46 protein-coding genes are annotated in these 50,748 nt (G+C 71.8%); 32 read left to right on the top strand and 14 right to left on the bottom strand.

Annotation, left to right across the window (positions count from 1 at the left end):
* On the bottom strand, window positions 1-696 hold a 696-nt coding region (locus IEY82_RS32430), incomplete at its 3' end, for a thiolase family protein (RefSeq protein WP_189128082.1).
* Between the two features lie 124 nt (window positions 697-820).
* Here IEY82_RS32430 and IEY82_RS32425 point away from each other — a divergent pair.
* The 13 genes from IEY82_RS32425 (at window position 821) to IEY82_RS32370 (ending at window position 16,745) form a co-directional block, all read left to right on the top strand.
* Window positions 821-1,993, top strand: coding sequence for an acyl-CoA dehydrogenase family protein (locus IEY82_RS32425; RefSeq protein ID WP_308425888.1), 1,173 nt, complete (start codon window positions 821-823; stop codon window positions 1,991-1,993).
* A gap of 32 nt (window positions 1,994-2,025) precedes the next feature.
* The gene (locus tag IEY82_RS32420; RefSeq protein ID WP_189128081.1) at window positions 2,026-2,799 is read left to right on the top strand and encodes an SDR family NAD(P)-dependent oxidoreductase; all 774 of its coding nucleotides are present in this window, start codon (window positions 2,026-2,028) and stop codon (window positions 2,797-2,799) included.
* Between the two features lie 94 nt (window positions 2,800-2,893).
* Entirely contained in the window at window positions 2,894-4,543 is a 1,650-nt protein-coding gene (locus IEY82_RS32415; protein WP_189128080.1) for an AMP-binding protein, read from the top strand.
* 26 nt (window positions 4,544-4,569) lie between these two features.
* Window positions 4,570-5,736, top strand: coding sequence for an acyl-CoA dehydrogenase family protein (locus IEY82_RS32410; RefSeq protein WP_189128079.1), 1,167 nt, complete (start codon window positions 4,570-4,572; stop codon window positions 5,734-5,736).
* A complete protein-coding gene (locus IEY82_RS32405) occupies window positions 5,736-6,683 on the top strand; it encodes an HpcH/HpaI aldolase/citrate lyase family protein (RefSeq protein WP_189128078.1) in 948 nt (315 codons plus the stop codon). The genes IEY82_RS32410 and IEY82_RS32405 overlap by 1 nt, the downstream gene beginning before the upstream one ends.
* Window positions 6,680-7,165 carry a MaoC family dehydratase gene (locus IEY82_RS32400; protein ID WP_225263988.1) on the top strand — a complete coding sequence of 162 codons (486 nt, stop codon included), beginning with the start codon at window positions 6,680-6,682 and terminating at the stop codon, window positions 7,163-7,165. Before IEY82_RS32405 ends, IEY82_RS32400 begins: the two co-directional genes overlap by 4 nt.
* The gene (locus IEY82_RS40030) at window positions 7,162-7,947 is read left to right on the top strand and encodes an aldehyde dehydrogenase family protein (protein ID WP_263648681.1); all 786 of its coding nucleotides are present in this window, start codon (window positions 7,162-7,164) and stop codon (window positions 7,945-7,947) included. The genes IEY82_RS32400 and IEY82_RS40030 overlap by 4 nt, the downstream gene beginning before the upstream one ends.
* Window positions 7,944-8,642 carry an aldehyde dehydrogenase family protein gene (locus IEY82_RS40025; protein WP_268241137.1) on the top strand — a complete coding sequence of 233 codons (699 nt, stop codon included), beginning with the start codon at window positions 7,944-7,946 and terminating at the stop codon, window positions 8,640-8,642. Before IEY82_RS40030 ends, IEY82_RS40025 begins: the two co-directional genes overlap by 4 nt.
* Window positions 8,643-8,669: 27 nt before the next feature.
* Entirely contained in the window at window positions 8,670-9,890 is a 1,221-nt protein-coding gene (locus IEY82_RS32390; protein WP_225263990.1) for a CaiB/BaiF CoA transferase family protein, read from the top strand.
* A 105-nt stretch (window positions 9,891-9,995) separates the two neighbouring features.
* Window positions 9,996-11,363, top strand: a complete 1,368-nt coding sequence (locus IEY82_RS32385) for a PAS domain-containing protein (RefSeq protein ID WP_189128077.1) — start codon at window positions 9,996-9,998, stop codon at window positions 11,361-11,363.
* A 197-nt stretch (window positions 11,364-11,560) separates the two neighbouring features.
* Window positions 11,561-15,061, top strand: a complete 3,501-nt coding sequence (locus IEY82_RS32380; protein ID WP_225263991.1) for an indolepyruvate ferredoxin oxidoreductase family protein — start codon at window positions 11,561-11,563, stop codon at window positions 15,059-15,061.
* Window positions 15,062-15,255: 194 nt separating this feature from the next.
* Window positions 15,256-16,476 carry a cytochrome P450 gene (locus IEY82_RS32375; protein ID WP_189128075.1) on the top strand — a complete coding sequence of 407 codons (1,221 nt, stop codon included), beginning with the start codon at window positions 15,256-15,258 and terminating at the stop codon, window positions 16,474-16,476.
* A 50-nt stretch (window positions 16,477-16,526) separates the two neighbouring features.
* Entirely contained in the window at window positions 16,527-16,745 is a 219-nt protein-coding gene (locus tag IEY82_RS32370) for a ferredoxin (RefSeq protein WP_189128074.1), read from the top strand.
* Window positions 16,746-16,901: 156 nt separating this feature from the next.
* On the opposite strand, the gene IEY82_RS32365 is transcribed toward IEY82_RS32370, so the two are convergent.
* The 4 genes from IEY82_RS32365 to IEY82_RS32350 form a co-directional block, all read right to left on the bottom strand.
* On the bottom strand, window positions 16,902-17,585 hold the full coding sequence (locus IEY82_RS32365) for an SDR family NAD(P)-dependent oxidoreductase (protein WP_189128073.1): 684 nt from the start codon (window positions 17,583-17,585) through the stop codon (window positions 16,902-16,904).
* 96 nt (window positions 17,586-17,681) lie between these two features.
* Entirely contained in the window at window positions 17,682-18,479 is a 798-nt protein-coding gene (locus IEY82_RS32360) for a sugar phosphate isomerase/epimerase family protein (protein WP_189128072.1), read from the bottom strand.
* A 114-nt stretch (window positions 18,480-18,593) separates the two neighbouring features.
* Entirely contained in the window at window positions 18,594-19,232 is a 639-nt protein-coding gene (locus IEY82_RS32355; protein WP_189128071.1) for a GyrI-like domain-containing protein, read from the bottom strand.
* A complete protein-coding gene (locus IEY82_RS32350) occupies window positions 19,216-19,749 on the bottom strand; it encodes a PadR family transcriptional regulator (protein ID WP_189128070.1) in 534 nt (177 codons plus the stop codon). Before IEY82_RS32350 ends, IEY82_RS32355 begins: the two co-directional genes overlap by 17 nt.
* 231 nt (window positions 19,750-19,980) lie before the next feature.
* Here IEY82_RS32350 and IEY82_RS32345 point away from each other — a divergent pair, with 231 nt between their 5' ends.
* The 7 genes from IEY82_RS32345 to IEY82_RS32315 all read left to right on the top strand — a co-directional run bounded on the left by IEY82_RS32345 (window position 19,981) and on the right by IEY82_RS32315 (window position 26,645).
* Window positions 19,981-21,159: an ABC transporter substrate-binding protein gene (locus IEY82_RS32345; protein ID WP_189128069.1), complete on the top strand. Its 1,179-nt coding sequence runs from the start codon at window positions 19,981-19,983 to the stop codon at window positions 21,157-21,159.
* A gap of 91 nt (window positions 21,160-21,250) precedes the next feature.
* The gene (locus IEY82_RS32340; RefSeq protein ID WP_189128068.1) at window positions 21,251-22,111 is read left to right on the top strand and encodes a branched-chain amino acid ABC transporter permease; all 861 of its coding nucleotides are present in this window, start codon (window positions 21,251-21,253) and stop codon (window positions 22,109-22,111) included.
* Entirely contained in the window at window positions 22,104-23,180 is a 1,077-nt protein-coding gene (locus tag IEY82_RS32335; RefSeq protein ID WP_189128067.1) for a branched-chain amino acid ABC transporter permease, read from the top strand. The genes IEY82_RS32340 and IEY82_RS32335 overlap by 8 nt, the downstream gene beginning before the upstream one ends.
* Window positions 23,177-23,998, top strand: a complete 822-nt coding sequence (locus IEY82_RS32330) for an ABC transporter ATP-binding protein (RefSeq protein ID WP_189128066.1) — start codon at window positions 23,177-23,179, stop codon at window positions 23,996-23,998. The genes IEY82_RS32335 and IEY82_RS32330 overlap by 4 nt, the downstream gene beginning before the upstream one ends.
* Entirely contained in the window at window positions 23,982-24,686 is a 705-nt protein-coding gene (locus tag IEY82_RS32325) for an ABC transporter ATP-binding protein (protein ID WP_189128065.1), read from the top strand. The genes IEY82_RS32330 and IEY82_RS32325 overlap by 17 nt, the downstream gene beginning before the upstream one ends.
* Before the next feature lie 28 nt (window positions 24,687-24,714).
* Entirely contained in the window at window positions 24,715-25,374 is a 660-nt protein-coding gene (locus tag IEY82_RS32320; protein WP_189128064.1) for a hypothetical protein, read from the top strand.
* An 89-nt stretch (window positions 25,375-25,463) separates the two neighbouring features.
* Window positions 25,464-26,645 (top strand): MFS transporter, encoded by a 1,182-nt coding sequence (locus tag IEY82_RS32315; protein ID WP_189128063.1) that lies wholly within the window; start codon window positions 25,464-25,466, stop codon window positions 26,643-26,645.
* Here IEY82_RS32315 and IEY82_RS32310 read toward each other — a convergent pair.
* Window positions 26,596-27,621 (bottom strand): amidohydrolase family protein, encoded by a 1,026-nt coding sequence (locus IEY82_RS32310; RefSeq protein ID WP_225263993.1) that lies wholly within the window; start codon window positions 27,619-27,621, stop codon window positions 26,596-26,598. The two genes, IEY82_RS32315 and IEY82_RS32310, sit on opposite strands and share 50 nt — an antisense overlap.
* Before the next feature lie 197 nt (window positions 27,622-27,818).
* Here IEY82_RS32310 and IEY82_RS32305 point away from each other — a divergent pair, with 197 nt between their 5' ends.
* Both IEY82_RS32305 and IEY82_RS32300 read left to right on the top strand, forming a co-directional pair.
* Window positions 27,819-28,586, top strand: a complete 768-nt coding sequence (locus IEY82_RS32305; protein ID WP_189128062.1) for an SDR family NAD(P)-dependent oxidoreductase — start codon at window positions 27,819-27,821, stop codon at window positions 28,584-28,586.
* A complete protein-coding gene (locus tag IEY82_RS32300) occupies window positions 28,586-29,347 on the top strand; it encodes an SDR family NAD(P)-dependent oxidoreductase (RefSeq protein WP_189128061.1) in 762 nt (253 codons plus the stop codon). Before IEY82_RS32305 ends, IEY82_RS32300 begins: the two co-directional genes overlap by 1 nt.
* 37 nt (window positions 29,348-29,384) lie before the next feature.
* Here IEY82_RS32300 and IEY82_RS32295 read toward each other — a convergent pair whose 3' ends face one another.
* Complete coding sequence (locus tag IEY82_RS32295) at window positions 29,385-30,095, bottom strand: ThuA domain-containing protein (protein ID WP_189128060.1); 711 nt, start codon at window positions 30,093-30,095, stop codon at window positions 29,385-29,387.
* Window positions 30,096-30,311: 216 nt separating this feature from the next.
* Between IEY82_RS32295 and IEY82_RS32290 the strand changes: the two genes are divergently transcribed.
* From IEY82_RS32290 to IEY82_RS32265, 6 genes are all read left to right on the top strand, one after another.
* Entirely contained in the window at window positions 30,312-31,529 is a 1,218-nt protein-coding gene (locus IEY82_RS32290) for an NAD(P)/FAD-dependent oxidoreductase (protein ID WP_189128059.1), read from the top strand.
* Window positions 31,530-31,606: 77 nt separating this feature from the next.
* Window positions 31,607-32,815: a cytochrome P450 gene (locus IEY82_RS32285; protein WP_189128058.1), complete on the top strand. Its 1,209-nt coding sequence runs from the start codon at window positions 31,607-31,609 to the stop codon at window positions 32,813-32,815.
* 132 nt (window positions 32,816-32,947) lie between these two features.
* A complete protein-coding gene (locus tag IEY82_RS32280; RefSeq protein WP_189128057.1) occupies window positions 32,948-34,348 on the top strand; it encodes a metal-dependent hydrolase family protein in 1,401 nt (466 codons plus the stop codon).
* A gap of 180 nt (window positions 34,349-34,528) precedes the next feature.
* Window positions 34,529-35,461 (top strand): TrmB family transcriptional regulator, encoded by a 933-nt coding sequence (locus tag IEY82_RS32275; RefSeq protein ID WP_189128056.1) that lies wholly within the window; start codon window positions 34,529-34,531, stop codon window positions 35,459-35,461.
* A 173-nt stretch (window positions 35,462-35,634) separates the two neighbouring features.
* Window positions 35,635-36,081 (top strand): SRPBCC domain-containing protein, encoded by a 447-nt coding sequence (locus IEY82_RS32270; RefSeq protein WP_189128055.1) that lies wholly within the window; start codon window positions 35,635-35,637, stop codon window positions 36,079-36,081.
* Complete coding sequence (locus tag IEY82_RS32265) at window positions 36,078-36,431, top strand: ArsR/SmtB family transcription factor (RefSeq protein WP_189128054.1); 354 nt, start codon at window positions 36,078-36,080, stop codon at window positions 36,429-36,431. Before IEY82_RS32270 ends, IEY82_RS32265 begins: the two co-directional genes overlap by 4 nt.
* 71 nt (window positions 36,432-36,502) lie before the next feature.
* Here the strand turns inward: IEY82_RS32265 and IEY82_RS32260 are convergent, their stop codons facing one another.
* The 6 genes from IEY82_RS32260 to IEY82_RS32235 form a co-directional block, all read right to left on the bottom strand.
* Window positions 36,503-37,855 carry an acyltransferase family protein gene (locus IEY82_RS32260; protein WP_189128053.1) on the bottom strand — a complete coding sequence of 451 codons (1,353 nt, stop codon included), beginning with the start codon at window positions 37,853-37,855 and terminating at the stop codon, window positions 36,503-36,505.
* A 153-nt stretch (window positions 37,856-38,008) separates the two neighbouring features.
* The gene (locus IEY82_RS32255) at window positions 38,009-39,973 is read right to left on the bottom strand and encodes an NACHT domain-containing protein (RefSeq protein ID WP_189128052.1); all 1,965 of its coding nucleotides are present in this window, start codon (window positions 39,971-39,973) and stop codon (window positions 38,009-38,011) included.
* A gap of 186 nt (window positions 39,974-40,159) precedes the next feature.
* A complete protein-coding gene (locus tag IEY82_RS32250) occupies window positions 40,160-40,978 on the bottom strand; it encodes a hypothetical protein (protein WP_189128051.1) in 819 nt (272 codons plus the stop codon).
* A 140-nt stretch (window positions 40,979-41,118) separates the two neighbouring features.
* Entirely contained in the window at window positions 41,119-42,213 is a 1,095-nt protein-coding gene (locus IEY82_RS32245; RefSeq protein ID WP_225263995.1) for an ADP-ribosylglycohydrolase family protein, read from the bottom strand.
* An 84-nt stretch (window positions 42,214-42,297) separates the two neighbouring features.
* Window positions 42,298-43,047, bottom strand: a complete 750-nt coding sequence (locus IEY82_RS32240) for a GntR family transcriptional regulator (RefSeq protein WP_189128050.1) — start codon at window positions 43,045-43,047, stop codon at window positions 42,298-42,300.
* Between the two features lie 156 nt (window positions 43,048-43,203).
* Window positions 43,204-44,184 (bottom strand): MaoC family dehydratase, encoded by a 981-nt coding sequence (locus IEY82_RS32235; RefSeq protein WP_189128049.1) that lies wholly within the window; start codon window positions 44,182-44,184, stop codon window positions 43,204-43,206.
* A 136-nt stretch (window positions 44,185-44,320) separates the two neighbouring features.
* On the opposite strand from IEY82_RS32235, the gene IEY82_RS32230 reads away from it, so the two are divergent.
* The 4 genes from IEY82_RS32230 (at window position 44,321) to IEY82_RS32215 (ending at window position 48,811) form a co-directional block, all read left to right on the top strand.
* Window positions 44,321-45,646, top strand: coding sequence for a CoA transferase (locus IEY82_RS32230; protein WP_225263997.1), 1,326 nt, complete (start codon window positions 44,321-44,323; stop codon window positions 45,644-45,646).
* On the top strand, window positions 45,643-46,839 hold the full coding sequence (locus tag IEY82_RS32225; RefSeq protein ID WP_189128048.1) for an acyl-CoA dehydrogenase family protein: 1,197 nt from the start codon (window positions 45,643-45,645) through the stop codon (window positions 46,837-46,839). Before IEY82_RS32230 ends, IEY82_RS32225 begins: the two co-directional genes overlap by 4 nt.
* Window positions 46,840-46,919: 80 nt before the next feature.
* Window positions 46,920-47,798, top strand: coding sequence for an amidohydrolase family protein (locus IEY82_RS32220; RefSeq protein ID WP_189128047.1), 879 nt, complete (start codon window positions 46,920-46,922; stop codon window positions 47,796-47,798).
* Between the two features lie 11 nt (window positions 47,799-47,809).
* Window positions 47,810-48,811, top strand: coding sequence for an LLM class flavin-dependent oxidoreductase (locus tag IEY82_RS32215; RefSeq protein WP_189128046.1), 1,002 nt, complete (start codon window positions 47,810-47,812; stop codon window positions 48,809-48,811).
* A 1,105-nt stretch (window positions 48,812-49,916) separates the two neighbouring features.
* Here the strand turns inward: IEY82_RS32215 and IEY82_RS32210 are convergent.
* On the bottom strand, window positions 49,917-50,748 hold an 832-nt coding region (locus IEY82_RS32210), incomplete at its 5' end, for a DNA-directed RNA polymerase subunit beta (protein WP_444544204.1).

Raw genomic sequence — 50,748 nt, 5'->3', positions numbered from 1 at the left:
GGCGTGCTCGCTCCCGGCGAAGGCGGGAGCGAGCACGGCGAGCCGTTCGCCGGTGGTGCCGGGGCGGATGGTCTCGTCGTTGTCGAAGACTCCCGCCGCGTCCGGCAGGGCGATGGGCACGATCTCGCCCGCGAAGCCGCCGTTCTGAGCGGCCTCGGCGGCGAGGGCGTGCGACCGCGCCGCGTAGTCGTCGAGCTGGGCGCGCGAAAGGGACCACTTGTGCGCCACGAGTTCCGCTGAGACGCCCTGCGGGACCAGCAGGGGATAACGCGCCTTCACGCCGGCGCCGAACGGGTCCTTGTCCATCCGGGCGGAGCCCATCGGGACCCGGCTCATGGACTCGACTCCGGCGGCGATCACCATGTCGTACGCCCCCGCCATGACGCCCTGCACCGCGAAGTCGATCGCCTGCTGGCCCGAGCCGCACTTGCGCTCGATGGTCACGGACGGCACATGCTCGGGGAATCCCGCGGCGAGCACGGCCTGGCGTCCCGGGGTGGCCGACTGCTCGCCGACCTGCCCGACGCAGCCCACCAGCACGTCATCGACGAGACCGGGGTCGATTCCCTGTCGCCGGACCAGCGCGGAGAGCACCTGCGCGAGCAGGTCCACGGGGTGGGTCCCCGCCAACGCTCCGGACTGCTTGCCGCGGCCCATGGGGGACCGCACGGCGTCGACGATCACGGCAGCTGGCACGTTATGTCTCCTATCTATATATATGATTAATATATACCTTCTGAACGCCGTCGGGCGAGTGCGGGCTTGACGAATAATCCATGTTCACCAATATCATAGATAACACCTTGATGAGGGAGGTCCCATGAGTGTCCGGATGCCAGACGGTGACACTGACGAACTGAGGGCGCTACGTGAAGCGGCCGCCGCCGTCGCCCTTGACCGATATGCGCCCGTGGCAGAGCAGTGGGACGAGCAGCGCACCCCGTTCCCCCATGACGAACGCCGCTATCTGGGCGGTCTGGGCTACCTGGGAATCGCGTTGCCTGAGCGGTTCGGCGGGGGCGGGGCGACACTGAGAGAGGCCCTGGTCGTCATCGAGGAACTGGCCAAGCAGTGCCGGCCCGCGGCGTTCCAGGTCTTCGAGTCCAACACCGGGCCCGCCCAGGTGGTCAGCCTCATCGGCACGGACGGGCAGCGGGAGCGCTACCTGCCCGGCATCATCAGCGGTGAAACGACGATGGCGGTGGCCATCTCCGAACCGGACGCCGGATCGGCGGCGACCGACATGACGACCCGCGCCGTCAGGTCCGGCGAGACGTTCGTGGTCAACGGCCTGAAGCGGTGGATCTCGAACGGCGGCGAAGCCGACTCCTATCTGGTCTACGCCCGCATGAGCGAGGAACCGGGCTCCAAGGGCATCGGCGCGGTCATCGTCGACGCCGACACTCCGGGCGTCAGCTTCGGCAAGCCGGAGCGGCTGATGGGCTTTCGCGGCATCCCGTCCGCCGACGTCATCTTCGAGGACGTACGCGTCCCGGCGGAGAACCTCCTGATCGGGCCGGGCGGCTTCCGCCGGCTGTTCACGGCGTTCTCCATCGAGCGGCTCGGCAACTCGACCATGAGCCTCGCCATCGGGCAGGCCGCGTTCGACCGGAGCATCGCCTACGCCCAGGAGCGCGAGCAGTTCGGCAAGCCTCTGGTCGAGTTCCAGAGCGTCCAGATGTCGCTGGCGGACATGGCGATGCAGGTGGAGGCGACCAGGCTGCTGATCCGGCGGGCGGTGGAGAACGCGGGCGCGGGCCTGCCCGACCCGCTGGAGGTCTCGCTCGCCAAGTGCACCGCCAACGAGATGGCCAAACGGGTCACCGACCTCGCCATGCAGATCCACGGCGGCAACGGCTACACCGAGGAGTACGGCATCGAACGGCTGCACAGGGACGCCCACGGGTGGGCCCTGGCCGGGGGGACCCCTAGCATGCAGCGCATCCGTATCGTCTCCGAACTGCTCGGGCGCACCTTCGACCAGCGGCGCTGACCCACCCGGCACGACCAGACCAGGGAGAACTCATGTCATCACGACTTCAGGGCCGCGTCGCCGCGGTCATCGGCGGCGGTTCGGGGATGGGCCGCGCCATCTGCCACCGGCTCGCCGCCGAGGGGGCGAAGGTCTACGTCGCCGACCTGAACGGCGGCTCGGCGACCACCGTGGCCAAGGAGGTCGAGGAGCAGGGCGGCGTCGCCGTGCCCCAGCAGGTCGACGCCACCAGCGTCGCCGCCCTGCGCGCGCTCTACGCGCGCGTCGAGGCGGAGGACGGGGTCCTGCACATCATGCACAACCAGGTGGGCATGCCCGGCGCCGCCGGCCTGGACATCTCCGAAGAGGAGTTCCAGCGCAACATCGACGTCAACGTCAAGAGCGTCTTCTTCAGCGCGACGCTCGCGTTCGACCTGCTCAAGAAGGCCGGCAAGAAGGGCTCCGTCACCATGACGGCGTCGACCTCGGCCCTGGTCGGATCCCCGTTCAGCCCCATCTACTCGCTGACCAAGGCGTCCCTGGTCGGCTTCACCCGGGCACTGGCGCTGGCCGGCGCGCCCGACGGCATCAGGGTCAACTGCATCTGCCCCGGCACGGTGGAGACCCCGATGCTGGCCTCCTTCTTCGGGCGCGAGCGGGGCGCCGACGTGACGGCGCTGGCGGCGGACTTCGTGGCCGGCATCCCGCTGGGCCGGGCGGCGCAGCCCGCGGAGATCGCCTCGGTGGTGGCGTTCCTGGCCAGCGACGACGCCAGCTTCGTCACGGGTGTCACGGTCCCGGTCGACGGTGGCCTCGTGGCCAAGTAGGCCGGACGGCCAGTCGACCGCGGAGCAGGCCGCTCCCGTTTCCGCCCGCCGCCGGGTCGCCCGGCATGTCCCCGTCGTTGGAGGTTCCACTGCGATGACCCGCACGTACACGGATTTGAAGCCGACATTCGAGGATGCCGGGCTCTGGACCTCGCCCAAGGTCCTGCGTCACCACGCGGCGCGCCGGCCCGGCGACACCTTTCTGATCGCTCCGGAGGAGGGGCGGCAGTGGACCTACGCCGAGATGCTCGACGCCGCCGAGCGCGTGTCCGGTGGTCTGCTCGCGGCGGGCGCCGAGTCCGGTGACCGGGTCCTCGTCATGGCGGCCAACTCCTCCCAGTTCATCCGCACCTGGCTGGGCAGCGCGGTCGCCGGGCTGGTGGAGGTGCCGATCAACACGGCCTACGAGGGCGAGTTCCTGCGCCATCAGAGCACCGTCGTCGCACCCCGGTGGGCGGTGATCGACGACGTGTTCGCCGAGCGGTTCGTCGCCATCGCCGAGCACGTGCGGGGGATCGAGAAGTTCTGGGTCATCGACACGGGCGGCGCCGACCGCGCGGTGTCGGCGTTGCGGGCCCATGGCTGGCAGGCGGAGCCGTGGACCGCCTTCGAGCAGGCGGCGGCGAAGGCGGGCACGGACCCGGAGATGAGCGACCTGGCCTCGATCTTCTTCACCTCCGGCACCACCGGGCCATCCAAGGGGGTGGCCATGCCGCACGCGCAGATGTACTTCTTCGGGGAGGAGGTGGTGTCCCTCACCAGGCTGACGAGCGAGGACACCTACTTCACCTGCACCCCGTTGTTCCACGGCAACGCGCAGTTCATGGCGGCCTACCCGGCGCTGATCGCCGGCGCCCGGCTGGTGGTGCGGTCGAAGTTCAGCGCCAGCCGCTGGATCGACCAGCTCCGCGAACACGACGTGACGGTGACCAACCTGCTCGGCGTGATGATGGACTTCGTCTGGAAGCAGGCGCCGAGACAGGACGACCGCGACAACAGGCTCCGCTGCGTCTTCGCCGCCCCCACCGCGTCGTCGATTCTGCGTGAGTTCAAGGAGCGGTTCGGCATCGAGGCCTTCGTCGAGGTATTCGGCCTCACCGAGACCTCCGCCCCGATCCTGTCGCCGTACGGCGAGGACCGGCCGGCCGGCGCGGCCGGTCTCCAGGCGGCCGACTGGTTCGACATCCGGCTGGTGGACCCGGCGACCGACGAGGAGGTCGCGGTCGGCGAGGTCGGAGAGCTGGTGGTCAGGCCACGGCGGCCGTGGACGTGCAGCATGGGCTACTACGGCATGCCGGACAAGACCGTCGAGGCGTGGCGCAACCTCTGGTTCCACACCGGTGACGCGCTGCGCCAGGACGCCGACGGCTGGTTCTACTTCGTGGACCGCTACAAGGACGCCCTGCGCCGGCGCGGCGAGAACATCAGCTCCTACGAGATCGAGCAGGCGATCTACGGGCACGAGGCCGTGCTCGAATGCGCGGTGATCGGCGTCGCGGCGGACGTCGAGGCGGGAGAGGACGAGGTGATGGCGGTCATCACCGTCTCCCGCCCGGTCGACGCGGCGGAGATCTGGGCCTTCTGCGAGGGCAGGATCCCGGCCTTCGCCGTGCCGCGCTTCATCCGGTTCGTCGAGGCGCTGCCCAAGACGCCGTCGGAGAAGGTGCGCAAGGCGGCGCTCCGCGACGAGGGGATCACGTCCTCGACGTACGACCGGACCGTGTGGGCCGCCGGTCGTGGCTGAAGACAGCAGAGAGAGTGGAGGACACCATGGACTTCCGCGCTGACCCTCTTCACGAGGAGATCCGGCAGGCCGTCCGCAGGGTCTGCGCGGATTTCCCGGACGAATACTGGATGGAGCGCGACGAGAACAAGGAATTCCCCTGGGAGTTCTACGACGCCATCGCCAAGAGCGGCTGGCTCGGGCTGACCATCCCCACCGAGTACGACGGCGGGGGGCTCGGCGTGACCGAGGCGGCGATCGTCGAGCAGGAGATCTCCGCCTCGGGTGCCGGGATGGGCGGCTGCACCGCGGTCCACATCGGCATCTTCGGCTTCGAGTCGCTCATCAAGTACGGAAGCGAGCAGCTCAAGCGGCGGTTCCTGCCCCGGGCGGTGGCCGGCGACCTGCATGTGTCGTTCGCGGTGACCGAGCCGGACGCGGGCACCGACACCACCAACATCTCCACCTTCGCCCGCAAGGTCGACGGAGGCTTCCTCGTCTCCGGCAAGAAGGTGTGGATCAGCAAGGCGCAGGAGGCCGAACGGCTCTTCCTGCTCTGCCGCACGTCGCGGCGGGAGGACTCGCCGAAGCGGACGGCGGGCATGACGCTCTTCTTCGCCCCCCTGGACCGCGAACGGATCACGATCCGCAGGATCCCCAAGATGGGGCGCAACGCGGTCGACACCAACGAACTGTTCATCGACGACCTGTTCGTCCCCGACGAGGACGTCATCGGCGAGGTGGGGCAGGGCTTCAAGGCGATCCTCGCCGGACTCAACGCCGAACGGGTGATCTCGGCGAACGCCGCGCTCGGCCTCGGCAGAGCGGCCCTGCGCCGGGCGACCGAGTACGCCAAGGAGCGCAACGTCTTCGGCCGGCCGATCGGCCAGAACCAGGGCATCGCCTTCCAGCTCGCGGAGGCCCGGATGCGGCTCGACGCGGCCGAGTTGATGTGCCAGAAGGCGGCCTGGCTCATCGACAACGACCTTCCGCACGCCGAACAGGCCAACGAGGCGAAGTACCTGGCCGCGGAGGCGGGATTCCACGCGGCGGACGTCGCCATCTCCGTGCACGGCGGCTACGGATACAGCAAGGAGTTCCACGTGGAGCGGTACTTCCGTGAGGCACGGCTGATGCGGATCGCGCCGATCAGCCAGGAGATGGTGCTCAACTACCTGGCCGAGCACGTGCTCGGCCTGCCCAGGAGCTACTGATGAGGCCGTACCGATCCATCCTCTTCGTCCCCGGGCACAAGCTGGCCTGGGCGGAGAAGGCGCTCAGGTCGGGCGCCGACGCGATCATCCTGGATCTTGAGGACTCCGTCCCCGCCGGGGAGAAGGCCGCCGCCAGAGCGGCGGTGGCCGGCTCGATCGGGCGCCTGCGCTCGCTCGACGCCACGGTCGGCATCGGGGTGCGGGTCAACGGCCTGTCGACCCGCCTGACCGGGGCCGACCTCGAAGAGGTCGTCGTGCCCGGCCTCGACGTCGTCTTCGCCCCCAAGATCGAACGGGCGACCGACGTGCTCAGGTACGACACGCTCCTCGATCACTTCGAGCATCGCAACGGGGTGACCGGCCTGGAGTACATCGTGCCGGTGGAGACGGTCAAGGCGATCCAGAACTGCGCCGAGATCGCCGCAGCCTCCCCGCGGGTCGGGGCGATGATCGGCCCCACCGCCGAGCACGCCGACATCGCTCGCGAGGTCGGGTTCGAATGGACGCCGGAGGGCCTGGAAACGCTGTACCTGCGCAGCCGCGTGCTGCTCGCCTGCCGGGGCGCGGGGCTGCACGCGCTCACCGGCCTCTGGGAGCGGATCGACGACCTGGACGGCCTGGAGACCTTCGCCCGCCAGGGACGCCGGCTCGGGTTCCGCGGCATGATCGCGATCCACCCGAGCCACGTGCCGGTGCTGAACTCGGTGTTCTCCGCCTCACCCGAGGAGATCGACTTCTACGAGGGCATGGTCTCCGCCTACGAGCGGGCGGCGCGGGAGGGCAGCGGCGCCCTGCGCTACCGGGGGCTGCACATCGACCGGGCCCACTACGACAAGGCGCTGCTCTGGCTGGAGAGCGCCCGCGCGCACGAGGAGTCACGCGAGGAGTCACGCGAGGAGTCGCGCGAGGAGACGCACGAGGAGACGCACGAGGAGGCAGGGCGATGATGCGCGGACTCTACTTCGAGGAGTTCGAGGTGGGCCGGGTCTACCGGCATCCGTTCACCCGGACCGTCACCGAGATGGACAACATCATGTTCACCTCGCTCACCATGAACCTGCAGCCGCTGCATCTCGACGAGGAGTTCTCCAAGAAGACGATCCACGGCCGGCGGGTGGTCAACAGCCTGTTCACCGTCGCCCTGATCGGGGCCTTCCACGTCCCCGAACTCACCATGGGCACGACGCTCGGCAATCTCGGATACGACGAGATCACCTTCCCGCATCCGGTGTTCCACGGTGACACGCTGCGGGCCGAGACGACCATCGTGGACAAGCGGCTCTCCAAGAGCCGGGACGACTCCGGCATCGTGTGGTTCGAGCACCGGGGTTACAACCAGCACGACGTGCTGGTCTGCTTCTGCAAACGAGTCGGTTTGATGATGACCAGGCCGGCTGAGCCGGGCGAGAGTGAAGAAGGCGCGCGATGACCCAGACAGACGCTGCTGCCCACCCGATGCGCGACTGGATCCCCCCGGTCAGGCGGCTCACCATCGGTGACCGGATGGTCGAGCCCGAGGGGGAGCGCTGGGACGTGTACAACCCGGCCACGGAAGAGGTGATCGCGAACGTCGGAGGCGCCTCGGCCGACCAGGTCGACGCGGCCGTGGCCGCCGCCCGCGAGGCGTTCGGCCCCTGGTCCAGGCTGTCGGGCGAGGAGCGGTCCCGGCACCTCCACCGCCTTGCCGACGTCCTTGAGGCCGCCGCCGACCGGCTGCTGCCCTCGATCGTCAACGAGGTCGGCACACCCGTCTCGCTGGCGTCGTACCTGCAGGTCAGGATGGCGGTGGAGCAGCACCTGCGATGGGCGGCGGAGGCGGCGAAGATCGACCGTACCCAGCACCTCGGCGGCTGGCACGACCCGGTGCCGACCATGAGCGACGTGGTGCACGAGCCGGTCGGCGTCGTGGCGGCCATCACCGGCTACAACTACCCGCTCAACCTGGCCGTGTTCAAGTTCGGCGCGGCCCTGGCCGCCGGCTGCACCGTCGTGCTGCTGCCGTCTCCCCGCACCCCGCTGACGACGCTCCTGCTCGGGGAGCTCATCCGCGAGGCAGGGCTGCCCCCGGGCGTCATGAACGTGATCATCGGCCAGGCGGACGTCGGCAAGCGGCTCTCCTCGCACCCCGGCGTCGACCGGGTCTCCTTCACCGGCTCCGACGGCGTCGGCGCGCAGATCATGGCCCAGGCGGCCCCACCCTCAAGGGCGTGACGCTCGAACTCGGCGGCAAGTCCCCGAACATCGTCATGCCCGGCGTGGACGTCCGCAAGATCGCTGTCGAGATGCACCTCCGCTGGTCCCGCAACGCGGGTCAGGGCTGCGCGGCGCTGGCCCGGCTGCTCGTTCACGAGAGCTCCTACGACGAGTTCCTGGAGGCGGGCGCCGCGGCCTTCGACCAGATGATCGTCGGCGATCCGTGGGACCCCGCCACGAACATCGGCCCCATGATCCGGCCCGACCACCAGCAGCGCGTGCGCGGCTTCATCGACCAGGCGGTCGCCGAGGGCGGCTCGAAACTGCTGGAGGTGACCCGGCCACTGCCGGACAAGGGCTGGTTCGTCAATCCGGTGCTGCTGGGCGGCCTGCCCGCCGACGCCCGTGCCGTGCAGGAGGAGATCTTCGGGCCGGTAGCGGTGATCATGCCGTTCAAGGACACCGAGGATGCGATCCGGCTGGCGAACGACACCCCGTACGGGCTGGCGGCCAACATCTGGTGCGACGACCCCGCGGAGGCGAGGCGCGTCGCCGAGCGGGTGCGCGCGGGCACTGTGTGGATCAACGGTGGCGGGAGCATGCGCCCGGACGCGCCGTTCGGCGGGTACGGCCGGTCCGGACTCGGCCGTGAGCTGGGCGAGTGGGGCATGCGCGAGTACCTCGAGGTCAAGCACATCCAGTGGCGGGTCTGAGCACCCCGTGAAACGAAGGACAAGCAGGTGAACGAGCAGATGAAAGCGGGGCCGCTCGACGGCATCCGGGTGCTCGAACTGGGCACGATGTACGCCGCGCCCACCGCCGGACGCATGCTGCGCGACTTCGGCGCCCAGGTCATCAAGGTTGAGGATCCGTCGACCGGCGATTTCGCCCGGCACTGGACGCCGCAGAAGGACGGACTGTCCCTCGGGTTCACCCGTCTCAACGCCGGAAAGCGCTCGGTCGGCATCGACCTGCGGACCGATGAGGGCCGTGGGCTGGTGCGCCGGCTCGCGGCCTCCGTCGACGTCGTCATCGAGTCGTTCCGCCCGGGGCGCCTGGAGGCCTGGGGCCTCGGCTACGAGGCGCTGTCGCAGGACAACCCGGGGCTGATCCTGACGCGGGTGTCCGGGTTCGGGCAGACCGGCCCCTACCGGGAACGGCCCGGTTTCGGGACCGTCGCCGAGACGGCCAGTGGGTTCGCCTTCATCAACGGCTGGCCGGAGACACCCCCCACCTCGCCGCCGTTCGGGTTCGCCGACTCGATCGCGGGGATCTCCGCCGCGATGGGCACGGCGATGGCGCTGTTCAAGAGAGAGCGCGTCGGCACCGGAGAGGTCGTCGACGTCGCGCTCTACGAGCCCCTCCTGTTCATCCTGGGTGACCTGGTTCTGAAGTTCCAGGCCACCGGGGAGATCCAGAGACGTGAGGGCAACGGCACCGGAGCCGCCTCGCCGCGCGGCATCTACCAGGCGTCCGATGGCCGCTGGCTGTCCATCGCGGCGTCCAATCAGGGCATCGCCAGGCGGCTGTTCGACGCCATGGGCCGCCCGGAGCTGATCGAGGATCCGCGCTTCGCGACCAACGCCGACCGGATGGCCAACAACGAGGCCGTCCAGGCGGAGGTGACCGCCTGGGTCGCGTCCCGCCCGCGTGACGAGATCCTCGCCGTCCTGGACACGTTCGAGGTGGTGTCCGCGCCGGTCAACGACGCGAGCGACGTCCTGGCCGATCCGCACTTCCGGGAGCGGACGCTGGTGGAGCTGACGGGCAACTCCATCCTGGGGTCGGTCCTGATGCCGGGGCCCGTCCTGCACCTGGCCGGCTATGAGGGACCCGCTTACGAGGGGGTTCCCGCCATCGGCGAGCACACCAGGGAGGTGCTGGCGGACGTGCTCAAGCTGACGGAGACCGAGCTCGACGCGCTGGCCGAACGGCGGGTGACGGCGCCGGCCTCCGCGTAGCAGGGCTCACGAGGCGTCAGCCGGACGCGGGCGGTGTCGTGTGATCCGGTATGAGGGCCGACGGGGCCGGCCAATATCCTTTCCGCGAGATCGGGGAGGCAGGCAATGGGTTTCGGCGCGTCGATCGTGCCCAGCGGCGTGGAACGGTTCATCGGTTCGGACGAGCTCTTCTTCTCCACGACCGACAGGCACGGGGTGATCCGTGGCGGCAACTCCGTCTTCGTCAAGATCTCCGGGTTCTCCCTCGACGAGCTCGTCGGCGCCCCGCACCGAATCGTGCGTCACCCCGGCATGCCGGCCGGGGTCTTCCTGGCGCTGTGGGAACGCCTGCTCGCCGGGCGTCCATCAGGGGCCTACATGCAGAACGTGGCCAAGGACGGTGGCCACTACTGGGTCTTCGCCACCATGACTCCCGCCGCGGACGGCTTCCTGTCGGTCCGGATGGCGCCGCGGGCCGAGCCGTTCCAGCGGGTCAAGCACATGTACGAGCTCGTCGCCGACGTCGAGTCCGAGGCGGCCGGACGCCCCGGGATGAGCCGCCGCGACGTCGCGCGGGTCGGCATGGAGCACCTCGAACAGCTGTCGCTCGGGCTCGGTTTCGGCTCCCTCGACGCCTTCCTCACCGAGGGGCTGACCGCCGAGATCGCGGTGCGCGGCCGGTCGGGGTCCGTGACGTACGCCCGGCCTTCGGCGCGGGGCCCGATCGCGGAGGTCCTGGCCGAGGCGGGAGCGCTGGGAACGCGGCTGGCCGACCTGGTCGAGCGGCTGGAAGGCTACCGGGTGCTCAGCGAGCGGCTCGTGCGGTCGTCGGCGCAGGTCCTCGACGTCGCCCGCCGGCTCGACTCCGCGGTCGTCGCCGCCCAGCGGGCCTCCGAGAAGGTCGCCGACACCGCGCCGGTGCTGTCCAACGTCGCCCGGGTGATGGCCACGCCGACCCGCACCGCCGTGACCACGCTGGAGCGCCTGGTGTCCAGGCTCGCCGCGCTGCGCTCGCACGTCACGGATCTGCGGCAGGGGATCGCGCTGGCGAGCCTGCACAACGACATGGTCGCCGCGTTCGCCGCCGAGGTCGTGGACGGCGTCGCGCCGCCGGCCTCGCTGAACGATGTGCCGCTGATCTGCGACGCCATGCGGGACAGCGTGCTGGAGATGTCGGCCAGGGCGCGGCAGGTCAACCTGACGCTCCGCGAGATCGTCTCCGAGGTCGCCGAGGCGAACGACCGGCTGGAGGAGTTCCGCCTGTTCCTCGGGCAGTGGCGGATCCTCTTCATACGTCACCGGGCCGAGGACGCGATCGGCGGCCTGGTCCGTCCGATCGACGAGGAGTTCGCCGCGAGCCGGGGCGGCATGGACCTGCTGTACGCCCTGGGCAACGAGCTGGAGGCGTCAGCCGTCCCGTTCGATGTGGTGGCGTTCGAAGACCATCTCGCCAGGATCCGCACCGAGGCCATCCGCTCCCGCGACGCCTCCTGAGCCTGAGCCGGAGCGCGATCAGGAGCTCCGCGTCGAGCCGGTCGATGCTGGTCGCTGTGCTCACCTGTCATCGCTCGCGGTGGCCGCTGACTGCGCAGCATGCTCAAAATTCTGGAAGAACGTTGACTGGCTGGATGCTCCAACCGCACATTAGCGCACAAATAAGTCAGCTATCTCAGCTTGATGAAAGAGGCGCCGTGACCCAGACCGCCGAGCCCGTCACCGGTGCGGACGCCCGGATCAGCCTCGCCGATCGCTACCGCCCGGGGGCCCGGCCGGTGCTGCTGACGGGCGTCCAGGCCGTCGCCCGGTTGATCGCCGAGCAGCACAAGCGCGACGGACGGGCCGGCCTGCGCACCGCCACCTTCGTGTCCGGATACCAGGGCAGCCCGCTGGCCGGGCTCGACAAGACGCTCGCGGGCCTGAAGTCCCTGCGCGAGGAGCATGACCTGCGCCTGCTCCCCGGCCTCAACGAGGAGCTGGGCGCCACGGCCGTCTGGGGCAGCCAGTCCACGCTGCCCGCCGGGCGGCGGACCCATGACGGCGTCGTCGGCATCTGGTACGGCAAGGGCCCCGGCGTCGACCGGTCGGGCGACGCGATCCGCCACGCCTCCATGTACGGCGTCGACCCGCGCGGCGGGGTGCTGGCCCTGGCGGGCGACGATCCCGGGTCGTCGTCGTCCACGCTGCCGTGCGTCAGCGAGCGCGCGCTGGCCGCGATGGGGCTGCCCGTGCTCTACCCGCGCGACGCCGGAGAGCTCGTCACCCTCGGCCTGTACGGCATCGCGCTGTCCCGGGCCTCCGGCTGCTGGGTGGGCGTCAAGGTGGTCAGCGGTGTCGCGGACGGGATCTTCACCGTCGACCGCGACTTCGCCGGCCAGCGGATCGAGATCCCCTCGATCGAGTGGGAGGGGCGGCCGTGGACCTACCGGCAGCGCACCCTGCTCTCGCCGACCGACAGCCTGCTCGCCGAGGACGACCTGTTCGGCCCCCGGTGGGCGATGGTCGAGGCGTTCGGCGCCGCCAACCCGCTGGACGTGGTCGAGGTCGACCCCGCCGACGCCTGGCTCGGGATCGCGGCTCCCGGCGCGACGTACGACGCGGTGCGGCAGGCCCTGCTGGATCTCGGCCTGGACGACGCGGGTCTGGAGCGGGCCGGGATCCGGCTCATGCGCGTCGGCATGCCGTACCCGCTCGGGGCGGCCACGCTGCGGTCGTTCGCCCGCGGACTGCGCCGGATCGTCGTCGTCGAGGAGAAGACCGCCTTCGTCGAGAGCCAGGTGCGCGACCTCCTGTACGGCTCGCCCGGCGCGCCGGAGGTGCTGGGGAAGCGCGACGCCGACGGCAGGACGCTGGTGCCCGCCGGCGGGCTGCTGACCGCCGACCGGCTGAGTGGCCCGCTGCGCCGGCTGCTGGCCGGCCGGGTCGAGCTGGCGCCGCCCCCACCGGCGCCCCGGATGACGCTCAGCCTGACCCCGGTGGCCGCCCGCAAGCCGTACTTCTGCAGCGGCTGCCCGCACAACCGCTCGACGGTGCTGCCCGAGGGGTCGCTGGGCGCGGGCGGCATCGGCTGCCACACCATGGTCACCATCGCCGACCGCGAGACCTCGCACGTCACCTCACTGACGCAGATGGGCGGCGAGGGAGTGCAGTGGCTGGGGCAGGCGCAGTTCACCGACGTGCCGCACATCTTCCAGAACGTCGGCGACGGCACCTTCTTCCACTCCGGCCAGCTCGCGCTGCAGGCCTGTGTGGCGGCCGGGGCGAACATCACGTACAAGATCCTCTACAACCAGGTCGTCGCGATGACCGGCGCGCAGGACCCCCAGGGCGGCCTGAGCGTCCCGGCGCTGACGCGCAAGCTGCACGCCGAGGGCGTGTCGAGGATCATCGTCTGCTCCGAGCGGCCGCGCGGCTACGCCAGGCGGGACCGGTTCGCGCCCGGGACCCTCGTCTGGCACCGTGACCGGCTCGACGAGGCGCAGCGGCTGCTGCGCGACGTCCCGGGCGTCACCGTGCTGATCTACGACCAGCAGTGCGCGGCCGAGGCCAGGCGGCTGCGCAAGCGCGGCGCGCTCGCCGAGCGCGCCGAGCGCGTGGTGATCAACGAGAGTGTCTGCGAGGGGTGCGGCGACTGCGGCGTGCAGAGCAACTGCCTGTCCGTGCAGCCCGTCGAGACCGAGCTGGGCCGCAAGACCCGGATCGACCAGACCTCCTGCAACACCGACTACACCTGCCTGCGGGGAGACTGCCCGTCGTTCGTCACGGTGCGGACCGGCGCTGCCCGTGGCCACGCCTCCGGCGCGCGGCCCGAGCCCCCGGCGGTGCCCGACCCCCGGCTGCCCGCGGCGAGCCCGACGTTCGACGTGTTCCTGGCCGGGATCGGCGGCACCGGCATCGTGACGGTCAACGCCGTCCTCGCCACCGCCGCGTTGCACGACGGGCTGCGCAGCGCCGGGCTCGACCAGACCGGCCTGTCGCAGAAGGCCGGCCCGGTGACGTCGCACCTGCGGCTGTCGACCGGCGACGGTGAGCCGGCCAACCGGGTCGGCACCGGCCGGGCCGACGCGGTGCTGGCGTTCGACCTGCTCGTGGCCACCGACGCCCGGCACCTGGCCCTCGGCGATCCCGGCCGCACCGTCGCGATCGCCTCGACCAGCCGGACACCGACGGGGGAGATGGTGTACGACCCCGGGGTCGCCTACCCGGACACCGAGCCGATGCTGGCCCGGCTGCGCGGCGCCACGTCCACCCTGCACGAGCTGGACGCGCTGGGCGCGGCCGAGGCGCTGTTCGGCTCCACCGACGTGGCCAACCTGCTGGTCGTCGGCGCCGCGTTCCAGGCCGGGGCGCTGCCGCTGACCGCGCGGGCGATCGAGGGGGCGATCGCGCTCAACGGGGTCAAGGTCGACCTCAACACCGCGGCCTTCCGCTGGGGCCGGGTCAGCGTGGCCGACCCCGCCGCGTTCGCCCGCGCCGTCTCGGGCGGCTCCGGGGAGCCCGCGCGGCCGGCCGTACCCGACGGGTCGGAGTTCCTGACCGGCCGGCCGATGCGGGGCGAGACCGCCCGGCTGGCGGGCATCAGGGCGGCGGAGCTCCGCGCGCACTCCGGCGCCGCGGCGGCCCGGCGCTACGCCGGCCTCGTCGAGGCCGCGTGGACGGCGGAGCGGGCCGTGGGCGAGGCGACGGCCTTCGGCGAGGCCGTGGCCCGGGGCGCGCACCGGCTGTGGGCCTACAAGGACGAGTACGAGGTGGCCCGGCTGCTCACCGACCCCGCCATGGAGGCGGCGGTGGCCGCGCAGGCGCCGGGCGGCACGAAGGCGACCTACAACCTGCACCCGCCGATGCTGCGGTCGATGGGCGTCGGCCGCAAGCTCAAGCTGGGGCCCTGGTTCCGGCCGGTGCTGCGCGGGCTGGCGAGGGGCCGCGTGCTGAGGGGCACGCCGCTGGACCCGTTCGGGTACGCGCGCGTCCGCCGTGTCGAGCGCGCGCTGGCGGCCGAGTACGAGGCCGTCGTCACGGAGCTGGCGCGGACGCTCGACGCCGACGGCTATGACCGGGCGGTGGCCGTCGCCGAGTCCGCCGAGCTGGTGCGCGGCTACGAGGGCGTCAAGCTGGCGAACGTCGAACGCTACCGGGAGCGGCGGGCCGAGCTGGGCGTCCCGCTCGGCGACGAGGTGCTGCGGCTGCTGCGCTGACCACCGCTTCCGGCGTCGGTCTGGTGGCGGATGCCGCCCTCGCGCGCTTCCGTAGTGTCAAGGGTTCTAACCACCCTCGTGTGTAGCGTTCCACACCTGCCCGCGATCTTTGCGCTAACCGGTGGAAAAGTCTTGACGTGAGTGTTCTACCGACTACATGCTGAACGCCAGGCCCGATCCGGAGGATGTCGCGCATGATCACCCCTGAAGCCAGCGTCGCCACGTTCACCATCAGCAGCTTCGAGGCGGCCAAGGACGTGTACCGCCAGAAGGACCTGAGGCAGGCGCTGTACGACGAGGGAGAGGTCGTCATGAGCGACGTCCTGGTCAACCTGCACGGCGACGAGCACCGCAAACGCCGCCGTGTCGAGAACCGCATCTTCCGTCGCGAGACCTTCGACCACTACGAGCGAGACCTGTTCCCCAAGGTGACGGAGCGGACCCTGGCGCCGTACGTCGTCAAGGGCGGCGTCGACCTGGTGCACCTGGGGCACGAGCTGATGCTCAACCTGGCCGCGCTGACCGCCGGGATCGACCGGCCGGAGGGCACCGCGGAGGAGACCCGGCGGCTGTACGACTACATGCAGTGGTTCATCAAGGGCGCGACGCTCGCGCACTCCACCGAGGACAAGCAGGCCCTGGCGGCCAGGATCAGCCAGGCCCTCGACGAGTGGGACGAGGAGTTCCTGCAGCCGTCCATCGCCCGCCGGAAGAAGGCGCTGGCGGCGCTGGAGGCGGGCGAGATCAGCGAGAACGACCTGCCGAAGGACGTTCTCATGACGCTGCTGCGCGGCAACGCCGAGCTGGAGCTGCCCGCCCACGTGCTGCGGCGCGAGATCGCCTTCTTCCTGCTGGCCGGCGCGCACACCAGCGCGACCGCGTTCGTCCGGTCCATCGACCACATCCTGGGCTGGCTGGCCGACCACCCCGAGGACGCCGGGCGCGTCGCGAACGACCCCTTGTTCGTGCAGCGGTGCGTCCACGAGACCGTCCGGCTCAACCCGTCCAGCCCCGTCGGCATGAGGTGGGCGCTGGCTCCCGTGTCGCTCAAGTCTGGGACGGAGATCCCGGAGGGCGCCAAGGTCATCATCGACCTGCAGGCCGTCAACCGCGACCCCGAGGTGTTCGGGCCCGACGCCGGGGAGTTCAACCCGTACCGCGAGCTGCCGGCGGGCGTCGGTCCGTTCGGCCTGTCGTTCGCCGCCGGCATCCACGTGTGCATCGGCCAGGACCTGGCGGCCGGCGTGGTGCCGCGCGCGGACACCGACCCCGACGCGCACCTGTTCGGCCTCGTGCCCGGCGCGGTGCAGTATCTGTTCAACCAGGGAGTCCGGCGCGACCCGGCGAACCCGCCGCAGCGCGACGCCCACACGCAGCGCCCGTACTGGGGCACCTACCCGGCCCTGCTGGGCTGAGCGGGCACCGGGCGGGCATCAAGTTCGGCAGCGATCAGGTGAGGGAGCAGATGGGTTTCGAGGTACGGGTCGACAAGGACGTCTGCATCAGCTCGGGCAAGTGCGTCGCGGACGCGCCGGCGGCCTTCCGGTTCGACGACGACGAGATCGCCGAGCCCGCGGCCGGCGTGAGCGCGCTGAGCGACGACCATCTCGTCGAGATCGCGCGGAGCTGCCCGTCCGGCGCCATCCAGGTGTTCGACCAGGGGGCCGAGGTCGCGCTCGACTGAGCTCGAGCGCCGCCCAGCGGCTGGAACAGGACCACGGCCGACGACCACTCGGCCGAGCGCGCCGGCGCGGCCCGCGCCGGCGTCGCTCAGCAGGTCACGAGCACCGTGAGGTTCGGGATGCTCGGGTCCGCCGTGAGCGCGCGGCCGGCGAGCACGTCAGCTCGCCGTCCACCCGCCGTCGACCGGCAGCAGGACCCCGTTGACGTACGACGCGGCCTCGGACAGCAGGAACGCGGCCACGGTGGCGATCTCCTCCGGCTCCCCGGCCCGGCCCGCCGGCACGCGGGACATCAGCCAGGCCGTCTGGCCGGGATCGCCCAGCCGGTCGGCGGTCATCGGGGTGCGGATGACGCCGGGCGCGATGGCGTTCACCCGGGCGCCGACCGGGGCCAGCTCCACGGCGGCGGCCCGCGTCATCGCGGCGATCGCCCCCTTGGCGGCCACGTAGTGGATCTGCCCGGCGACGGCGTTCGTGGCCACGACCGAGGCGATGTTGACCACCGCGCCGGTGCGCCGCTCGGCCGCCCAGCGCCGCGCCATGCCCCGGATGCCGAGGAACGTGCCGACGACGTGCACGTCGAGCATCCGGTGGAACTCCACCAGGTCCAGGTCGGCGATGTCGACCCGGCTGCGGATCCCGGCGCAGTTGACCAGGCCGTCGAGCGGGCCGGCCGCGTCGAGTGCCCGCTCCCAGGCGGCCTCGTCGGTCGTGTCGAGGACCAGCCCGCCCTCGGGCGGGCGGAGGTCGGCCGCGATGGCGGTCCATCCGGTGTCGTTCAGGTGGCGGCAGACCGCCGCGCCGATCCCCGACCCGCCACCTGTCACGAGAACTCTCGCCATGACACTCCTTACCTCGTCCTGGATCGTCGAGCTGAATCGTCGAGCTGAATCGTCGAGCTGAATCGTTGGGCTGGATCGTTGGGCTGGATCGTCGGGTCAGACCGTCGAGCGGCCCGGCCCGGCGGCGGACGCCAGCACCCGGCGGGTGTCGGCGAGCAGGCGCCCGGCCCTGGCGACGGGGGCCGACCGGGCGGTGAGCCGGTCGGACTGGACCTCGACGCTGAGCGGAACGGCGGGGCCCACCTGGGCCAGCAGCCGGCCGAGGGGCAGCTCGCCCTCGCCGGGGGCCAGGCGGTCGTGCCTCGCCTCCCAGGACAGCGCGTCGAGCCCTCGCGGCGGGTGCGCCGGCGCGTCGCAGAGCTGCACGTATCCGATCCGTTCCGCCGGGACGGCCGCGAGATCCTCGGGAGGCTCGCCAGCCCGGTGCAGGTGCAGCGCGTCCACGACCACGACGGCGTCGGCCAGGCCGTTCCCGTCCAGCAGGGCGAGCGCGGCGGCCAGGGTCGGCACGCCGGTGAACCGCATGAACTCCAGGGCGATCCGGGTGCTGTGGCCCCGCGCCGCCTCGTGGAGCCGGGTGAGGTCGGCCGCCGTGGCACCCTCGTCCCGGTGCTCGCTCACGGTCAGCAGGAACCGGGCGCCGAGCATCCCGGCCAGGTCGAGCAGCCGCCGCTGGTCGTCGAGATGGCTGTCCGGCCGCAGCCGCACCACCTCGACGTCGAGCACCGTCAGCCCGCTGTCGTCCGCCCGGCGGCGCAGCCGCGCCGCCTCGGCCAGGCTGACGGACGCCGGGTCGAGCCGCAGACCCGCCGCGTCGTAACCGGCGGTGCTCGCCGCCTGGAGGACCTGCGCGGGACCGGCGTCACGTACGGTTCCCGCCGCGAGTGAGATCACCCTGGCGCCCTTCGGTCGGAGCGAGCGTCACTAGGACCCTAGCGCCGGAACGTCCGTACGGCTAGCCTCCGCCCGATCCTCCCTCGCTCCGGCCGCCGTTCCCCCGCCTGACGCTCACCCGGCGGCGACGGGGCGGGCCGCGCTGACCGGTTGCCTGAGGATGGTGCGCTGCCTGTCGGGTGCGGTCTTGCGAAAGTCGCTGAGGTAGATCTCGTGATGCTTGCCGGCCATGTGGAACCCGTGGTCCGGGATGAACTCCTGATGCATCCGCGCCAGCACATCGGCCTCGTCGTCGAACGAACCGACATGCAACGTCTGCGCGCAGCGCCCCTCGGACAGAGTCTCCAGACGGACGTCACCAAGGCGGGCGGGACGGTTCTTGACCCCGGCCCGCTCGACGGCGGTGGCGAACATCTTCTCGTCCGTCCAGTCCGGAACCATGATCATCATGGTCCAGTCCCACCGGGACTTGTCACGCGACACTGTGAACGAGTCCATGTCCCGGGCCCACCACAGACCTTCCAGGGGCATGACGACGTAGTCGCGGTCCAGGTCTCGTTTGCTGGCGAACTTCAGCTTGTAGGCCACCGGATAGAGCGCTTCGACCGCCTCGGAGAAGGCCGCCGAGGTGTTCGGGTCACCGTGGCCGTCGATCATGAGGTACTGCAGGTCGGGGACCTCCACGATCCGGAACCTGCCTTGTTTCGCCTGGTAGGCGTCAAGGCTCTTCTTGAAATCAGACTTGTTCGTCATGGGTCACCTGGACTCGATCGACGAGCCACGACCTTTCCGCCTCCAGGAGGCTCAGTGAGTACGAGAACACCTCGCGCGCCGGCGGCGGGAGAGGGGCCTGGGCCTGCTCGGCCGCCCGGACCGAGGCGATACGCCCTTCCACTCGCGTCAGCCTGACGCGTAGCGCCTGTGCGTATTCCTCCTCCGTGAGCAGGGGCAGGTTCGCGAGGCCGACCAGAAGCGGGTGCGGAGCCGGGCGCGGCTCCGCTATGAGGGCGAGCACGTTGCCGGCCGCGACCTCGCGGCCGGCGGGCGTGGCGTGGAAGACACGGCGGGACTTCGCGGCGGCGGGAGCCTCCGGGACGTGGACCAGGCCGCGCTTCTCCAGTCTGGCGAGCAGGTAGTAGATCGAGGAGAACCCGATGTCGGCCCACTGCCGGATGCCGCGTTGCTCGATCTCCCGTTCCAGGTCATATCCGTGCCGGGGCCGTTCGATGATCAGACCCAGCACGGTCAGTTCGGATGGGGTCACCTCCATGGGGAATATTCTAGTACTGGAATAGGGGGCTCCGGGCCACGGCGCCGGGCGCTCGGGGCCGCCTCCATGTGACGGGCGTGATCACTCGACAGGCGATCGTCGTTAGACTCTTGACGACGCTGAAGCGAGCTTCGTAGATTAACGGCACGTTACACGCGTAACGCCATTCCCCCACGGCCCCTTTCGGAGGACCGGATGGCTCGCACGTCACACAGGGTCACAGCGGCTCTCTTGGTCGCCGTACTCGTATCAGCCTGCGGAAACGTCTCAAGCGACGCCGGCGCTTCCGGCGACTCGGGCGAGGCGCCTCCAGGGATCACCACAGACGAGATCACACTCGGCGCGACCCTGCCCCTCACGGGCACGGCGGCGGTCGCCGGGCAGGGACTCGAAGCCGGCCTGCGGATCGCCGCGGACGAGATCAACGCGGCCGGCGGGATCAACGGCCGCAAGGTCAAGCTGGTCCTGCTCGACGACGGGTTCGCGCCGGACCGGGTCGTCACCAACGTGCGCCGCCTGGTCTCCCAGGAGAAGGTGTACGCGCTGGTCGCGCCGTCCGGCTCACAGGGCCTGCCGGGCACGTGGTCGTTCATCGCCGACAACGGCACCCCGGTCTGGGGACCGGTCTCCCCGGCCGACCCCAAGCAGCAGGAGGTCTACCTGCTGAGCGCCACCCGGGCGAGCCAGCAGCAGGTCGCGATCGACTACTTCGCCGAGCAGGGCTCCACCAAGCTCGCGGTCATCAAGCAGGACAACGACCTCGGCGTCTCCATGAAACTGGCGCTCGACCTCCAGCTGCCCAAGCACCCCGACGTGAAGATCGTGGCGAACGAGGACGTCCAGCCCGGCTCGACCGACGTCAGCTCGGCGGTGAACAAGGTCATCGCCGCCAAGCCTGAGGCGCTGCTGCTGGCGACCGACAACAACCAGGTCGCGCTGATCCTGCAGCACCTGCGCCAGCGCAACATCACCATCCCCGTCTTCGCCGACCAGGGCGGGGCGGGCACCGGCGGCACGAGCGCGGTGGGACCCGCCGGAGCCGCGGCCGAGGGCCTCATCGGCGGCATGCAGGCCGACGTCGTCTCGACCGACAACCCGAGCGTCGAGCACTGGCGCTCCCTGGCCAAGAAGTACCAGGGCCAGCAGGGGGAGAGCGGCTTCTCGCTGCAGACCTACAGCTTCCTGAAGGCCTTCGCCGAGCTGGTCAAGCGGCTGGGCGGTGACGTCTCCTACGCCAACTTCAACAAGACCGCCGAGAGTCTGGCCGACAACCCGATCTCGCTGGGCTCCATCCCGGACATCGCCTGCGGCAAGCTGCCCAACGGCCACACCTGCGTGCAACAGGCGGGTCTGGCGGAGTTCAAGGACGGCAAGTGGACGGTCCTGCGGAAGTTCACGCCGCCGAAGTAGGCCGCCCTCGACCGGCCGGGCGGGCCTCCCTCGCCGGCCGGTCCCCGAAGTCGTCCTGCACCGAAGTCGTCCTGCACCGAAGCGGAGAGACATGTTGCAGACAGTGCTCAGCGGACTGGAGTCCGGGAGCTGGTTCGCGCTGCTGGGCCTGGCCATCGTGGTGGTGATGAAGGCGGCCGACGTCCCCAACTTCGCCATGGCGGAGATCGGCCTGGTGGCCACCTACGTGGGCACGGTGCTGAACGCCGCCGGGATCTCCTTCTGGCCGGCCGTGGTCGTCACCCTGGTCATCGGCACCCTGCTCGCGATCGTCATCGACCTGGCGTTGATGCGCAAGCTGGCGAAGCACGGCCACTTCCCGCTGCTCCTCATGACCATCGGCCTGTCCCTGGCGTTGAACGCCCTCATCGGGCTGATCTGGGGGCACGAGCCGCGCAGCTTCACCGCCCCGTGGTCCGGCAACCACCTCGACGTCGGCGGGCTCGACGTCAGCTGGGCGCAGGTCGTCACCATCGTGGTCGGCGCGCTCGGCGCGATCGGCATCACCGCCTTCTTCCGCTCGCCGATGGGCGCGCAGATGCGGGCCGTGGCCGAGAACCGGGAGACCGCGCGGCTGATCGGCGTCAACGCCGGCCGGCTGTCCGCGATCGCCTGGGGACTGGGCGGCCTCATCGCGAGCACGGCCGTCATGCTGCAGGCGCAGTCGACGCTGGTCTCGACCCACTCGGCGGCCTCGCTCATCATCTACGGGTTCGTCGCCGCCACCATGGGCGGCTTCGTCTCGCTGTTCGGCACCTTCGCCGGAGGTCTCGCGCTGGGCATCATCCAGCAGGTGGTCGGCACCTACATCTCGACGTCGGCGCAGTTCGCCGTCGCGCTGCTGGCCGTCTTCCTGGTGCTCATGCTCCGCCCCGGCGGGTTCACCAAGGGGATGAGGCTGAGAGATGTCTGAGCCGGGACGGGCCACCGCGACGACCACGCACACGGAGGATCCGACCATGGTCACTGCCGGCGCCGAGGCGGTCACCGAGCCGAGCGCGCACGCCGTTGGGCGTACCAAGGGCCTGGTGGCGGTCGTGGCCCTGCTGCTGCTGTTCGCCGCGCCCTTCGTGCTCAACTCCTACCTGCTGTTCGTGCTGAACCTCACCCTCGTGTACGCCGTCGCCACCCTCGGCTTCAACCTGCTCGTGGGCTGGTCGGGCCAGATCGGGCTGGCGCACGCCGCGCTGTTCGCGATCGGCGCGTACGGCAGCGCGATCGCCATGGAGCAGGGGGTGCCGTTCCTCGTCACGATCCCGCTCGTCGGGCTCGCCGCGGGCGGCCTGGCCGTGCTCATCGGCTTCCCGGCCATCCGGCTCACGGGCTTCTTCCTGGCCATCGCCACCCTGGCGCTGGGCATGGCCATCGTCGAGCTGCTCAAGGGGGCACGCGCGGTGACCGGCGGCGGAGGCGGCCTGAACGTCGAGGTGTTCACGCTGCCCGGCATCAACGGCAGCGCGTCGACGTACTTCGTCACCCTCGCCGTCGCCGCCGTCGCCTTCTTCCTGGTGCGCAGGTCGCTGATCGGGCGGTTCGGCCGCACCCTGCAGGCGGTGCGGCACCTGGGGCAGCTGTCCGGGTCGCTCGGGGTCTCGGCGCTGAGATACCGGCTGATCGCCTTCGGGCTGTCGGGCTTCATCGCCGCCGTCGCCGGATCGCTGTACGGCCAGCTGCAGACGTTCGTGTTCCCGGCCATGTTCGAGATGAACCTGCTGGTCCCGATGCTCGTCATGGTGTTCGTGGGCGGGGCGGGATCGCACTGGGGGCCGCTCATCGGCGCGGCGTTCGCGGTGGTGCTGATCGAGCTCTTCCAGGACCTGGGAGACCTGCAGGCCATCGCCTACGGCGTGGTCCTCATGGTGGCCATCGCCGTCCTGCCCGGCGGGCTCGTCTCCCTGTTCGCCACATTCAGAGACTCACGGCTGGTCGGGCGGCTTCTCGCGCGACGGACCGCGTCGGAGCGTTCGGAGGTGAGGGCATGACGCCCATGGACACGTCGACGGCGACGCCGGACTCCGCCGCGGGCCACCCGGTCGTCGAGCTGGACGGAATCCGGATGTCGTTCGGCGGCAACGTCGTCCTCGACGACGTCACGCTGCCGGTGCGGCCCGGGTTCACCGGCCTGATCGGCCCGAACGGCGCCGGCAAGACCACCTGCCTCAACGTGATCTCGGGCTACCTGCGTCCCGACCAGGGGGACGTACGGCTCGGCGGGCGGAGCGTCGTGGGCGGGTCGGCCCACCAGATCGCCAGGCTCGGCGTGTCGCGCACCTTCCAGACCCCGCGCCTGATCCCGCACCTGTCGGCCACCGAGAACGTGCTGACCGGCGCCGGACGCCACTACCGCGGCGGGCACCTGTCGGAGCTGTTCGGCCTCCCGGCCGCGCGGCGCGACGAGAGGCGGCTGCGCGGCCAGGCCCGCGACCTGCTGGAGACGTTCGGGCTGGGCGAGCACCCCGGCCGCGCGGCGAGCCGGTTCCCCATCGGCAGCCAGAAGATCATCGAGGTCGCCCGGGCGCTGCTGAACGAGCCCCGGCTGCTCCTGCTGGACGAGCCGGCGGCGGGTCTCGGCGCGGAGGACGTCGACCGGCTGGTCACCGGGCTCACCGACTGGGCGGCGGACCGCGACGCGGCCGTACTGATCATCGAGCACGACCTCGAACTGATCACCCGGCTCTGCCCGGCGGTCGCCGTCCTGCACTTCGGCCGCATCATCCAGTCCGGCGCCCCGGCGGACGTGCTGCGCGACCCCGTCGTCGTCGAGGCCTACCTAGGAGCCGACTTTGCTGCTGGAGATTGAGGACGCCCGCACCGGCTACGGGCGGCTGGAGGTCCTGCACGGCGTCTCGCTGAACGTGGCCGAAGGCGAGATCATCACCGTGCTCGGTCCCAACGGCACCGGCAAGACCACCCTGATGCGGCTGCTGTCCGGCGTGGTGCCGCTGTGGTCCGGCCGGGTCCGCTTCGACGGCTCCGACCTGCTCAAGGCGACCCCGGAGAAGCGCGCGTCACTCGGCCTGTGCCAGTTGCCCGAGGGCCGCGGCATCTTCCAGACCCTGACCGTGGGCGAGAACCTCCACCTCGGGACGGCGAGCCGCAGGGCGTCCGCCGCGCGGGTCCGCGCCGACCGCGACCGCGTCCTGGGCGTCTTCCCCGAGCTGGCCGGGCGCCTGACGGCCTCGGCGTCCTCCCTGTCGGGAGGGCAGCAGCAGATGCTCGCCCTGGCCCGCGCGATGATGGGCCGGCCGCGGCTGCTGCTGATCGACGAGCTGTCGTTCGGGCTGGCTCCCAGGATCGTGCACGACCTGTTCGAGGTGGTGCGCGAGCTGCGCGACGACGGCGTCACCTTCCTCATCGTCGAGCAGCAGGCCTCGGCGCTGCGCGTCTCCGACCGTACGTACGTCATGCGCAACGGCCGCAACGAGCTCGACCGCGCCTCGGCCGACCTCCTGGCCTCGGACGAGCTGGTCGCGTCCTACCTGCGCTGACACCTACCCGCGCCGAAGAGGAGACACCGTGGCTGCCGACCCTCCGCACCTGGCGCCTCTGCCGGAGCGGTTGCGGCTGATGGATCCACCGCCCACGGACGCCGTCCTCGCGCTGGTCGAGGAGGAGCACGCCCGGTGGCGGCAGCTGCACGACCGGCTGATCTCCCTCATCGCCGGCCTGCTGGACATAGCGGCCACCGACCGCCCCCTCGACGACGTCATCTCCCGGCTGATCGGCGAGGCCAGCGTCGGGCTGGACGAGCTGGTCGGCACGCGCGTCGACGCGGGTGAGGTGGCGGCGCTGCTGCGCGCCCACGGCTCGGTGGGCACGGTCGAGACCGACGGCGCGACGACGACGTTCCGACATGCCTGCGGCAGCGGGGGCCGGTACTGGCGCGACAACCCCGCGACGGCGACGGTGGCCGAAGGGGAGGTGCCGGGAGTTCCGGCGGGACGCCCGAGATACTGCGCCCGGTGCGTGCGCACCATCGACACCCACGGCGGGCGAGCCTGGACGGTCGCGCCGCCGGCCGCTCCGGACCTGCCGTGCGTATGGACGGTATCCACGGACATCACCGCAGATCCGGGCCACGATCGGGGCCACGGTCCGGGCGTCGCTCCGAGGCAGGGACCGGGTGCCGGTTCGGGCGATGGCCTGAATGACGGCCTGAGCGACGGGGCGTCCTGAGTCGCGACCGCCCGGCCGGTCCCGAGGGGGCCGCGTCCGAGGTCCGGACGGCGGGCGGGCGGTCTCCGCGCGGCCGGGGAATGTGGGCGGTGATCACCGTGTGCGGCCTGGCCATCGGGCTCGGCGCCGGCCCCGGCTTCCTGTTCGGCTTCGTCGGCCCGGCCCTGCAGGCGGAGCTGCGCGTCAGCCGTGCCGGCCTGGGCCTGCTCATCGGGCTGTTCTTCGGGTTCACCGGCCTGACGTCGCTGCTCGCGGCCCGCTGGGGGGCGCGGCTCGGCGCCCGGCGCTGCCTGGCCCTGAACATGGTCACCGTGGCCCTGGGCGGGGCCGCCGCCGCGTCGTGGGGGAACTATCCGGTCCTGGCGGTCGTGGCCGTGACGGCCGGCGCGGCGTACGCGTTCGGCAACGTGGGCACCAACCTCGCCGTCATGGCGGTCGTCCGGCCGGGCATCGGCGGGTTCGCGCTGACCCTCAAGACGGCCGGCGTGCCGGCGATCGCGAGCGTGCTGGCGCTGGGCGGCGGGTGGGCCGAGACGGCCGGCTGGCGCGCGGTGGCCTGGGCGCTGGCGGCCGCGGGCGGCGTCGTGGCGCTCGCCGTGCTGCTCACGCTGCCCCGGAGCGGCGGCTCCACGGTCACGGCCCGCGCGGAGCCGCCCCTGCGGCGGGGCTTCTGGACGCTGCCCCTCGCCGCCTTCCTGTTCATCTGCGGCACGCAGCCGCTGCAGTCGTGGATGGTGACGTACGTGCACGACGAGGCCGGGCTGCCGCTGGCGCAGGCCGGGCAGCTCATGGCCGCCGGGACGGCTTTCGGCCTGACCGGCATGCTCGGCGCGGCGCGATGGGCGGACCGGCTGGGCGCTCGGCGGCGGGCGGTGTTCGTCGCGCTGGTCTGCGTGGTGGCGGCGGTGGGCATCGCCGGGCTGCTCGCCGGGGCCCGCTGGTGGCTGCCTCTCCTCGCGGCCGGGGCGGTGCTGGGCGTGTCGGCCAACCTCGCCGGCGCGGGGTTGACGCACGCGGTCGTCATCGACCGGGCGCCCGGATCCGTGGGCCGGGCGTCCGGGGTCACGATGACCGGTTACTACGCGGGCGCCCTGGTCGCGCCCTGGGGCTTCGGCGCGCTGGCCGACGCCACCGACGGCTACGAGGCGCCCTGGGCGGTCTGCCTCGTGCTCCTGCTGCTCGCGGCCGCCGCGTACGGCGGGGCCCACCGGGTGCTGCCCGTCACGCCAGGCGCAGCAGCCGGGCGGCGTTGCCGGACAGGACCGGCATGAGGTCGCCCACCTCGTCCGTGACCCGGGCGCCCCCGGCGTCCCACCCGGCGAAGTTGGTGCCGAAGACGAGCCTGTCGGTGCCCACCACGTCGACGAGGAGCTCCAGCGAACGCCCGCTGTGCACGTGCGTGTCGAGCCACAGCCGGCGCAGGTACGGCTCGATGCCGTTCTCCAGCAGGAAGCCGGGCACCCACGGCCGCGGCGCCGCCACCGCCCGGGCGAACCGGCCGGCGACGTACGCCAGCGCGCCGCCGCCGTGCGACAGGCACACGTCCAGCCGGGGATGCCGGTCGAGCACGCCGCCGAAGACCAGGGCGGCCACCGCGAGCGTCTCGTCGTAGGCGAACCCGAACAGCAGGTCGAGGTCGAACCTGCGCAGCCGGGGATCGTCGGGCGGGCCGCCCGCGCCGATGGGCGTCGGGTGCACGAACACCGGTACGTCCAGGCCGACGGCCGCCTCGTACAGGGCGTCCATCGCCGGGTCGTCCAGCGGGCGTCCGGGGTCGGTGTCGATGTAGGCGGCCAGCAGCCCCAGGTCGCGTACGGCCCGCTCCAGCTCGGCGACCGACGCGCCGACGTCCCGCAGGGGGAGCTGCGCCGCGCCCATCAACCGTCCGGGGTGGGCGCCGACCAGCTCGGCCAGAGCGTCGTTGTGCGCCCGGCAGTAGCGGACGGCCGTGGCCGGGTCGAGGTCGTTGAAGTAGGTCAGCGGGTTGGGGGACAGCAGCTGGCGGTGGATGCCGGCGGCGTCCATGCCGTCGATCCGGACGTTCACGTCCATGAACGCGCTTCCCTCGTACCGGACCCCGTGCAGCACGTACTCGCCGACCCGGTAGAACGGCCGCCCGTCGGGTGCGCTGCCCAGCTCGGGGCCGGCCGCTCCGGCGGCTCCCTGCGTCATGGGGAGCACCGCGTGGGCGTGCACGTCGATCACGGCGGGGTCTCGCGTGGGAACGGACTGGTCGTGATCGGTCACAGTGGCTCCTTCGGCGGCCGCGAGCGGGAAATCGCGGTGAGCGGTATGGACGGATGCGCCTATGTCATACTAGCGTCGTTGGTGTTATAGCGACGCATGTGCACAGGTGCGAACGCACCCGCGGGAGCCCGTTCCCATCCGGCGAGGGAGCCGGCGGATGTGTCTGCTGGGGGATGACGAACGCGAAGGAGAGCGAGATGGGCTTGGCGGTTGTCACGGGGGCCGGCAGCGGGATCGGAGCGGTCATAGCCCGCCACGCCGCCAAGGCGGGGTACCGGGTCGCCCTCTGGGACGTCGACGAGGTGTCGGTGCGGGAGGTCGCCGCCGACATCGGCGAGTCCGCCGTGGCCCGCAAGGTGGACGTCACGTCCGAGCCGTCGGTCGTCGCCGCGTTCGAGGCCCTCGACGAGGCGCCGGCGCTGGTGGTCAACAACGCGGGGCTGGTGCGGTTCGGCCCGTTGCGGACCCTGAGCCTCGACGACTGGGAGGCCGTGCTCAAGGTCAACCTCACCGGCACCTTCCTGGTGTCCCGCCAGGCGGCGGCGATGATGGAGCCCGCGAGCGGCGGCGCCATCGTGAACATCGCCTCGATCAACGGCATCGCGGCGGCGCCCAACGCCGGCGCCTACACCGCCACCAAGGCCGCCGTCATCCGCCTGACCGAGCAGATGGCGCTGGAATGGGGACCGGCCGGCATCCGGGTCAACACCGTGGCCCCCGGCCTGATCCTGGCCGGCATGTCGGACGCGATCTACGCCGACGAGCAGGTACGCGAGCAGCGCCAGGCGCAGGTGCCGCTTGGCCGGCTCGGCACCGCCGAGCAGGTCGCCGACTGCGTGCTGTTCCTGGGGTCCGCCGGCGCGGCGTACATCACCGGGCAGGTGCTCGCCGTCGACGGTGGTCTGACCAAGTCCGCCCTGCGGAACCTGGCCCGTCCGAAGACCGTCGACTCCGTGGGGCTCTGATGCGGGACATCGCCGGCACGTCGATCCTGGTGACCGGCGGCGGCTCGGGCATCGGGGCGGGGGTGGCGCGGACCCTGGTCGAGCGCGGCGCCCGCGTCACCATCTCCGGCAGGCGCGAGCACAAGATCCGGCAGGTCGCCGGCGAGCTGGGCCCGGCCTGCCTGGCGGTGCCCGGCGACGTCACGGTCGCGGCCGACCGCGAGCGGCTGGTGGAGGCCGCCGTCGAGCATGGTGGCGGCCTCGACACGCTGGTCAACGCCGCGGGCAACATGTACCGGGGCGCGCTGGCCGAGCTCGACGAGCAGCGGATGCTCGACCTCTACCACGCCAACGTGGTGGGCCCGGTGCAGCTGTCCGGCCTCGCCCTGCCGGCCCTGGCGCGGAGCAAGGGGTCGATCATCTTCTTCGGCTCGGTGCACACCCAGCGGGCCTTTCCCGGGGCGTCCCCGTACGCGGCGACCAAGGGCGCGCTCGAGTCGCTCACCGGTGTGCTGGCGTCCGAGCTCGGGGCGCAGGGCGTGCGCGTCAATTGCGTGCGGCCCGGCGCGGTCTACACCGAGATCAACGAACGCGCCGGCCTGGGCACCCCCGAGGAGGCCCACGCCCGCCTGCAGGGTCTGGCCGGCGCGCACGCGCTCGGCCGGATCGGCACCCCCGAGGAGGTCGCCGAGGCGGTCGTGTACCTCGCCGGAGCCGAATGGGTGACCGGCGGCATCCTGACCGTCGACGGAGGGCTGGCCCTCGGCGTCACCCACGCCTGAGGAACATCCCTGGGGAAGACCGTCGGCGGTCTCCACCTCAGTACGACGGCGCGCCCGCCGCCCACTCCGCGGCGCGGCGCACGATGAGACGGTGCTCGGGCGCGTCGTAGGAGCGCCCGTCGTGTCCCAGCGCGTCGTACACCACGCGGCCGGAGCCGACCTCGCGGGCCCAGAGCAGCGGATGGTCGGCGCCGCCGTGCGGCGAGCTCATCAGGCCGCGCACGTCCGGCGCGCGGTCGAGGAAGCCGTAGACCTCGTCGACGACGTCGAAGTCGCCGATCCCGTCGACGATCGGGTGACCGCCCGTGGCCACGGTGACGCGCACGGGACCGTCGAGCGGCGGATGCGAGGACCGGTCCCACCGCCAGACCCCGCCCAGCAGGTCGCGCCAGCCGGGCCAGTCGTCGAAGCAGATGCTGGCGCCGTGCATGGCGAGCAGCCCGCCGCCGTCCCGCACGTGGCCGGACAGCGCCTCCCGCGCGGCGTCGCTCAGTGAGATCGACCACTCGGCCCGCAGATGGGCGTAGCGCTCGACCCGCATCGTCCACCTGAGCATGTTGAGCACCAGCAGCGCCGGCCGCCGGTCACGATCGGCGAGGCCGAGACACGCCCCCTCGACGTCCGTGGTCACGCCGACCGCGAACCCGGCCTCCTCCAGAACACCCGCCAGGGCCGCGCTGCTCGCCGGGAAGTCGTGCGCCACGCCTCCCGAGAGGATCAGTGCCGATCTCGGTGTCGTCTCCGGCATGCTCGCGACCCTTCTTGACGTGAGGCGTCTAACGACTACATTCTGACGCAGCGGGGCCGTCGCTGGAAAGGCTCCTCGCCCGCCGCCCGGCGACGCCGTTCCGGGTGACCGGGCCCGCATGCGGAAGGGAGTGCGCGTGTTCCGTCACGTGGTGCTGTTCAGATGGTCCGACGCGGCCGGTGAGCCGGAGCGCGCCGCCGCGGTGCGGCACGGGCTGTGAGCGCGCGCGGCCCGGCGATCGTCGTCGGCGCGAGCCTGGCCGGCGCCACCGCCGCCCTCGCGCTGCGGCGTCACGGCTGGAGCGAGCCCATCCTGCTGGTCGGCGAGGAGGACCGCCTGCCGTACGAGCGTCCCCAGCTGTCCAAGGGCTACCTGGCGGGCACGCGCGACCCGGGCCACCTGCTGGTCGCGCCGGAGCGGCGGTACGCCGACGGCGACATCGAGCTGGTGCTCGGGCAGCGCGTGACCGAGCTGCACCCCGGCGACCACCGCGTCACGGTCGGCGGGCGCCGCCTGCCGTACGGCGTGCTGGTGCTGTGCACCGGCGCGACCGCCCGGCGACCCGCCCTCCCCGGCGCCGGCCTGCGCGGCGTGCATCTCCTGCGGACCCTCGCCGACGCCGACCGGCTGCGCGCCGAGGTCGCGCCGGGGACCCCGGTCGTGGTCGTGGGGATGGGGCTGATCGGCTCCGAGGTCGCCGCCACGCTGAACCGGATCGGCGCCGACGTCGTCGCCGTCGATCCGCTGCCCGCGCCGCTGCACCGCCTGGTGCCCGCCCCGGTGGGGGAGATGCTGGCCGACCTGCACCGCGGCCACGGCGTGCGGCTACGGCTCGGCCGGTCGGTGCGGGAGATCACCGGGCGCGACCGGGTGGAGGCCGTCGTCCTGGAGGACGGCGAGCGGCTGCCGGCCCGGGTGGTGGTCGCCGGCCTCGGCGCCGTGCCCAACACGGGGCCGGCCGCGGCGGCGGGGCTGGACGTGGGCGCGGGCATCCGCACCGACGCGTTCGGCCGCACCAGCGCACCCGACGTGTACGCCGCGGGCGACGTGACCGAGCAGTTCGTCCCCCACCGAGGCCGCCACCAGCGCGTGGAGCACTGGAAGCACGCGATCCAGCAGGCCGGAGCCGTCGCGGCGGCCATCACCGGCACTCCCGCCCCGCTGGACGAGTCGCCGTGGTTCTGGACCGACCAGTACGACGTGCACCTCGAGGTGGCCGGCTGGCCGGACGCCGCCGCGCCGGTGGTCGTCGACGGTGTCGTGGGAGCCGGTGGGCAGGCCGGAGAGTTCCTCGCCAGGACCGTGGTGGACGGGCGGGTCCAGGCGGTCACGGGCGTGGGAAGAGGCCGGGAACTGCGCGCCCTCGGCCGCGCGCTCCCCGGCGGCGTGCCCCACGAGGACCCGCTTGAGGGCCCGCTGGAGGAGATCGCATGAGGTCATGGCATGACCATGGACGGCGTCCACCAGGCTCTCCAGCAGCAGCAGACACAGACCGACGGCAGGAGTGACACATGCTCAGCGATTCGACCGTGACCCTGAGGCGCTACCAGGAGCTCTGGGACGGTTTCCGGCAGCGCGGACTGCGCCAGGGTCTCTACACGGCGGGCGGCGTGGTCATGCGGGACACCTTGCTCGACCTGCACGGGCCCGACCACCAGTTGCGCCGCCGGGTGGAGAACCGGCTCTTCCGGCGAGGCACGTTCAAGACCTGGGAGGCCGACCTCGTCCCGCGGATCATCGACGAGGCCTTCACTCCCGTCATCAAGCAGGGGCACGCCGACCTGGTGCTGCTCGGCACCCGGACCGTCATGAACCTCACCGCGAAGGTCGCCGGCATCGACCGGACGACCGGCTCGGTCGAGGAGACCGACGCGCTGCAGGAGTTCGCGATCAAGTTCTCCGAGGGCGCGACCCTGATCCACACCACCCGCGACCCCGAGGTCGTACGGGCCGAGGTGGCGGAGGCGCTCGGCCGGTTCGACGCGATGTTCTTCACGCCGTCGTACGAGCGGCGGGTGGCGCTGGCCGAGGACCCGGAGGTCCCCGAGGACGCCTACCCCGGCGACGTGCTGATGGCGCTGGTCCGCAACCGCGAGGAGCTGCGGATCGACCGGGACGTCATGCTCCGCGAGGTGGCCTTCTACCTCCAGGCGGGCTCGCACAGCACCTCCGACGCCTTCACGCACGCGGTCGACGAGATCCTGCGCTGGGCGGAGCGGCATCCGGAGCAGGCGCACCGCCTCGACGACGACCTGTTCGTCCAGCGTTGCGTGCACGAGGCCCTGCGGCTGCACCCGGCGAGCCCCGAGGCGCTGCGCGAGGCCGTCGAGGACGTGACGCTGCGGGACGGGCGGTCGATCCCGGCCGGTACGCGCGTCCGGATGGACATCAAGGCGGCCAACACCGACCCGGAGGTGTTCGGGCCGGACGCCGCGGTGTTCGACCCCGACCGGGTGACGCCCGCCGGCGTCCAGCCGTGGGGTCACACCTTCGGGGGCGGCATGCACGCCTGCATCGGCATGGAGCTCGACGGCGGCACCGTGCCCAAGGAGGGCGAGGCGGAGCACGTGCTCGGCACGGTGCCGTTGATGGTGCGCGAGCTGCTGCGCCACGGCGTACGCCTCGACCCGGCCAGCCCGCCGGTGAAGGAGGCGCACTCCAAGCGGGACCACTTCGGGGGTTACCCGGTGCTGTTCGGAGCGGCTGTCACGCCGGAGTGACACTGGTCGTTAAGCTCCTTGACACTAAGCAACGTACCGACGCAGGATCAGCAGAGGTCCGGCGGCGGATCGCGGGCGGTCACGGCCGTGCCCCCGATCGGCCGGCCCCGGCTTTCTCGTGAGGAGAGTTGAATGTCGCAGATGATCGCCATCGAGGGCGGAACCGTCATCGACGGAACCGGCGCTCCCGCGCGCGCCGGCGAGACCGTGCTGATCAGTGAGGGGAAGATCGCGGCGCTGGGCGCCGCGGCCGACGAGCTCGCGGCGCGCGCGCCCGACCTCCAGCGGATCGACGCCACCGGCAAGACCGTCATGCCGGGCCTCATCGACGCGCACACCCACCTGTCCTTCGGCGAGCCGACCGGCAACGACGAGCTGTTCTTCCACCGCACCGAGGCGTACAGCTCCATGCTGTCCGCCCACAACTCCGGCAAGGTGCTCCGGGCCGGCGTCACCGGCGTCATGGACGCCGACTGCCTCTGGAACATCGGGGTCGAGCTCCGGGACGCGATCGAGGCCGGCATCGTGGAGGGCCCCCGGATGCGCGCCGGCGGCAACGCCCTGATGACCATGCTCGGCGGCACCGCCGGCCGGCTGATCAAGGACGAGGGCACGACGGGCTACGCCACGGTCGTCCACAACCTGGACGGCATGACCCGCGAGGTGCGCCGCCAGGTCAAGCACGGGGTCGACTGGATCAAGATCATGGTCACCGGGCTCATCCCCTCGGTGAAGGGCCCCGAGGTCAAGGTCTGGTCGCAGCGCGAGATCAGAGCCGTCGTCGAGGCCGCCCACGAGCTCAACACGCCGGTCGTCGGCCACTGCCGCAACTCCATCAGCACGAAGGAGTCCGCCGAGGCGGGCATCGACATGATCTACCACTCCAGCTACATGGACGAGGCCGCGCTCGAGGCGGTGCTGGAGAACGGCACCACGCTCTGCCCGACGCTGACGCTGCTCGGCAACCTCGTCGACTACGGCGAGAAGGTAGGCACGGCACCGGCGCTGCTCGACATCTTCAAGGCCGAGCTGGAGGTGACCGGCGAGATGATCGGCAAGGCGCACCGGCTCGGCGCGCGGGTCATCACGGGCTCGGAGACCGGCTTCGCGGTCACGCCGTGCGGCGAGTGGCACGCCCGCGAGCTCGACATGCTCGTGCGTTACGCCGGCTTCTCGCCCATGGAGGCGATCACCGCCGCCACCTCCAAGGCCGCGTGGGCCATGAAGATGGAGGGGGAGGTCGGCGCGCTGGCCGAGGGCTACCTCGCGGACGTGATCGTGGTCGACGGCGACCCGCTGGCCGACATCACCGTGCTGACCCGCGAAGGGGCCATCCACGAGGTGATCAAGGACGGCGTGCGCGTCGACCTGTCGCGGCCGATCCCCGAGCGCCGTCCGCGGGCCGGCGAGAAGGTGGCCTTCCTCGCGGCCTGCCCGCTGACGCGGGCGTTCGCGTTCGAGGACACCGCCCTCGGGCGGGCCGAGGGCAAGACCCTGACCGACGACGAACTGCTCCGCCTGTCGCGTGCCTGAACGGGGATCAGCCGGGGCCGCACCCGACCGAGCGCGGGCGGCCGGGGCTGTAATGTGTACGTGCACCCGACGCCACGACCGGTCGCCGCGGACGGTTCACGGCCCCCACGGTGCCCACGGCCCCCACGTCACCCACCAGTTGCCCGGCCCCACGCAACGGCAGGAAAGGTCAGGCCAGCCATGAGTACCGAGGGCATCATCGAGCGCCTGCAGGTGCTCGGCATGTCGGGCTACGAGGCGAAGGCCTACCTCGCGCTGGTGGCGGCCGGCGAGCCGCTCAACGGCTACGAGGTGGCCAAGCGCTCGGGCGTGCCGCGCAGCACCGTCTACGAGACGCTCGGCAAGCTGACCGCGTCCGGCGCGATCTACGAGGTGCGCACCCGCGAAGACGCCGTGAGCTACCTGCCGCTGCCGCCCAAGTCGCTGCTCGACCGGCTCGGCCGGCACTACGAGTCGACCCTCGACTCGCTGCGCGAGTCGCTGCCGGGCATCGCGGCGCCGCCGCGCCTGCACCTGATCCACAACCTCACCGGGCGCGAGGCCCTGCTGGAGCGGGCCGGCGACATCGTCGCCGGCGCCCAGCGCGACCTCTTCCTGTCGCTGTGGCCCGAGGAGAACAACCCGCTCGACCCGTTGATCCACGACGCGCACGACCGGGGGGTCTCCGTGACCGTCATGTCGTTCGCCGAGGAGGAAGACCCGTCGGCCATCCCGCGCACCTACATCCACCGGCTCTCGCCGCCGCCCGTCGTCCTGGAGAACCTCGGCTGCCGGTTGTTCGTCGCGGTGGGCGACCGGCAGGAGTGCGTCATCGGCGGCTTCGTCGGCGCCGACGCCTGGGGCATCTTCTCCGACAACCCGGCGGTCGTCATGGTCGCGGTCGAATACGTCCGCCACGACATCGCGCTGCAGCTCATGGCGGCCAACTTCCCGGAGCAGGACGTGTCGAGCTTCTGGAGCGACGACCCCGACCTCTCGCGGCTGCGGTCCGACCACGGCTTCGCCGCCGTGGCCCTGCGAGGCGGGCGCAACGGGGCGAAGAACGGCGCCGGCTCCGACGTGCCGCCGGTGCGCAAGCGCGCCTCGGGCCGTCAGGGCGCCCGCAGGCGCTGAGTTCGCGCCGGCCGACCACCAGAGCGGGCTCCGGTCGTCGGGTTCCTCGCTGGTGACGATCACCCCGGCTTCCTGGCGCAGGCGGTCAGGTGCAACTCTAGGGTTGCGCGTGAAAGATGGACGTGCAATTCTGGGGTTGCACATCCAATGGCGGCAGCGAAGGAGCCCTTGTCATGAGCGAGGACCGGATTGAGCGCGAAACCCTGATCGCGGCACCCCTGGAGCGGGTCTGGTCGCTGGTGACCGAGCCCGGGTTCTGGGTGGCCGACGAGGCGAACGGGTCCGCCGGCGTGGCCAGAGAAGGCGAGGTGACGATGACGAAGAACGCCGAGTACGGCGACTTCCCGGTGCGGGTGGAGAAGATCGAGCCGCCGACGTACGTGGCGTATCGCTGGGCCAGCGCGTTCCCCGGAGAGCAACCGGGCGAGGACAACAGCACCCTCGTGGAGTTCACGCTGACCACCGAGGGCGACAAGACGCGGCTGCGAGTCGTCGAGAGCGGGTTCGCGGCGCTGGCGGGGAGCGAGGAGCTGCGCAGCCGGGCGCTGAAGGACAACACCGGCGGATGGCCGCAGGTCCTCGACGCGTTCAGGACGCGTGCCGAGCGCGCATCGGTGTGACGGACGAACGTCGCGGCGACGTCGCGTCGGTCGACAGCGTCCTCGTCGCGCTGGCCGACCCGACGCGACGTCAGCTGCTTGATCTGCTCGCCGCACAGGGCGAGGCGACCGCGACGACGCTCGCCGAACAACTCCCCGTCACGCGGCAGGCGGTGGTCAAGCACCTTGCCGTCCTGGACGCCGCCGGGCTGGTCTCCGGCGGCCGGGTCGGTCGCGAAGTACGCTACGCGGTGCGGCCCGCGGCGCTGGACGCGACGGCGCGGTGGATGGCCGGGCTCGCGGCCGACTGGGATCGGCGGTTGGCGAACATCAAGCGCATCGCTGAGGCAGCGGAGCGGGATACGCCCTAGCTCACCCAGCGAAGGAGGCCGGGAAGGAACCGGCCGCGTCTTCGCAGTGAGCCGGAAACCGCCCGGCGACGTCACCGGGAGCCGGGACAGACGCGGGCGAGCCGGAGCAGGGCCGCGCCGCAGAGATAGACCGGGAGCATCAGGACGGGCAGCGCTCCCTGCCCCGCCAGGGCGGCGCCCAGCAGCCCGGCGATGACGGCCGCCGCGCCGGTGACGGTGGCGGCCGTGCGGAGCCCGCCGTTCGCCTGGGGCAGGGTGATCGGCCGTGCGCGCCGTTCGACCCAGCCGAACAGCGCGACGAGCACCGTGAGGAGCACGGCCAGGATCGCCAGCCAGGGCAGCCGGAGCAGCAGCCACTGCGCCGAGCCCGTGGCGGGCTGCGGCATCAGGCCGGTCGGATAGAGGGCCAGTGCGGCGATCACGACGGCCGTCAGGTGCCAGAGGAAAACCGTCATGATCACGGAGTTGACCGCCACGATGACCAGCCACGGACGCGGCCGTCCGAGCCACCGGATGCCGCGATCGTGCAGCAGGAAGACGATGCCGGTCTGCGTGACGGCCAGGGCGAGCAGCGCGAGCGTCGGCGGCGAGGTGTTCTGCAGCCGCTCGCCCGGGATCGCCACCATGCTGATCGGATAGGGACCGGCGACGGTGAGCGCGACGAGAGCCGCGAGCCCGCCGGCCGCCATCGGCAGGGCCACGGCGCGGCGGACGGGCAGGGTGCCCTCCCGCCAGGCGATGCCGAGCTGGTGGACGGCCAGCCAGGCGAGCAGGAAGTTGGCCTGGCCGAGCGAGGGCCGGCCGAGCAGCCTGGCGACGTCTCCGAGAGCGACCAGCGTCATGAGTACGACGGGGACGGCGAGCCCCGCCCGCCGGTCGAGCGCGAGCATCACCGGCGTGAGAAAGACGGCGGCGAGGTACACGATCAGGAACCACAGCGGCACGCAGGCCAGCCACACGGCCGTCCCCACCGACTTCGGGTCGGCGCCGAGGACCAGCGCCAGGCAGGCCACGCCGCTCAGGACGAGGACGAGCATGCTGGTGGGGGCGACCAATCGGGCCGTACGGCTCAGCAGCCAGCTCACGGCGGTGCCGCCCCGGCGGCGCTGGGAGTCCAGGGAGGCCGCGTTCGCGAACCCGCCCACCAGAAAGAAGACCGGCATGACCTGGAACAACCAGGTCAGGGGACGGGTCCACGGCAGCACCTCCAGGGCGCTCGCGCCGCCGAACCCGCCCCGGTAGGTCACCGAGACCGACAGCCAGTGCCCGAGCACGACCATCGAGATCGCGACCGCGCGCAGCAGGTCGATGAGGCGCTCCCGCTCGGGTGGAGTGCGCTCGGCGGCCTGCCTGAGCGCGCGGGCGACGCCGTGCGAGCGGCGGAACAGCGCCTGGAGCACGCCAGTCGTCCTCTCATCCGGCATCAGGGATCACCTGAATCATCTGAATCATCGGGAATCATCAGGAAGATGGTTCTGACCTGCCCATATTCGCCGGCGTCTAGACGTTCCCCGAGTGGCGCCGCTCCCGTCAGGTCCTCGGATCCCCCGGTGAACGTCACCGGGGGATTCGGAGGCTCAGCCCTGCCGTCGGGCCAGATGCTCCTGCAACTCGGCGTGGCGGAACTGGTAGAACGGGCCGGCCGCGCGCAGCAGTCCGCGCCGGTGCAGGTTGTCCAGAAGCCGCGCCAGCCGCAGGGGGCCTCGGCCCAGCAGGGCCAGGTGCCCCTGAAAGATCACCGATCTGAGCCAGGTGTCCCGCCGCCGGGCCATGAAACCGAAGGAGAAGGCGAACACGGCGACGAGCAGTGCGTCGTTGGCCGGGCGCATCCCGCGCTGCGCGTCCACGAAGCTGAACAGCTCGACCGCGAAGGCGAGCACCGTGCCGAGGATCACGCTGTTCACGAGGTGCAGGCCGGTCAGCGCCCGGTTCACCCGCCACGTGGACACGGGTGTCACGGCGGCGGTGAACACCGGCGGCCGCTCGTCGGGCGCGGCGGAGCGAATCTGCATCACCTGGAGCGTGAGCCAGTTGAGCACGGCGACGGCCACGAGGGTCGCCAGGCCCATCAGGGGGCCCTCCGCCCACCACATGTACCCGGCCACCGGTAGCCCGAGCGGCATTCCGAACATCATGAGCGGGCTGTTCGCCGCGACCATGCGGACGAAGTCGAGCAGCCGGCGGCGTGCCCGCAGCGGCGCGAAGTCGGGCGAGTCGGTGGCCGACAGCCTGGGCATGCTGATGCCCAGGCAGAAGCCCAGACCGAGCATCGCCCCGAAGTGGACGTCGTCGATCAAGGCTCCCATGACCGCGGCGGGCAGGCTGATCACGGCTCCGGCCAGGACCCCGACCCACTCGGAGACCAGCTGGCGGCCTCGCCCGGGGAAGACGTAGTCGACCATCCGCCACCAGGCCAGGTCCTGCGCCCCGTTCCTGGACAGCAGGCCGGCCAGCCAGGCGAGCCGTTCGGCGCCTCGGGCGGGAACAGGTCCGCCATGACCGAGCCGGGCCTCGACGAGACCGTCCAGCAAGTGCTCCCGCAGCGCCCCGCTCTCCTCGCCCGGCACGCTCAGCAGCGGAGCGGGATCGGCGTCCCGATCGACGTAGACGACCTTGACCAGCCAGAGCCCCCAGGCGGCGGAGGTGACGTACGCCAGGGCGGGGGCCTTGCCCTCCCGCAGCGCGTCCAGCGCCTTCACCCACGCCGGGGAGGGCTCCGCGGTGAAGCACGCGTCCAGATACGCCGCGGCGGCCTGCTGGTCCAGGTCCTTCGGCGCGATGACGGTCGCCCCTTTGAGCGCCCGGGTCGTGCCCACGGTGTCCTTGTACGCCCTGGTGCGCGAGGTGATGATCACCTGGTCGCGGTCTCCCAGCGTGCGCGAGAGCTCGCGCAGCACACCGGCGCGGGCGTCCTCGGGCAGTTCGTCCAGCCCATCGAGCACGGCCAGGACGTGCCCGCGGCCGGCCAGCAGGTCGGTCCCGTCAGCGCCCTTCCCGATCCCGCGCAACGCCGCGTAGTCCGCACGCACGCGGGAGGCCACCCACTCATGGAAACGCGGGTGCGTCTTGACGTTCCATTCGGCGATCGGCAGCAGCACGGGGACGGGTTCGTCGGCGGTGCGCGTCTCGATCAGGTGCAGCAGCAGCTCGATGGCCAGCGTGGTCTTGCCCGTCCCCGGCCCGCCCGTGATCACCAGCCGGCGGCGGGGCAGCCCGCGGAAGAAGGCGGCCAGCCCGGCGACCTCGTCCGAACGCAGGCAGGGGTCCGTCCCGCGCGGCCGCCCGCCGGACCTGGGGCCGTGCGTCACACTCCACGAGACCGGGATCAGCGCGTCCCCCTGCCGCCGCGCCGCGGCCTCATCTGCCCATTGATGGGCCACCAGCTCGGCCAGGTGGGTCTTGGCCTCGGACAGGGTCGGGGTCGTGGCGGTGACCAGGGTGAACCGGTAACTCAGCCAGCAGCCGAGTGCCGTCACCCCGCAGGCGATCGCGATCCACTTCGGGCTCCACACCCCGTCGTTGAGCACCTGGTTCAGAGCCACCGCTCCTGCCGCGCTGGTGAAGGTGGCGACCGCGAACAGGAGCCGAGGGCTTGATAAGCCTCCGCTGCGCATAGCGAAGCATGCTAGCTTGCGCGATCACGAACCATGCGTGATTCGCGCCCGTGACGCTTCGCGGCGGCGGCCCGGTCTCGTCCTGCCGGTCGCACCCGCCACGACGCCCCGGTGTCAGGCGAAGCGCTCGATCGTCACGGGGATCAGCCCCGCGTGGCGCAGCACCGTCACCAACTCCCGCAGCAGCGGCCGGACGGCGTCGTCCGACGCGCTCGCCAGGCAGGCGGTCAGGTCGAGACACCAGGCCACGCCGGGACCGATCCGGCGAAGGTCCCAGGTGAAGTCGTCGCCGGCGACGCGGCGGTGCGCCGTGCCGGCCACGCGGGCCGGCGGATCGGCGAGTGCCATCCGCCAGGCCGAGCGCAGCCGGGGCGGACCGTCCTCGCGAAGGTCGTTCGCGAACAGGACGCGATAGACCCGCCGGTCGCGAAACCCGTCGGGGACCCGCTCGGGGCCGAGTCGCAGGGGAGCCGAGCCGCCCAGGGGCTGGTGGTCATGGAAGTGGCCGCGCAACGCCGCTTCGCCGGGCAACTCGCCCCCGCCGAGCCGGCGGTAGACGACCTCGGCGTCGTCACGGCGGACCGCGACGAGCCGGGCGCGCAGGCGCGCGTCCGTGCGCATCCCGCGGCTGAACGCCGCCGAACTCCACCAGCCGTCCGTCGCGGTCCACCCGGCGCTGTCGAGGCCGATCGCCGTGTGGTCGCCGGCCAGCGTGAACTCCTCGACCACGATCCCCTCGGCCGGCACGGCAACCGCATCGGCCTGGACCATGATCCCCTCAGTCGGCGCGGATGGCACACCGGCCTCGACCGTGATCCAGCCGGGCCGCAGGGAGGGAGCACCGGTCTCCGGCAGGATCAGGTAGTAGTCGAGCCGGGGCTCCTCGGCATCGGTGATCGCCGGCCCTTCGGACCGGCGGATCCCAGCGGTCATTCGTCCGTGCCTCTCTCCAGTGTTCGGGCGGCTCGCCGAGACTACTGAACGGCCCCCTTCCGGCGCCGCCGGACCGGTGGCCGGCCGTGCCGGAGCCGGCGGGGGCCCGCGAGCCGATGATGCGCGGGCGTCACCACAGGTCAGCAGCCGGGGTACGTGTCCCACGCCACCCGGCCGCCGGTGAACTGGGTGGTGAAGTCGTCGGCGAGTTCGGTGATCGTCTCTCTGCCCTCCAGCCGGGACAGCCACCGCTGAGGCAGGGCGGCCTCGCCGTGTCGGGCGCCGAGAAGGTTGCCGCAGACGGCGCCGGTGGAGTCACTGTCGCCGGAATGGTTGACGGCCAGCAGCAGCGCCCGCCGCATGTCGTCCTCGCTCACCAGGGCGCAGTAGACCGCGATGGCGAGTGCCTCCTCGGCGACCCATGCGCCGCCGAGCCGCTCCACCTGCTCCGGCGACGGCCGTCCTTCGGCGGCGAGGGCGACCGCGGCCCGGAGCGCGGCGCTGGTCTCCTCATGCGCGGGCTGCTCGGCGAGCAGGTCAAGAGTCTCCTGTACGGCCTGCGCCAGCGTCCGGCTCTGGACGAGGAAGTGGACGAGCGCGGCGCAGGCCCCGGCCGCGAGGTAACCGGTGGGATGCCCGTGGGTGATCTGAGCGCAGTCGGCCGCGAGTCTGAAAGCCGCACGCTCGTCACGCGCGGCCAGGCCGAACGGGGCCGAACGCATGACGGTGCCGCATCCCTTGGAATCGGGATTCACCGGCCCGGGCGCCCCGGGGGCGGCGACAGGGCCCGTCTCGGCGCGCAGTCCGGACAGGCAGGCGTTGCCCGGCGCGCGGCGTGAGTACAGCCACGTTCGGGTGCGCAGCCGGCCGGTGCGGACGAGAGCGTCCGCCGGTGGTGGGGAGCGGTGCTCCTGGGTGTCGAGCCACCGCAGGTAGGCGTGGCGCACGACCGCCGTCTCGCCGCCGCCGATGCCTCTCTCCTGAACACGGACATTCGCCCGGATCAGGCCCTCGACCGTGAACAACGTCATCTGGGTGTCGTCGGTGATCGAGCCGATCGTGCCGCGCCAGTCGGGCGCGAGATCGGTCAGCCCGGCCCGGCCGTGGTCGCGGCGGATGGCGGCGATCGAGCTGAACTCGACGGGCGCGCCCAGCGCGTCACCGATCGCCCCGCCGAGCAGGCAGCCGCGCACCCTGCTCCGCAACGCCGGACCTCCTGTTGCGACATCGCTCACCAGGATGGGCTCCTCTCTTGTGGACGGCCCGACGAGCGTAGCGGCGGAGTGGCGCGCGGACGAGGGCCTGGCCCGGACGTGCGCTCAGGTGACGCTGCGGCGCAGGTTGGTGCGGTAGGAGTAGTGCTCGGGCAGGAAGTGGCTGATCGCCAGCTCGACCGGCCGCCCGCCGGTGTCGAGGTAGAGCCGGTCGATCCGCAGCAGGGGATGCCCGGCGGCGCAGCCGAGCTGCCGCGCGGTCGGCTCGTCGGCGAGCGCGACCGTGATGCTCTGGTCGGCCTCGGCGATGGGCGCCTCCAACCGGGTGTCCAGCAGGCCGATGATGGTCACCTCGCTGGTCGAGCCCTCGGCCGCCAGCTCGGGCAGCCCGGCCAGGGTCCGGCCGACGGCCGGCGGGAGGTAGACCGTGGTCAGGCAGAACGGCGTGCTGTCGTGCAGCCGGCGGAAGGCCAGGCCGTAGACGACGTCGCTGGACAGCCGCAGCCGGCCGGCCGCGTCGACGTCGACCTCCCGGTGCAGCGGCACGGTGATGTCCATCCGCGTGTCGACGGACAGGCCCATGAGGTCGTCGACCGAGCCGAACTGCCGGAGGTAGGCGCCCTCCCTGGGCATCGCGAACGTGCCGCGTCCCGGGATGCGGTAGACCATGCCCTCGGCGACCAGGTCCTGGAAAGCCCGGCGTACCGTCTGGCGGCTCACCCGGTGGCGCTCGGCCAGCTCGGCCTCCGTCGGGAGCCGACGGCCGCCGGAGTAGCGCCCCTGCAGGATCTCGTTGCGGACCTCGCGGGCGAGCGCCACGTAGCTGCTCTCCCGGCGACCGGTGCTCGCAGCCATCCCCACCTCGGTCTCACTCGCGCAGCGCGTCACCCTGGATCGGCATGCAGCCTATCCGGCCTTCTCCCGATCCGCCGCCCGCCTGCGCCGCCCACGCCAAGGCGGCTCGCGCCGGTGCGGCTCATGCCATGCCCAGGTGGCTCGCGCCGGTGCGGCTCATGCCAGGACGGCGACGAAGCGCCAGTCGAGGACGTCGGCGGGGTCTTCGCCCGCCCGGGTCGCCTGGACGTGCGAGCGCAGGTGGACGAGCCCTCCCCGGGGGAGGGGGTCGATCCGCTCCACCTCGATCGTGCTGCGCAGCGTGTCGTTCTCCCGGACCGGGCCGAGATGGTCGCAGCCGTGCCAGCCGACGACGGTGACGATGTCCGGCAGCGCGCGAAGCGCCTGGTGCAGCGCGAGCCCGATGGTGTGGCCGCCGTACACGAGCCGGTCGGGCGCGTCGTGGTGGACCCTGGCGACGTTGAGCGTGAGCCGGGCCAGCTCGGGCGCCGATGTGACGACGTCGCCGCCCGCCACCTCGAAGACCGTGCCCGGCGTGAGGCCGTCGAGGTGGGGGCCGGGCCGCTCGGCGCGGTAGGCGTCCAGGTCCCACCCCGCCGTCACTCCGGCGAGGTCCTCGGGGGCGGGGGCGGTGCCGATGCCGGTCAGATCGTCGGCGTGCCCGGTGTCCAGGGTGCCGTCGCGCAGCGGCAGCATCGCGCAGCGCCAGAAGTCGAGCACCGGGCGGCCGTCCTGGTCGGTGGTGCTGATCCGCAGCGCGGCCAGGCCGGTGGCGGCGCGGCCGGGCCGCCGGGAGTTCTGCCGCAGCCCGACGACCTCGGTGACGGTACGCAGCGTGTCGCCGAGAGCGGGCGCCCGGCGGAACACGACGCCCCGGTAGAACAGGTTGGCCACCACGGTGTGCGTCGCGCCCGTGGACTGCCCGATGGCCACGTCCCACACCAGGTGCGGCGCGGCCAGGACGTCCCCGACGACCCGGCGCGACAGGCGGCGGTCCAGCGCCAGCGGCAGCCGGCAGCCGACGATCGCCTGGTGCGCGGCCGCCAGCCCCTCGGTGAGCGTGGCCGCCGGGGCGTCGAACCGCTGCCTGATCCGCAGATCCTCGAAGTACGGTCCGTCCACCGGGACGCGAGTCATCGCGCACCTCCCACACCAGGTCACCAAATGTGCGGCCAAAGTCTCATGTCGGAGGGGATTGCGTCAATAGTGGCCGTTGACAGCCATTATCGCTACGCCCCAATATGGCCGTACAAATGGTGAAGAAGGGTGCTCGATGATGGTCGAAGGAACCGTTCCGGCCGCCGGCAAGCCGCTGGCCGGCCTGCGGATCGTCGAGATCTCGACGTTCGTCGCGGCGCCGCTCGGCGGCATGACGCTGGCGCAGCTCGGGGCCGACGTGGTGCGGGTCGATCCGCTCGGCGGGGCGCCCGACCACTCGCGGTGGCCGCTGGCCCCCTCCGGGACGAGCATGTACTGGACGGGGCTGAACAAGGCGAAACGCTCGCTCTGCCTCGACCTCCGGTCCGCCGAGGGCCAGGCACTGGTCGCCAGGCTGGTCGCCGACAGCGGCATCGTGCTGACCAACTCGGCCGGCCGGCCCTGGCTCACCTACGAGGCGCTCGCCGAGCACCGGCCGGACCTGATCCACCTGCGGATCGAGGGCCACCACGACGGCACTCCGGCGGTGGACTACACGGTCAACGCGGCCGTCGGCTTCCCCATGGTGACCGGTCCGGAGGGGCACGCCGACCCGGTCAACCACGTGCTGCCCGCCTGGGACATGGCCTGCGGGCTGTACGCGGCGATCGGCATCCTCAGCGCCGAGCGCCGCCGGCGGCTCACCGGGCAGGGGCAGGCGATGAGCGTGGCGCTCTACGACGTGGCCCTCGCCATGGCCGGCAACCTGGGGTTCCTCGCCGAGGCCCAGGTCGGCGGCGTCACCCGGCCGCGCGTCGGCAACCACCTGTACGGCGGTTTCGGCCGCGACTTCACCACGCGCGACGGCCGGCGGGTGATGGTGGTGGCGCTGACCTCCCGGCACTGGCGCGACCTGCTCGCGGTGACCGGCTTCGGCGACGCCGTCGCCGCGCTCGAACACGCCCTGGGCACCGACTTCTCGCTGGAGGGCGACCGCTTCACCTACCGCGAGGCGCTGGCCGGGCTGCTCCAGCGCTGGTTCGGCGAGCACGACCTGGCACACGTCGAGGCCCGGCTCCGGACGACCTCCGTGCTGTGGTCCGCGTACGGGACGTTCGCCGACCTGGTGGGGGAGCGGGCCGGCGAGGTGCGCGCCAACCCGATGATGGCCGTCATCGACCAGCCCGGCGTCGGCGAGCACCTCGCCCCGGGCTCACCCATCGCGGCGGACGCGGCCGGGCGCGACGTGGTGCGCGCGCCGGTGCTCGGCGAGCACACCGGCGAGATCCTGCGCGGCCTCGGGCTGCGCGACGACGAGATCCGGGACCTGCGCGAACGCCGCATCGTGGCCGTGCCGGGCCCCGACGCCCAGGCTCCCCACGCCCAGGCTCCCCACGCGCCGGCACCTGAGGCGCAGACGCCCGACACCCAGACGCCCGACAAGGAAGGAAACGGCCGATGACCCGGCTCGCGCAGACCGCGGGACTCACCGACGTCCAGCAGGAGATCCTCGACACCGTACGGGACTTCGTCGACCGGGAGATCATCCCGCAGGCGCAGCGGCTGGAGCACGCCGACGAGTACCCGCAGGAGATCGTCGACCGGATGCGGGAGATGGGCCTGTTCGGCCTGACCATCCCGGAGGAGTACGGCGGCCTCGGCGAGTCGCTGCTGACCTACGCCCTGGTCGTGGAGGAGATCTCGCGGGGCTGGATGAGCGTGTCCGGGATCGTCAACACGCACTTCATCGTCGCGTACATGCTGATGCGGCACGGAACCGAGGCGCAGAAGCGGCACTACCTGCCGCGGATGGCGACCGGTGAGGTGCGTGGCGCCTTCTCGATGTCGGAGCCGGGCTGCGGGTCGGACGTGTCGGCCATCAAGACCAGGGCGGTGCGGGACGGCGACGGCTACGTCATCGACGGCCAGAAGATGTGGCTGACGAACGGCGGCTCGGCCACGCTCGTCGCGGTGCTGGTGAAGACCGACGAGGGCGCCGACTCGGTCTACCGGAACATGACCACCTTCCTCGTCGAGAAGCCGCAGGGGTTCGGCGAGGTCGCGCCGGGGCTCACGGTGCCGGGCAAGATCGAGAAGATGGGCTACAAGGGCGTCGACACCACCGAGCTGCTCTTCGACGGCTACCGTGTCCCCGCCACGGCGGTTCTCGGTGAGGCGCCGGGCCGCGGCTTCTACCAGATGATGGACGGCGTCGAGGTGGGCCGGGTCAACGTCGCCGCCCGCGGCTGCGGCGTCGCGCTGCGCGCCTTCGAGCTGGGCGTCAGGTACGCGCAGCAGCGCGAGACGTTCGGCAAGCCGATCGCCGAGCACCAGGCGGTGCTGTTCCGGCTGGCGGACATGGCGACCAAGGTCGAGGCGGCCCACCAGATGATGGTGATGGCCGCGCGCAAGAAGGACTCCGGCGAGCGCAACGACCTGGAGGCCGGCATGGCCAAGTACCTGGCGTCCGAATACTGCCGCGACGTCGTCGAGGAGTCGTTCCGCATCCACGGCGGCTACGGCTTCTCGAAGGAGTACGAGATCGAGCGGCTCTATCGCGAGGCGCCGATGCTGCTGATCGGCGAGGGCACGGCGGACATCCAGCGGATGATCATCGGCCGCCGGGTGCTGGAGGACTACAGGCTGCGGGCCTGATCCCGCGCCGTTCCATGGACATCGTCTGCGCAGGACAGTATCTTTACTATCCTTAATATGATGGAGAGTGAGGTTGCTCGATGTCCGACGTCCGGTTCGTAGACAGCCACATGCATCTGTGGCATCTGACCGCGCACAAGTGGTATCCGGCGCTCGACCCCCCCGAGGGCGAGGACGACTTCGGCATCGGGGACATGGCGGGTCTCCGGCGTGACTACCTGCCGGCCGACTACCGGGCGGACGTCTCCGGCTCCGGGGTCAGCGTGGACAAGGCGGTCCACATCTCCGCCGTGACCGCCCCCGGCAGCCACCTGGACGAAGCCCGCTGGCTCGACACCCTCGCCCCCGCCGGCGGCCTGGTCGGCGCGGTCGTCGGCGCCGTCGAGCCGGGATCCGACGCGGCCACCGTCGAGGCCGACCTCGCCGCCCAGGCCGAGAGCCCGCTCTTCCGCGGCATCCGGGTGCTCTACGGGTTCGACCCGGCCGACCCGGTCACCCGGCGGCTGGTCGAGCTGCTCGACCAGGGCGGCCACCTGCTCGACGTGGTCATCCACCCCGCCGAGGTCGAAGGCTGGCTGCCGGTGCTGCGCGACGCGCCCGGCCTGTCGGTCGTCCTGGAGCACGCCGGCTGGCCGGACAGCGCCGACCCCGGGCATCTGCCCGTCTGGCGTGCCGGCCTGACGGCGCTGGCCCGGCTGGACAACGTCAGCTGCAAGATCTCCGGCCTGCCGATGGCACTGCACACCATGGACGCCGCCACCCTGCGCCCCTGGATCGAGACCTGCCTGGAGGTCTTCGGCACCGACCGCGCCTTCTTCGGCAGCAACTTCCCCGTCGACTCGCTCTTCGGCACGTACGCCCAGCTCGTCGGCGCGTACCTGAACGCGACCAGCGGGCTCACCGCCGCCGAGCGGAACCAGGTGTTCGCCGCCAACGCCGAGCGCTGCTACCGGATCTGAGGGAGATCGCGATGAAAGTCGGCTTCACCATGGACATGCGCAACCCCCTCGGGCGGCCATGGCGCGAACACTGGGAGGACTGCCTCAAGCTGATGTGCGAGTCGGAGGCCATGGGCTTCGACTACGTCATGGTGCAGGAGCACTTCTTCCAGCCCGACGGCTACGCCCCGTCGGTGCCGGTCTTCCTGACGCTGCTCGCCGAGCGCACCAGCACCATCCGGATCGGCTCCTACATCTACATCCTCCCGCTGCACCACGCCGCCATGCTGGCGCAGGAGACCGCGGTGCTCGACCAGCTCTCCGAGGGACGGCTCGACGTCACCGTCGGCTCGGGGCACAGCGCGGCCGAGTACCGCGCGCTCGGCTACTCGCCGAAGACCCGCCCGTCCCGCATGGAGGAGGGGCTGGAGGTGCTGAAGCTGGCCTGGACCCAGCGGCCGTTCAGCTACACCGGCCGCTACTACGACCTCCAGGACGTCTCCGTCGTGCCGGCGCCCGCGCAGGACCCCCACCCGCCGCTGTGGGTCGCCGCCACCGCCCCGCCGGCCGCCCGCCGCGCGGGCCGCGTGGGGGCGCACCTGCACGGCGCCGCCGTCGACACGGAGTTCCACGAGGCGTACTTCGCCGGGCTGGCCGAGGCCGGGATCCCGCGCGAGCAGGCCCGGATCTCCAACCCGTGGTCGATCACCGTCACGGACGAGCACCCGGACAAGGTGTGGGAACGGCGCAAGGACCTCATCTTCGAGCGGTGGGACTTCTACCGGCGCATCCGCAACGAGATGGGCGACAAGGACCTGCAGTACGGTCTGCCGCCGTCGGCCGACGCCTACCGGGACTTCGAGCTGATCGGCGACGCCGAGACCGTGATCGGGACCCTGGAAGGGTTCGTCAAGTCGCTTCCGCTGACCGACATCGTGCACTCGGGGCCGGCCGGCGGGACTCCGCCCGAGGAGGCGTACGCCGACCTGAAGCGATTCGCCGACCGCGTCCTGCCCACCCTCAAGAGCTGGTAGGCACCTCCGAGGCCCGCACGAGGGTCGGCGCACACCCCTCACCCTCCCGTATAGGGCCCGAGCTCCTGCTGGTACGGGAAGCTGCCCGGCTGGTGGTCGCATCAGGGCTCCTCGCCGAACACGTCACCCGTGCGGGCGAAGGCGCGAGACCGTGATCCGCCGCAGATGGCCCGGAACTCACAGGCGGCGCAGCGTCCCGCCAGCCGATCGGGTCGCGCAACGCGCGGAACAGCGGAGCCGATCGGTAGATCTCGGTCAGCGGCGACGCGCCGGAAGTGGTGCGCCTGGAGATCGCCGCCGCGCCGGCCTCCCGCAACCGGCTGAGGTTGGCGGGGGTGAGGGCGGGCGTGGCGCAACGGCCGCGTGGGTGCGGTGGACGGGGCGCCGGGCTGTCCGGTCAGGTGCCACCTGGCACGGGAGGCGGTTCGCGGCTTGCCCGTGCGGAATCACCGCGGCACTCCGGCGGTGGTGTCGGTCACGGCTCATCGCTTCGCCTGGTGCGCATGGGTCCAGACTTGCCGCGCCTGACCCGTTCATGGCAGGGACCAAAGTCCCGTCCGGGGCGTCCGATGGGCCCCTCAGGTTCCCAGCGCCGGCACGGCCTGCCGCGGTGGCGTGGTTTCTGTGGGTGGCCGCGGAGGCGGGTGGGCGTTCCGGCCGACCGCGATTGCCCGGGGTCTGGTGTTTTTCGCCTTCGGCGTTGTTTCGGGCGCGGGGGTACTTGGCACGGTCTTAAGTCGGCCGGAACGCCCACCCGCCTCCGCTTCACCGCCCCCGCCGTCCTGCCTGCCCGCCGCAGAACGGGCCGGGGACCGTCGCCTTCCTCCTCGCCGATGCTGAAGCGCCCGCTTCCGCCCTTTGGGCCTGCTCGCCGTAGCTGAAGCCGTCACTTGCCGGCACAGTGCGGGCCGGGCGCCGCAGCCGCGGCCGGCCTTGCCGAGGAGGCCGGCATGGGGCTGCCCGCTGATCCGGGCACCGGAAATCCGCTTTCATCTTCGGTGCCCAAGGGTGGAGAGCGTGTGCGGGCGCCGTGGTGTGCCGGTCCGCGCCGGAAGGCGATCGCCTTCCGGCGCGAGCCGGCACCCGCCGGTCGGGCATGAAACCGTCAGACTTCTTCGACGCTGCTCGGCTCGCGCCGGGACAGATCGATGCCGAGCTCCTCCGCGGCGCGGAAGACGTCCTCGTCGGCGTCTCGCATCTCGATGGACATGCCGTCACTGGAGAGCACCTCGACGTTGAGGCACAGCGACTGCATCTCCTTGATGAGGACCTTGAAGGACTCGGGAATGCCGGGCTCGGGAATGTTCTCGCCCTTGACGATCGCCTCGTAGACCTTCACACGGCCCACGACGTCGTCGGACTTGATGGTCAGTAGCTCCTGGAGCGCGTAGGCGGCGCCGTAGGCCTCCAGGGCCCACACCTCCATCTCACCGAAGCGCTGGCCACCGAACTGGGCCTTACCGCCGAGCGGCTGCTGGGTGATCATGGAGTAGGGGCCGGTCGACCGGGCGTGGATCTTGTCGTCCACCAGGTGCAGGAGCTTGAGGATGTACATGTAGCCGACGGCGATGGGATAGGGGAACGGCTCGCCGGAGCGGCCGTCGAACAACCGGGCCTTGCCGCCGCGCTCCACCAGCCGGTCCCCGTCGCGGTTGGGGATGGTGCTGCCGAGCAGGCCGACGATCTCGTCCTGATGGGCTCCGTCGAAGACCGGGGTGGCCACGTTGGTGCGTGGCTCGACCTTCTCGAAGCCCTTCTCACGCAGCCGCTCGGCCCAGGCCTCGTCAACCCCGGAGATGTCCCAGCCGCGGGCGGCGATCCACCCCATGTGGTTCTCCAGGACCTGGCCGACGTTCATCCGGCCGGGCACGCCCAGCGGGTTGAGGATGATGTCGACCGGGGTGCCGTCCTCCAGGAACGGCATGTCCTCGACCGGC

It is taken from the genome of Nonomuraea cavernae (assembly GCF_014646355.1).
In the GTDB taxonomy this organism is placed as follows: Bacteria; Actinomycetota; Actinomycetes; order Streptosporangiales; family Streptosporangiaceae; genus Nonomuraea; species Nonomuraea cavernae.
Note: the sequence above shows the minus strand (reverse complement) of the source record. Positions and strands in the feature narration are given on the sequence as shown.

Coding starts and splice junctions, on each gene's coding strand:
- IEY82_RS32230 (WP_225263997.1), top strand. CDS start 44,321: ATGATGGTCGAAGGAACCGTTCCGGCCGCCGGCAAGCCGCTGGCCGGC.
- IEY82_RS32350 (WP_189128070.1), bottom strand. CDS start 19,749: ATGGAGGTGACCCCATCCGAACTGACCGTGCTGGGTCTGATCATCGAA.
- IEY82_RS32355 (WP_189128071.1), bottom strand. CDS start 19,232: ATGACGAACAAGTCTGATTTCAAGAAGAGCCTTGACGCCTACCAGGCG.
- IEY82_RS32375 (WP_189128075.1), top strand. CDS start 15,256: ATGATCACCCCTGAAGCCAGCGTCGCCACGTTCACCATCAGCAGCTTC.
- IEY82_RS32270 (WP_189128055.1), top strand. CDS start 35,635: ATGAGCGAGGACCGGATTGAGCGCGAAACCCTGATCGCGGCACCCCTG.
- IEY82_RS32365 (WP_189128073.1), bottom strand. CDS start 17,585: ATGGCGAGAGTTCTCGTGACAGGTGGCGGGTCGGGGATCGGCGCGGCG.
- IEY82_RS32235 (WP_189128049.1), bottom strand. CDS start 44,184: ATGACTCGCGTCCCGGTGGACGGACCGTACTTCGAGGATCTGCGGATC.
- IEY82_RS32300 (WP_189128061.1), top strand. CDS start 28,586: ATGCGGGACATCGCCGGCACGTCGATCCTGGTGACCGGCGGCGGCTCG.
- IEY82_RS32410 (WP_189128079.1), top strand. CDS start 4,570: ATGGACTTCCGCGCTGACCCTCTTCACGAGGAGATCCGGCAGGCCGTC.
- IEY82_RS32370 (WP_189128074.1), top strand. CDS start 16,527: ATGGGTTTCGAGGTACGGGTCGACAAGGACGTCTGCATCAGCTCGGGC.
- IEY82_RS32400 (WP_225263988.1), top strand. CDS start 6,680: ATGATGCGCGGACTCTACTTCGAGGAGTTCGAGGTGGGCCGGGTCTAC.
- IEY82_RS32260 (WP_189128053.1), bottom strand. CDS start 37,855: ATGCCGGATGAGAGGACGACTGGCGTGCTCCAGGCGCTGTTCCGCCGC.
- IEY82_RS32405 (WP_189128078.1), top strand. CDS start 5,736: ATGAGGCCGTACCGATCCATCCTCTTCGTCCCCGGGCACAAGCTGGCC.
- IEY82_RS32280 (WP_189128057.1), top strand. CDS start 32,948: ATGTCGCAGATGATCGCCATCGAGGGCGGAACCGTCATCGACGGAACC.
- IEY82_RS32330 (WP_189128066.1), top strand. CDS start 23,177: ATGACGCCCATGGACACGTCGACGGCGACGCCGGACTCCGCCGCGGGC.
- IEY82_RS32415 (WP_189128080.1), top strand. CDS start 2,894: ATGACCCGCACGTACACGGATTTGAAGCCGACATTCGAGGATGCCGGG.
- IEY82_RS32425 (WP_308425888.1), top strand. CDS start 821: ATGAGTGTCCGGATGCCAGACGGTGACACTGACGAACTGAGGGCGCTA.
- IEY82_RS32420 (WP_189128081.1), top strand. CDS start 2,026: ATGTCATCACGACTTCAGGGCCGCGTCGCCGCGGTCATCGGCGGCGGT.
- IEY82_RS32240 (WP_189128050.1), bottom strand. CDS start 43,047: ATGGCTGCGAGCACCGGTCGCCGGGAGAGCAGCTACGTGGCGCTCGCC.
- IEY82_RS32215 (WP_189128046.1), top strand. CDS start 47,810: ATGAAAGTCGGCTTCACCATGGACATGCGCAACCCCCTCGGGCGGCCA.
- IEY82_RS40030 (WP_263648681.1), top strand. CDS start 7,162: ATGACCCAGACAGACGCTGCTGCCCACCCGATGCGCGACTGGATCCCC.
- IEY82_RS32305 (WP_189128062.1), top strand. CDS start 27,819: ATGGGCTTGGCGGTTGTCACGGGGGCCGGCAGCGGGATCGGAGCGGTC.
- IEY82_RS32335 (WP_189128067.1), top strand. CDS start 22,104: ATGTCTGAGCCGGGACGGGCCACCGCGACGACCACGCACACGGAGGAT.
- IEY82_RS32285 (WP_189128058.1), top strand. CDS start 31,607: ATGCTCAGCGATTCGACCGTGACCCTGAGGCGCTACCAGGAGCTCTGG.
- IEY82_RS32275 (WP_189128056.1), top strand. CDS start 34,529: ATGAGTACCGAGGGCATCATCGAGCGCCTGCAGGTGCTCGGCATGTCG.
- IEY82_RS32385 (WP_189128077.1), top strand. CDS start 9,996: ATGGGTTTCGGCGCGTCGATCGTGCCCAGCGGCGTGGAACGGTTCATC.
- IEY82_RS32220 (WP_189128047.1), top strand. CDS start 46,920: ATGTCCGACGTCCGGTTCGTAGACAGCCACATGCATCTGTGGCATCTG.
- IEY82_RS32295 (WP_189128060.1), bottom strand. CDS start 30,095: ATGCCGGAGACGACACCGAGATCGGCACTGATCCTCTCGGGAGGCGTG.
- IEY82_RS32225 (WP_189128048.1), top strand. CDS start 45,643: ATGACCCGGCTCGCGCAGACCGCGGGACTCACCGACGTCCAGCAGGAG.
- IEY82_RS32250 (WP_189128051.1), bottom strand. CDS start 40,978: ATGACCGCTGGGATCCGCCGGTCCGAAGGGCCGGCGATCACCGATGCC.
- IEY82_RS32340 (WP_189128068.1), top strand. CDS start 21,251: ATGTTGCAGACAGTGCTCAGCGGACTGGAGTCCGGGAGCTGGTTCGCG.